We start from the raw sequence: 56,813 nt of genomic DNA, 5'->3' as shown, positions 1-56,813 counted from the left end.
TGTATTTGAGTAAATGCGGTAATGCCAAGCGATTTCGAGATTTTGGTTAGGAGGTAGCTGCCGGGCCTTCCGGAACAAAGGGTTGTGGGTCAGGGATGCGACATTCCGCCAGGTTGATCTTCATAGGTGAATCCAGTCTTTCGGAACCGCCTCGCTGCCGGTTTCCGCTTTGCGGATCCCGGAAAGGCCAATTGGCAAAAGTAAAGGAAAAAGTACCGGATTACCTGAGCTTCAAGGATATTTTGCCGTTAAATCCGGAGCCGCCCGTTGCCGCAGTGGCGCAACGATGACGGCCGCAAGCGGCCTGTTCACGCAGCGGCGCGGCGGCGCAACGAATGCCGCATAAGGGTGTTTGTCTCCTGCACAGCCTTTTCTGCGCTTGCCTCCTTCCCGGCGGGCACCATAAGTAAGGTACAAATGCATCCCGGCGTCTGCACCAACGGCTTCGCTGCTGGCGGAACAGGTAATCCGGCGGCGATGCATCCCTCCGGGATGCATGCGTCGTTGGCGAAAGGGATTATTCCGCTGGCGACACCCAAACCCGCTAACGCATTCACCATTGACCATTCACCATTCCCCGCCCCATTTATGCTATTTTGGCACAGCACCGCAGGAATGGCGGCGCAACGGCATCTAATGCTTCAAACCGACCTGTTGACCGACCCCCTGCTGATCAGGCGCCTGCGCGCCCGGGAGGAAGCTGCCTTCCGGGAGCTCGTGGCGCTGTACCAGGACCGCATCTACAATACGGTGCTGGGCCTGGTGCAGCGCGCGGAAGATGCGGAAGACCTGACGCAGGAGGTGTTCATTAAGGTGTGGCAGGGCATCGGAAGCTTCAACGAGGCTGCGCAGCTCTTTACCTGGATCTACCGCATCGCCGTCACCGCGGCACTCGATCACCTGCGGCAGCAGGGACGGCAGAAGCGGGGCGGCTTCCTGGTTTCGCTGTTCAGCCGGCACGCCGAAGACCCCGATGCGCCGGATTTCCACCACCCCGGGGTGGCCGCCGAGCAGCGGGAGCACAGCGCCCTCCTGTTCCGCGCCATCCGGGCCCTGCCCGAGCAGCAGCGGGCGGCCTTCGTGCTGCAGAAGCTCGAAGGACTGGGGCAGGCCGAGATCGCGGCGGTGCTGGGCACCACGGTGTCGGCAGTGGAATCGCTGCTGCACCGGGCGAAGCAGAATTTGAGGAAACAAATAGAGAGAAGGTTTTGAAAGGGTTGGGAGGTTTTGGAGGTTTTAAGGGTTGGTCCCAACCAGCCCATGGCTTTAGCCATGGGTATTCGATCCGTACCAGCCCACGGCTTTAGCCGTGGGAAGCAGGGAACCCATGAGACATCAGGAGTAAGAAAAGCACCGGTGAACGCATTGACCATTCACCATTGACCATTCACCATTGACCATTGACCAAAATGAACGACCATGTCTGAAGAACGCGATCAAAAAATAGACGCCATCCTGGCGAGCCTCGATGGCGCGGCGCGCGCGGAGGCGCCGCCTTACCTGTACAGCAAGATCCGGAACCGCCTGCAGGCGCCGGCCGCCCTCCCGGTGCGCCTCGCCGGCCGGCTCGCGCTCGCGCTCGCCATCGTAGCGGTGCTCAACGTGCTCACGCTGCGCTCGGCGGGCGCTGCCGAAGACCCGGTGGCCGCCGCGCACGCGCAGGCCATCGCCGCCGATTATTCCATCACCCTTCCCGACACCTATTGATCCATGACTACCAAGCGTCATACCTGGGTAACGATCGGCATCACCGCGCTGGTGCTGCTCAATATCGGCCTCGTGGCTACCTTCTGGCTGCAGCGGAGCGCCGCCCGGCCGCCCGCCCTCGCCGGAGCGGCCGACACCGTGCGCCCCGGTCCCGCCCTGCTCATCCGCGACCTCAACTTCGACTCCGTGCAGGCACAGCGCTTCACGGCCCTGCGCAACGAGCACTTCAGCGCCATGCAGGGCTACCGCGCGCAGATGCGTGACCTGAAGGACCGCTTCTATGCCGGCCTCCGCGAGGAGGCGCCGCTCCCCGACTCCCTGGCCACGGCCATCGGCACCCTACAGGCGCAGATGGACCGCATCACCTACCAGCACTTCCGGCAGGTACGGGCCTTGTGCACCCACGAGCAGAAAGAACGCTTCGACCGCATCATCGGCAACGTGATCCGCCAGCTCGGCCGCCCCGGCCCGCGCCGCGGCCCAGGACCCGGCGGTGAAGACCGCCCGTTCGGACCACCGCCCGGCGACGGCCCTCCGGATGGCCCTATGGATGGACCTCCGCCTCCTGATGAGCGATGATCACGATATGCGAAGTCAAAAGTCAAAAACGGATACGACGACAGGGGCGGCGTTGGTAGCTACGGGTGCCGGCGTCAGCCTTTTTAACTGTTGAATTTTGATTTCCTTGAGCAGCTTCCCGAAAAAATAAAAAGCGCGCCCGCAGGAACACCACCGCCTCAGCGTCCAAGAAAACAGCTACCCTCGCCGGCCTTGCACTGCAGCGCCGTAAGGATACCAGTACTCGTTTTACAGGTTGAAACGGGCCCTGCTTTCGTGCAGGGCCTTTTTGTGCGTGCGGTCCCAGCCCCCTGTCCCCCGTAGGGGGAACTTAAAGTGCTACGTTCTTCTCCGAAGGGAGGCTTTCCTAAAGCACTTGGGGTCGATGTTTGAGTGCATAAGTACCCGATCAATGAATACATGAGAAGAGGGAGGTCTCCTTTCCTATCCCTTATTTGCTCAAGTACTCATGTACTCTGTTACTCAAGTACTCCCCTTCTTCCCGCATCCCTTCTACGCTCTTAACGTAGAAAGCCCCGACAGTGTCGGGGCTTTCGTATAAAAGTGCTTCGAGAAAAGTCTAAAACCAGAAGGAAAGACCGGCCTATGTTCCCCCTCCGGGGGACAGGGGCAGGGGGTCAGGGGGCTATTGTGAGCTTTCCGTCCTGGTACTGCGGCAGCACATTGGCGAGGTCGGGCGTGAGGCAGTGGCGGATGTCCTTCTCGAGGCCGAAGCCGGTGAGGCGGTGGTAGTGCGAGGCGTCGTTCTTTTTCATGAAGGCGTACATGTCGTCCTTGGCGAGGCCATACAGGCACTCGGCCATATGCGAGGCATCGCAGTTGACGGTGAAGTGCTCCTTGATGCGGGATACGACGGCGCCGGCGAAGAGCGTGTCTTCGATATTGGGCTTGTCTTTCCAGGCGGCGCAGCCGAGGATCACGTTCTTCTTCTGCGCGGCGAGGTGGTCGCACACGGCGGAGAGGTTGAGGAAGGCGCCGGTGATGATCTCCGTGGCACCCTTTGCGAGGGCCATGTGGAGCAGCTTGGTGCCGTTGGTAGTGGTGAGCACCAGCGTCTTGCCGCCGATGAACTCGCGGGGATATTCGAAGGAGGAGTTGCCGTACTGCAGTCCCGGCGCCACCATGCCGTCGCGCTCGCCGGCGGTGATGCACTGGAGGTCCTTACCCAGCTGGATGCAGCGCTCCACCGAATCTACGGGGATGATTTCCTTGGCGCCGTTGTACAGGGCTGTGGCCATGGTGCTCGTGGCGCGCAGCACATCGATCACCACCACGATGCAGTCGCGCACGTCGTAGAGGTGCAGCAGCGCGGGCGAGAGACAGGTATATAAACTGGGCTTATTGTTGGTCATTGTCATTTTTGAATGGGGTAATGGGGTAATATGCTAATGGGGTAATGAGGCCATGGATTCAATTATCCCATTACCCCATCACCCCATTATCCCATTAAGCAAACGGAATCTTCACCACTTTGGCCTTGAGCTGCTTGTCGCGCACCTTGACGTAGATCTCGGAGTCGATCTCCGACAGGTCCTTACGCACATAGCCCATGCCGATGGCCTTGCCGAGCGAGGGGCTCTGCGTGCCGGAGGTGACGTAGCCGATCTCCTCGCCCGCTTCGTTCACGATGGGATAGTGGTGACGCGGAATGCCCTTGTCGACCATCTCGAAGCCCACGAGCTTGCGCGTGATGCCCTGCTCTTTTTGCTTCTGGAGGATTTCTTTGGCGGTAAAGTCCTTCGTGAACTTGGTGATCCAGCCGAGGCCGGCCTCGAGCGGCGACGTAGTGTCGTCGATGTCGTTGCCATAAAGCGCGAAGCCCATCTCGAGGCGCAGCGTATCGCGGGCGGCGAGGCCGATCGGCTTCAGTCCCTGCGGGGCTCCGGCTTCGAAGATGGCGTTCCAGATGGTCTCGGCATTGCCGTCCTTGTCTTCGAAATAGATCTCCACTCCGCCCGCACCGGTGTAACCCGTTGCGCTCACCAGCACGTTGTCGACGCCGGCGAAGCGGCCTTTCACGAAGGTGTAGTATTTGAGGTTGAGGATGTCCATGTCGGTGAGGGTCTGCAGGATCTTGGTGGCGTTGGGGCCCTGTACGGCGAGCAGGCAGGTCTCCTCGGAGATGTTGTGCATTTCGACCACCCCCCCTTGCCCCCCCGGGAGGGGGGTGTTATGCTTCTGGATCCAGTTCCAGTCTTTCTCGATGTTGGAGGCATTCACCACGAGCATGTACACCTTGTTCTCCTCGATGCAGTACACCAGCAGGTCGTCTACAATGCCGCCCTGCTCGTTGGGCAGGCAGCTGTATTGCGCCTTGCCCACGGTGAGCTTGGAGGCGTCGTTGGAGGTCACGCGCTGGATGAGGTCGAGCGCTCCTTCACCCTTGAGGATGAATTCGCCCATGTGGCTGACGTCGAATACGCCCGCGTTGCGCCGCACGGTGGCGTGCTCTTCGTTGATGCCCGAATAGGAGATCGGCATGTTGTACCCGGCGAATTCGGCCATCTTGGCCCCGGCTTCAATGTGTTTCTGGGTGAACGGCGTTTGCTTCATGCAAGTCAATTAAGGGAGCAAAAGTAAGGAAAGCCGCTGCGCGGCTGTTTATTGGTCTATTAGTTTATTGGTAAAGGTCACCTAAAGACGGGCTTTCCTTATTACACCGATCTCTTTTGCATTCATTCTCGGCACAGGAGGTTGGCTTGGTTGATGGTTACTGCCGGTACACTTCTTTTTGACACGCATCGCGCAACCTCCAAAACCCTTAAAACCTCCAAAACCCCTACAACCTGTACTCTTCCCAAACAGAGACCTCCCCGTCGGCGCCCGCGGCCACGATAGCGCGCCCGTCGGAGCTGAACTGCACGTCGTTGACGTCGTTGGCGTGGTGGCGGAAGGTTTGGAGCAGCTTGCCAGTTGGCACGTCCCAGAGCCGCATGGAGATGCCTTTATTGTAGTGGCTGTCGCCGATGAAGTTTTGCAGCAGCTCACCAAACTGCGTCTTGTCGCGCCCGCTCGTGATGAGCTGCCGCCCGTCGGCACGGAAGTGCACGCCCTGCTGGTGCTCTGGTGTGGAGAGGCTCCGCAGCACGGTCCAGGTGCGGGTGTTCCAGAGCTTCACCGTGCAATCGTCGGAGGTACTGGCCATCAGCGTCCCGTCCCGGCTCCAGTCGAGCGCCACCACCGTTTCGTCGTGATCGGTAAGGGTGCGCAGGAGGGCGCCGCTGCGGGCGTTCCATACGTTGATGGTCCGGTCGAAAGAGCCCGATACGAGTGTGCCCCCATCGGGTGAGAAAGCCAGGTCCCACACATTGCGCTGGTGCCCCTTCAGGCGCTGCAGCAGCTGGCCGCTGGCGCGGTTCCACAGAAACACATGCCCTTCCTCGCTGCCGGCCGCCACCACCGACGCGTCGGGACTGAAGTGCACCGTCCAGGTAGTGCGGGCCGGGCCTTCGAGCGTATGCAGCAAGGCACCGTCAGGGAGGCTCCAGATCCTGACGCGGGCGTCGTACCCGGCCGTCGCAGCATAGCGGCCGTCGCGACTCAGCGCCAGGTAGGTGATGCCCGACGGCCCCTTCCAGCTGCGGAGTGCGGGCCCGCCGGAGCGGCGCCAGAGCGACAGCGTCGAATCGGCACCCGCACTGAGCACGAGCGAGTCGCCGGGGAGGAAGCGGGCCGTCCAGATCACCGACCGGTGGCCTTTCAGCGACTGCGCCAGGCGAAATGGGCCAGGACCGGCTTCGGGCGGATGGTACCAAAGGTGGTAGCAGGTACAATAGATCAGGGTCAGGAGCGCGCCGAGCAGCAGGAGTCGGCGGGGGCGCGTAAAGGGCCGGAAGGTCATGGGGTTTGTTTTTTAACGGGTAGCATTACGGTGCGCTCAGCGGTCTGCCAGGTCGCGGGCAGCCGTGGGCAGCAGGGCGGTGGTGGGGCTGAAGGAAGGCGCTACGCAGAAGGCATGGCTGGAGCCGCAGAGTACGAACACCCGCTCGCCTTTTGCCGTCAGCTCCTTCACCGCGGCCACGAGCTGCTGGTTGCGCAGGTCGTTGCCGGCGGCCATCATTTCGGCGAGGTAGCCGGGCAGCGCGTGCTCGTCGGAAACGTTGCGCCAGTCGGTGCCGGAAAAGTAGCGCTGCCAGAGGCGGTCGATATCAGCAATGGTCTTCAGCGAGTCCTGCATGCCCACATACCGGGCCCGCTCGAAGAAGGGCGCGAGAAAGGCCGCCGGGTCGGAAGGCTTGCCGAAGCGCAGCTGCCCGAAGTATGGGTTCAGCACCTGTGCCAGCGCCACCTGTGCCGGCGGGAACCGCTTCGAGAGGCCCTGCGCAAGCGTTTCCTTGTCGAGGTCCCAGTTGTATACCGGGATGCCGTCGGCCGATGCGAGGGCTTTTACATGACCGCCTTCGCCGAGGTTCCTGACGGGATCCATGATGCCGGGCAGGAGGAAGCCGAGGCGGCCTTCCACGAGGGCCACGGTGGGGCGGAGCGCCTTCCAGCGGGCGTCGATGAGGAGGAGCTGGCTGTCTTTCGGATCGCGGGTGTGGGCGGCGCCGAATACGGTCACTGCCGGCGTGCCGATCACATAGGGCCGCGGGTGCTCGCCGCTGTAGTCTTTGAAGGCCACGATGGGATAGGCGCCGTGCGTGCCGCTGGTGCGGTAGTATTTGGGCGAGCGCCAGGCCACGAAGAAGACGAGCGCAAGCAAGAGGAGGGCTGTACCGGCAGTATAGCCGGCAATGCGGAGGAACTTTTTCATGATGTTTGGTTTTGGTCCGTAGTCGGAGACTACGGACAACGTTGGTTTAGGTTCGTAGTCACAGACTACGAACAACGGTTGTTGGATTTGCAGTCGGAGACTACGAACAACGGTTGTTGGATTTGCAGTCGGAGACTACGAACAACATTGGTTTGTTGATTACGGACAGTCGTGTTACGTGGCGCGTCGTCTGCCGACGTTGTGCTCCCGCAGCAAAGCGATCAGCGCTTTTCCGAGAAGTCGTAGCTGACGATGTGCCAGCCGTCGTCGTCGGAGCGGAGGCGGATGCGGTGGCGCAGGCCACGCAGGCCGCTGCCGATACGGCCTTCTTCCACTACGGTGACGCGGCGCTTGCGGCCCGAGCGCCCCCGCTCGTTGATGCTGTAGGAGCGCGAGCCGGAATGGGCTACCGGCGGAAACAGGTGCCGGGCGATCCGGGCGGGCGACGTTGTCCAGGCGGCGCCTTCGGAGCGGGCCCGGTCGAGCGCCTCGTTGAGCCGCGCGATGTCCTGCGGATCCGCCGGCCGCTCCTGCCAGGTGCTGCACGAGGCCAGGAAGAAGAGCGCGCTCAGAAGTAGGAATACCTGCTTTTTCATGAGGAGGTAGTTTATTGGTTTAATGGTCTATTGGTTTATTGGTAAGGGGTCGTTTCTGTGGTAGCTGCGTTCCCGTGAGGAAGCTCTTCGAATCATGTAATGCTAAAGGGATACTTCCATGGGCGACCATATCCTTCACAATCTGAAATCCGAGATCACAGATCCGAGATCACAGATCTCAGATAATAAAAAAGGGCCCTCAAAGAATTGAGGGCCCCGAGGTTTCCCCGCCGTAGCGGGGCAACTTCAACCAAGGTATCCTGGTCCGGGCCCGTGTATCAATCGGTGGTCGGTCATACGTGGTCAGGAGGGTCCGGAGTCGGGTGGGTCAGATAACTAAGAAAAACGCATCGAAGGAAGGAACGGCGGCGCCGAGGGTGCCGGCCTGCGCGGCGGGCGCTCCGTCAACCGAATCGGTGGCGGGGCGGGTGCCGCGGTCCTCGTCTTCACGCTGCAGGCGCTCGAGCTGCTCCTGGTCACGCTGCAGCTGCTCCCGCTTTTGGTCGATCGCGCGGCGCAGGCTGTCGCTGCGGCCGGACTTGTACTCGTAGTCGTCGCCTTTGGTGGAGGTCACCGGTTTGGCCGGGTCCACGAGCTCGCCGCTCTCGGTCATCACGTAGTCGGTGTTCACCTGCCAGGCATGTGCTTCATTGGCCCAGTCCCAGTCGCGCTCGGCAAACCAGCGGCGGCGGCCTTCCACTTCGAGCTCTGTTTCGAGCCGCTCGTTCACCGAAGCGTCGATGCGGATCTTTTTACCGACGGGCACCTGGATCTGCACAACAACATATTGGTTGCGGTACTTCTGCTCGCGTCCGATGGCGAAGCCACTGCCCAGGTTCAGGAAGGAGTCGACCACCGAAGCAGGATAGGTGAAGGCTTCAGCGCGACGCAGCGCCTCACGGCCCCCATCGCCGCGGCTGTAGCGCCAAACGGTCACATGGTATTGGGCGTCGGAGCTCCGGTCGATGCGCAGACGCACATCGGAGAGGCGCATGGTGTCTTCGTTCACATCCCAGCCGTCGCGATCGGCATCGATGAAGCTGTAGTAGTTGCTGTATTCGATCTGAGGCTGGTTCACCCGTACGATGAGGCGGTCCTGCACGCTGGTTGCCGGCACGTCGAGGGGTACTTTGCTCAGGTGGCGGAAGCTCGAGAACATGGAGCCGGCGAAGAGCACCGCCATCACGATTCCGATGAGCCAGAGGGCGCCGAACGACCAGCCCAGGTAGCGGTTGTGGGTGCGTACCCGCATCAGGCGGCGCACGGCCCAGGTGATGAGGGCTACGAAGGGCACTCCGAAGAGCAGCAGCAGGCCACTCCAGCCGAGGAACTTCTGACCGCGGTCTTCGAGCAGGAAGTTATTGGCGAGCTCGCCGGCACCTCCGAAGATGAGTACCACGAGGCCCATGAAGAACATAAAGGCCATAAAGCCGAGGAACAGCAGGAGCGCGGCTTTCAGGATGACGCCGATGATGTGGAAGCAGCCGCGGGCGGCGCTGCCGGTAGCCTGGGTCATGTCGCCGGCTACGGTGCGGCCGGCGCCGGCAAATTCGCGGGCGCTGCCGGCAAACTGGCGGGCCTGCTCCTTGACGTCTTCGCCAAAGGCCTGCGTCTTCGCCTTCAGCTGCTCGATCTCGATCTTCACGTTCTCCTTGATGCGGTGCACGTCTACGTCCTCACCGCGCATCTCCATCTTCTGAAAGGAGCTGCGGGCCTCGGGCAGGATGATCCAGAGCACCACGTAGCTGATGAAGAACGTGAAGGTGAAGGAGCCTACGAAGGCGCCGGGGAAGAAATTGCGGTCGTGGTCGTCGAACAGGGCGTTGAGCACGGCCAGGATGATGTTGAGCAGCAGGGGCGCCAGCCAGATGAGGCGGATCGTCCAGGCGTCCTTATTGAAGTAGGCCGCGATACCGCCGGCCACGCCGCCGATGATGCGGTCGTCGGGGTTGCGGAAGAAGCGCTTCGCCACCGTGTTGTTGGCGAGGGGACGCTTCGGCAGGAAGATCCACAGCAGCAGGTACAGCAGGATGCCGGTACCGGCGCCGAACACGAGCAGCACCAGGATGATGCGCACGATGGCGGGGTCGATGCTGAAGTAGTTGGCGATGCCGGAGCAGACGCCGCCCAGGATCTTGTCGTTGCTGTCGCGGTAGAGGCGGCCGCGGGGCTTGTAGCCGGTGGTGCGGGAGAAGACGCTTTCTTCTTCGGCGGCGGCGGAGGCCGTACCGGAGGCCGTGCTGGCGCCGGCGGTTTCGCCTTCCACTTCCTCGAAATCTTCCACACGGCCCATCGTATCGATGATGAGGGCCATGTCGGCCTCGGAAACGGCGGGCGCGCCTTTCTTCACCTGGGCGTCCATCAGCTCCGCGATGCGGCTCTCGATGTCGTTGATGATCTCGTCGCGACCCTCCTCGTGGGCGAAGTAGCGACGCAGGCTCTCGATGTAGCGTTGCAGGCTCTCGTAGGCGGCGTCCTCGATCGGGATCACCCTGCCGGAGAGGTTTATGTTGATAATCTTTTTCATGATCGGGGTGGTTGAAGTTGTTAGGAGAGGTTTTCTTTCTTGCCGGTCAGCGTGTTCACTGCGTTGGAGAGCTCTTGCCAGGTCTGCTCCAGTTCCCGGTAGAAGGCTTCGCCTTTTTCGGTGAGCATAAAGTATTTGCGCGGGGGGCCGGAGGAGCTTTCCACCCAGCGGTAAGTGAGCATCTCCGCGTTCTTGAGGCGGGTCAGCAGCGGGTAGAGGGTGCCTTCCAGGATATGCAGCTGGGCGCCTTTCATCTCTTCCACGATATCCGAGGGGTAGGCCTCTCCCCGGCGGATGATCGACAGGATGCAAAACTCCAGGATCCCCTTGCGCATCTGGCTCTGCGTATTCTCAATATTCATGGGGTCTGTTTTGTGTTTCGGCGCGTGGGCCGGAACGGTGATTGGATCGTTTGACAAGACAAAGCTAAGGTAATCTTTGGTACTATGCAACGCATAATACCATGTTTTTTTTAGTAATTGTGGTCGCCGGTTATTAGGCAAACTATCAATTCGTTGATTACCAGTCTTTTGTCCCTTATCCCATGTTTCGCCCTTTTGGATGAATTGCGCTTTTTTCGCGATAAGCGGCGGAATCGGTTACTTTGCTGATGCTCATCCGTACCCTTTCGGCGGCTTTTGGTGCTGCCCTGCTGCTGACCGCCTGCTCCTCCAAGCGGAGCCGCGTGCACGTCGTGACCAACTACACCAAACTGACGGAAGCGCGCTCCGATTCCGTGGACCGCTTTACGTTCTCCGATCCCGGCCTTTACCCAATGGAGCACGTGCTGGAGGTCGAAGCCGATGCCTTCGTATTGACCCGCGCCGGCAAGACGCTCCGCTTTCCCGGTACCGGGCCCGGGCACTACGTGGTCAACTTCGGCACCGACACCCTTGCCTCCATGCCCCTCGCCTATGGCAGCGCCTGGGAGCAATTCATGCAGGCCAGCGGCACCGACCGGTTCGGCAACGCAAAGCTGGATACCCGGCTCGACTCGCTGCGTGCCGCGGCGGAGCGCAGAAAGGAGGAGCAGCGCCTTGCCTCCGGCCAGACCGACTTCCAGTTTCTTATGCCCGACTCCCTCAAGCTCGTGAGCCGCAACCAGGAGGCGCAGCTGTTCATCTCCCACGAGGCCCCGAAGCAGATCGAAGTGGAGCGCGGCGAGAACGTCGAATACTACCAGATCGCCTCCTTCGAGCGCCTGATGAAAGAAGCGCTTCAGCAACTGAAAGAAGAGCGGCCCGATACCCGCGAGCTCCTGCAGCGCGCCATCCGGTCGGATCAACAGTAAAAGCCGCCCTGATGGGGCGGCTTTTACGTTTATTGGTCTATTAGTTTATTGGTTTATTAGTAAGAAGTCGTTTACAGTGCTAAAGTCATTGCGAGCTCCGCTGGTTCGGGGTAAACTCGCAAAGCAATCTCCTGTGTTACGCGGAGTGCTTGTTGCATAAAACGTCCTAAAGCCTCGGGGCAATCTCCCGCGTTACGTGACCTGACCCTCTGCCACGATGACCGCGGCCGATCGAAGCCCCATGGCTGCTCCTTCGGTTACCGGAATCCCATGGCTAAAGCCATGGGCTGGTACATATCGAAAACCCACGGCTGAAGCCGTGGGCTGGTTAGTTGCCTTCCGGCAACATCCTATGTTCTTGGGTTCATCTTTCCCCGATATCCGTAGTCTCCGACTACGGATGCCCGACTACGGATGCCCGACTACGGATGCCCGACTACGGATGCCCGACTACGGATGCCTACAACGTCGTCACGCTCCGGAACAGCAGGCCGCCGGCATTGTCCACATCGAGCTTCAGGCTTTTGGAGCCGGCGCCTTCGAGTTGTACCTGTACCGTCTGCGTACCTTTCTTCAGCGGCACGCGCGTGTAGCAGATGCTGTGCGGCAGGCTTTGCCAGTTGCGGGTGTCGGCCTTTTCCTTTACGAAGTTGAAGATCTTGAGGCCGGTGGCGAAGAGCTCCTGGCGCTCGCGCTTTTTCTTCTCCTCTTTTGTTTCTTCCTTGCCTTCCTTCTTCTTGGCGGGTTCCGCGGCGGCTTCGGCAAGCTTGCCCACGGCGATCCGGCTCAGCGTCTTCGACAGGTCCTTGAGGCGCCGCTCGCGGAGCGTTTCCTGCGCGAGGTCTGAGATGCTTTGTGCGGGCTCGAAGTCGAAGCGGAGGCTGTCGACCTGCACCTGCCCGGCCCTGTAGCGGAGCGGCTGCACGGCATAGCGCGGCAGCGCGGCGCATACGGAGGTGAGGCCGGAGAGGCGGCCTTCGTCCACGGCGCCCACCGAAAGGTCGAAGGGCACGCGCAGCGAGCCGCGGCTGTCGGTGAAGAAGAACTGGCCGGCATCCTTGCTGAGGAAGAACATAATATTCTCCTCTTCTTTCACCGGCGCGCGCCCGTTCTCCCAGAACAGCACGAGCTCGCCTTCGGTCTGCAGGTCGGCAGGCGTCAGGGTGTATCCGAGCTTTTTCTCGTATTCGTCGCGCTCTCCGTAGAAACCCAGGAGCTGCGCGCTGCGAAGCAGGTCGCGCTTGAGCTGCTGCGGGATGGGCACGCCGTAGTAGGCGCCGCCGTGCGCGAGGTACAGGTCGGCGGCATTGCGGTAGGCGATGAAAGCGTTGTTGAGGTCCTTGTTCTTTTCGTAGATGAGGCCCTGCAGCATAAAGGAGAAGGCGTCCTGCGTGTATTTGTTCTTTCCTTTCACGTCTTCCTGCGCGTAGGTGCGGAGGGAGATGCGGCGGGCTTCCACGAGGGCTTCGGCCGGCTGGTCGAGCATGAGGTAGTTGAGCGCCTTGTAGTAGTGCACCATGTACTTCTCGAAGTCTTCGCCGCGGTAGGTCTCCATCATCGGGTTGAGCAGCGTGGAGAGGGCCACATCGCCTACGGAGGTGCGGCCGTCTTCCATCAGGTTGTCGGCCTCATTGAAGTAGCGGTTGCTCGATTCGAAGCGGCGCAGCAGGTGTTCCATCCGGCCTTTCTCGAGCAGGAAGAGCAGGTGGTTGCGGCGCTTCGCCAGGAGCTTGTTGCCGTCGAGCGCGGTCGAGGCCCGGGCGTAGTCGCCCTGCTGGTAGTGGTCGTAATAACCACCCACCTGCTGGTTATAGGTGGCGCAGGACGCCAGGCTCAGCACGAGGAGCAGCGCCGGCACGAGCCGGAGGAAGGGAAAGCGTTTGGGTAACATGGGACGCAGTTAGGGATCTCAGATCGGTGATCTCGGATGTGAGATCTGTGCGCGGGCAATCGTTCTTACGCCACGCTACCTGGCTCAGATAAGCAAGCAGCCAATAGCAGGAACAGTCACACCGGAAACAGATCCCAGATCACAGATCCGAGATCTTAGATTAATTCTTCACGAGCTTGGCGATCTTCTTGTCGCCGATCCAGACCACCTCGTTAGTTTCGAGGTTGGTGAGCTCGAGGTTCACCTGGTAGTACACCTCTTTCTTCTTCTTGTGGGCGTCTACGATGGAGTTGATGGAGCCCTGGAGGATGTAGTCGGCGCCGTTCTCAAGCCCGAACTTCTTCATCGTGGAGGCGGAGGAATTCGTTTGCTGGTCGGCGCGCTCGGCACGGAGCTCTTCACGCTTCTTGCCGCCCTGTACGAGGCGCACGCGCTCGGTCTTGACGAACGACTGCTCCACATCTTTCACAAAGGTCTCGGCATCGATGTGCTCGTGGCTCTTGTTGGCCACGAAGCCGACGATGACGGTGGGCTTGCTGCCTTTGGCCTGCACGTGGTTGGCGAGCCAGTTGGAGTTGAGCACGGTCTGGATCATCTCTTCCGACACGAGGCGCGAATCGGTGTTGTTCCAGCGGCCGGAGATATCGACCTGCTCGTTGGGGGAGATGCGCGATACCTGGCGCGAGCAGGCGAAGAAGGCGGGGAGGGCGAGGAACGAAGCGTAGAGTAAAGCTTTTTTCATAGTTGCAGGTATGAGGTTATGAATGAAGGAAAAGAAGGTGTTTTTCAGAGGCGAGTCTACCACCAGAAGCTCCGGCGGTTGCGGAAGCCGAAGCGGCCGCCGTAATTGTAAGAGTCGAAATAGGGGTCGTAGTAATAGCCGCGGTCGACACGCTGGGCACGGGCAAGGCGGATGGCGTAGCGGTTGTTGCGGCGCTCGGTGCGGCGCTCCTCGCGGGCCTCGTACCAGTCGTAGGCCTTGTAGGTGTCGTGCACCGTGGTGCTGTGCCACTTGGTAATGGAGTCGGCCATGCGCATGTATTTCTCACGGCTGACGGCGAAGGCCGGGTTCTGGTCCGGCACCGCTTGCGCGGCGGCGCTGACCGTGCCCAGCACGAAGACGAATAAGGGTAAAGCTTTTTTCATAGCAAGAGTTTTTCAGTTACCTGACACTAAAAGTAGCGGCCCTGTTGGTTAAGCCTCCGTTAAAACGAATCAAACGACGTGCAGGTTACACTAACTGTGGCCCGGTTCCGGCCCCCTGCCCCCCGAAGGGGGAACTTAGGCTGGGGCTATTCCTACGGTAGCGATTCATTCTCAACGGATAACGACCCAATCGGCGCCTTGACTTGAGCGGCTGAGCACCTATTTTATAAGCAAGATTTTAACAAACGCAAAACAATAAGTCAGAGACATCATCCGGTCACGATAAGAAAGTAGAAAGCCCCGACTTCGTCGGGGCTTTCCTATGAAACAGCTTTGGAAAATATAGGGATAAGAAAGATATGATTCGCCTAAGTTCCCCCTTCGGGGGACAGGGGGCCGGGACAGGGGGCTATTTCTTCAGCCCGATCTCGCGCAGGCGCTCGTCGAGGTATTCGCCGGCGGTGATGTCTTCGTAGGCTTTCGGGTGCTGCTCGTCGATACAGCTCTCGAGGCAGGCGAGGCTCATGCCACTTTTGGGGTGCAGGAAGAAGGGGATGGAGAAACGGCTCGTACCCCAGAGCTCGCGCGGCGGGTTCACCACGCGGTGGGTGGTGGAGCGGAGGCGGTTGTTGGAGAAGCGCTGGAGCATGTCGCCCACGTTCACCACGATCTGCTCGGGCAGCGAGGTCACGCCCACCCACTCGTTCTGCTTGGTGAGGATCTGCAGGCCGTCGGCGGAGGCGCCCACGAGCAGGGTGATGAGGTTGATGTCTTCGTGCTGCTCGGCGCGGATGGCGCTCTTGGGCTCGTTCTGGATCGGCGGGTAGTGGATGGCGCGCAGGATGGAGTTGCCGTTGTGCACGTATTGATCGAAGTAGTTTTCGTCGAGGCCGAGGTAGAGGGCGATGGCCTGCAGGAGGGCGGTGCCGCTCTTCTCGAAGTTGCGGTAGGCCGCCTCGAGCGTGGGGGTGAACTCGGGCACCTCGCGTACGGTGACGTTGGCCGGGTATTCCTCGCCTACTTCCTCGCCGTCGGAGATCGTCTGGCCGAACTGGAAGAACTCCTTGAGGTCGGGTGCATCGAAGCCCTTGGCGTGCTCGCGCCCGAAGGAGGTGTAGCCGCGCTGGCCGGCAAGCTCGGGGATCTCGTACTGGTGCTTCGTGTCGGTGGGCAGGGCGAAGAACTGCTGTACGTATTTATACAGGTTGGCGATGAGCTCGTCGGGCACGCCGTGGTTCTTCACCGCTACGAAGCCCACTTCTTCATAGGCTTTGCCGAGGTCCTGTACGAACTGCTGCTTGCGGGTTTCGTCGCCGCTGAGGAATTCAGCGAGATCAACTACGGGGATCGTCATATAGTCAATGGTTTGAGTCGCTCAAAAGTACCATTCCGCCGGGATATCCACAAGGTGTGGAAAAGTTTTTCGCCATCGATAGCATCCCGGAGGGATACGCGCTTCCCAGCCCGGCATGGCATGCCGGGCCAACGCGAGAAAACGATAACCATACGTCAGCATCCCGGAGGGATGCGCGTTACCAAAGAAAGTGGCGCCATCGGGATGATCCACGAAAAGAAATTATGTTGCCGATGAGAAGGCCAGGGATGGTGTAAAATCATTTGTCTTCCTGAACCCACCACAATGCCTTTAACGTGCACCCCTACGGGGTGCGGTTCCCTTCAACGGCCGTATTTCTACCAACCGAGCACCCCTACGGGGTGCAGGAAACCACGTGCGGGTCTTCATGCGCATGAATACCAGATGATTTTCGGATAACGCGCATCCCTTGCGCCGGCGGCGAAGCCTTTGGCGCAGACGCCCGGGATACATTCGTGGATAACGGATCTGGCGCAGGGACCCTCCGGGATGCACTCGTCGTCAGGTGCATCGTGACAACGCTCTGAAATGATGGACCCGCCGATCAGCTTCCCTCCTTTGGGAGAACCTGTCCCACCGACGGCGAAAGGAATAGGGGCCTTACGCCACATTGCCCTCCCGGTAACCCTGCCCCATTCACGCTTCACACCCCGAACCTTCAGGGGCCAATTGCCGATTCCCGATTGCCGAGCTCACAGCTTCGCCAGGTATTCCTCCTCCTCCGCATCGGCATCCACGATCGTATAGTGCTTCAGTCCATATATCAGCGCCAGGTCGAGGGCATTCACCACCTGGTCGTAGGAGCTGCTCTTCGCCGGCTTCACCAGCAGCATCAGCTCCTTTTCGCGGCCCTGCGCCCGCAGCTGCTGCTGCAGGGTGCGGATGGCTACGCCGAGTCCGGTGCCGGTAGCGAGGCTGGTGCGTTGCACCCGTCCTTCCTGCTGCGCCACATCCCAGGCTCCGTGGTAGGCATACACGCCTTTGTCGGAGAGCACTACCGAAAGCATCGCCGACTCCTTGCGGGGTGTGGCGGGGCCATCGGCCGGCATCACGAGCTTAAGGGCCTGCTGCTCGCCGAGCCGCGTGGTGAAAATGAAGAAGGTGATGAGGAGAAAGCCGAGGTCCACCATCGGGGTCATGTCGATGCGGAGTCCGCGGCGTACGGAGCGGAGGCGGCCGTTGCCGGCTCCGTCGAGGGTAATTGCTGCCATAGGTCCTGGTTTATCAATGAGACAACGGGCACGCGTTCTTTCCATAAGCCGCGCTCGCTTTTCGGCGGCGAATCCGGACCTTCGTACAAATGAACCTTATGGAACCCATCGTTGTAGCCACGGACCTCTCCCCTGCCGGCGACAGTGCCGTTCAGTATGCCGCCGGCCTCGCGCAGTCGCTGCAGCGGCCCCTGCACCTGCTGCATGCCTTCATGGTACCGACGGGCATCTCGGAGCTGCCCCTGCAGCCCGAGGTCGCTACGCTGCACACCTACCCGGTTTCCTACGATGCATTACGCGCCGAAGCCGAAGAAGGGCTTCGCCTGTCGGTGACGCGGGTGCAGCAGGCCTATCCCGGCCTTACCGTAGTTCCACAGGCCGTGCCCGCCGTGGGCGTCAGCAACAGCCTCCTCGACGCGGTGGAGCCACTGAAGCCCCTCTGCCTCGTGCTGGGCACCCACCCCCGCCACGGCTTCACCGAAACCTTCGACAGCCGCGGCCTCGACCTGCTGCGCATGGCCAGCTTCCCGCTGCTCACGGTGCCGCAAGGCTACAGCGGCGCGGCGCCCACGCAGGCGGCCCTCGCCGTCGACGGCCGCTCCATCGCACCCGCACAGCTGGCTACGGTGCGTCGGCTGGCCACCACGCTGGGCCTGCAGCTCGACATCGTGCACGTTCAGACCGGCGACGGCGAGCATCCCTCCTGCCAGGAGCTCCTGCAGCAGCTTTCGGGATTGCCGGTGCACCTCCACACCGTGCGCAACGACGACGTTACCGAAGGCCTCCACTCCTTCCTGCAGCAGTCCGGGGCGCAACTGCTGCTCCAGCTTCCGCACCACCACAACTTCTGGGAGCGCCTCTTCGGCAAGCAGCACACCGCCGACATCGTATCGGAGATCAACGTGCCTGTATTGGTAATCCCTGAAGGCACGTAAAGGAAACAAGGGTTTTTTACCGCTAAGAAAAGAAGGGGCTAAGGGTTGCGCTAAGTTGTGTACACGTATATCCGATTGCACGATACCGGAACGTAGATGAACGCTATGCAATTTAAACAGGCTGAACGCATTACCCGTCAAATCAAATAAGAGAAAGGTCCCGCCTCGGCGGGACCTTTCTCTTAGCGAATACCTTAGCTACTTCTTTTCTTCGCGGTAAGAATCGCTTCTTTATCTTACCCTGCCTTAAAACTCCGCGTTCTTCGGCGTTCTCGGGAAGGCGATGACGTCGCGGATATTGCCCATGCCGGTCACGAACTGCACCATGCGCTCGAAGCCGAGGCCGAAGCCGGCGTGGGGCACGGTGCCGTAGCGGCGGGTGTCGAGGTACCACCACAGCTCTTCAACGGGTACGCCGATGGCGCGCATGCGGCCCTCGAGTACGTCGAGACGCTCCTCGCGCTGCGAGCCGCCCACGATCTCGCCGATGCCGGGCGCCAGGATGTCCATGGCGGCCACGGTCTTGCCGTCGTCGTTGAGGCGCATATAGAAGCTCTTGATCTCTTTCGGGTAGTTGGTCACGATCACCGGCTTCTTGAAGTGCTTCTCCACCAGGTAGCGCTCGTGCTCGCTCTGCATGTCGATGCCCCACTTCACGTCGTACTGGAATTTCTTTTTCTTGTAGTGCGGGCTCTGCAGCAGGATGTCGATGGCCTCGGTGTAGGTAATGCGCTCAAATTGGTGCTCCACCACGAACTGCAGCTTCTGCAGAAGGTCGAGCTCGGAGCGCTCGGCCTGCGGCTTTTGCTTCTCCTCGTCGAGCAGGCGCTGGTTCAGGAAGGCGAGGTCGTCGGCATTGTGCTGCATCACGTAGCGGATGAGGTACTGGATGAACTCCTCGGCGAGGTTGGCGTTGTCTTCGATGTCGTAGAAGGCCATCTCCGGCTCGATCATCCAGAACTCGGCGAGGTGCCGCGCGGTATTGGAGTTCTCGGCGCGGAACGTGGGCCCGAAAGTGTAGATCTCCCCGAATGCCGTGGCCCCGAGCTCGCCTTCGAGCTGACCGCTCACGGTGAGGTTGGTGGAGCGGCCGAAGAAGTCCTGGCTGTAATCGATCTTCCCGTCTTCGGTTGTCGGCGCGCCTTCCATCGGCAGCGTCGTGACGCGGAACATCTCGCCCGCGCCTTCTGCGTCGGAAGCGGTGATGATGGGCGTGTGCAGGTAAACGAAGCCTTTGTCGTTGAAGAATTTGTGCACCGCGAAGGCCAGGGAGTGGCGGATGCGGAACACGGCGCCGAAGGTGTTGGTGCGGAAGCGCAGGTGCGCGATCTCGCGGAGGTACTCGAGCGACGGCTTGTTCTTGGGTTGCAGCGGGTATTGCTCGGGATCGCAGTCGCCCAGTACTTCTACGGTGGCCGCCTTGAGGTCCATCTTCTGGCCCTTGCCCAGCGAGGGTACGAGCGTACCGGTCACCTTCAGCGAAGCCGAGGTGGTGATGCGCTTCAGCAGCGCTTCGTCGAACTCACCAAGCGTCAGCACTACCTGCAGGGTGCCATTGGTAGATCCGTCGTTCAGCGCCACGAACTGGTTGTTGCGGAACGAGCGTACCCATCCCATAACCGTGATCTCCTGTTGCTCCGGCTCCATGGCCAGCACTTCCTTGATGCGGATCCTTTTGTTGAACATGGCGCAAATATATAATGTGCGAATGGGTTAATGTGCTAATGTGCCAATAGGCTCGGGCAGGCTTCCGAAGGTTTAGAAGGGCTGTGCTGCCGACCCATGAAGTAGCCCCGGGGTGTCGGGTGTTCCAGCCCCGGCCAGGCGGGCCGGTGCGCGGCAGGAAAGGACCGCCGGCACCGGGTATGGTACCCAGCCGCACCAGTGCGGCTATGAGCGGTATTTGGATATCAACCAGTTACCAGCACCGGTTTTGACAGGAAAAAACGGCGCCTTCCTCGCTCCAGGCGGCAACCGGCACCAAAAAGACCCCGCCGGAGCGGGGTCTTGCCTGACGAGAACTCACCCTGTACTTCCTACCTCCCCAGGTATGCGCACCGGTGTCCCTCGGCAGGCTCGGGATGACAAGAAGCATGTGTCTGCGTGAACAAAGCAGCTTTCGCAGGCTCGGGATGACAGCCCCTGTTTTTGCCAGGCGAAGCGAAGCGAAGCTGAAGCCAGCACCTTATCCCATTACCCCATCACCCCATTTTCCCATTATTTCGTAGGAACAGTGATCGTCTGTAAAACCGTATTCCCCTGCAGCACCTCGATCACGATGCCCTCATCGTCCCAGTGCGGTACGCCCCCGATGCCATTGCCGGCGCGCTTGCACACGGCGGCGTTCTGGTTCGAGCGCGTCGTGGCCAACCTGTTTTCCGGGCGATTAAAGGCAGCCGTGGATGTGCTGCCCGCCGCAACGCTGATGTTACTCACCGTGGCCAGCACCGTGGTACCGCGCCTGAACCGCGCCGTAAGGCCTGTACGCGCAGTGTTTGAGGTGATGCTGACCGTCAGCGGCGACAGCACGCTTATCTTGGGCACCGTTTCGCTGCCGCTCGGACATACGTTGGCCAGCCCGCCGAAGTCGTCGCTGACGGTATTGCTGTTGGAAGAGGTGAATACAAAAGCATTGCTGAGCGCAAGTGTGATCGTGGCCGGAGCTTGCATCACGGGTGCTCCCCCGCCGCCGTTGCCGCCGCCGTCGGTGGAGATAATTTGCCGCGTGCTCGACGATCCACTGCCGAAGGTGGGGCAGATACAGGGCTCCTTGTCGCTGTTGATCTCGTAGAGGTCGGTGTATTGACCGAAGCGGTACAGGTCAGGGGCCTCGCGCATGAACAGGTAGGGCCCCCAGCCCTCGGGCTTGGCATCCTCGCGCAGCGGGCCGCGGCCGGGCGCGAACATCTCGTCGCGGTCGGGGGTGAAATCCATCCAGTTGCCCGCACCGGCATCGGCGATGGCGATGAGGTCGCCCCGGTTGCGGGTGAAGCGCCCATGGTAGCTGCGCACCTTGAACGTGATCGCGTCGTTCTCGGCAAGCAGGCGCGCGCGGCTGATGGGCCCTCTTCCTTCGAGTACCGTCCCTTCACAGTCGCGACAGCCGCCCCGCACGTGGTACAGCACTTCGTTGATCTTGCCGTTATTGAACTGGAACTCTTCGCCCGCGCTGCCGCCGCGGATCTTGATCTTCACCTCGTACTCCACGCCGCCGGTCAGGTTATGCCGCACATGCGCACCGCCCTGGATCGCCTCGCGCGTGGGCACGCGGTCGCCGGTGAAGAGGATGGCTTCCGCGGTATAGCGGTTCACGATCTTACATTCCACGATGTCCTTATCGTCGACCGGCCCCACCTTGATCTTGAAGTTGCGGCGGCCGATGGTGCGGATCACGCTTTCCGGGATGCGGAAGTGCACATAGCCCTCGCTGCGGAACACGTCGTGGCGCTGGATGAAGAAGTTGCGCTTGCCCTTCCCGATAAAGGCGCTGGTGCGCACCACGGCCAGCAGCCCGTTGTTCTCGTCGAGGATCTGGATGTCGCCGCACAGGTCGAGGTAAGGACCCACAAGCAGCACTTCGTGGGCCTTGTTGTAGATAAACGGCATCCGGAAGCCAACGATGCGCTGGTTCTTCACGGGTACCATGTTACTCGTTTCCGAGGATAGGTCGAACCCTCCTTCGGGTGTGAGGGGCGTCGAAGGCGTACTGGACGTAAACTGGCGGTACATCAGGATCGGCGTGCCGTCGATGACCTTGAGCTGCATCTGCATGATCTCGGCGCGGGACGTCCCGGCGAGCAACAGCAGTAGGATGGAAAACAGGTATTTCATTATGAAAGGCTTTGGAGGTTTAAGAGGTTTTCGGCGCTGACCGGTAACCGTGTTTCTACGGGGTGCCCCCCCGCTGGTAGCGAACCGCGCTTCACGGCTCACGGCTCACGCTCCTTACCAGCTGCTGCGCTCGCCGCTGCGGGCCACTTTCGGGCCGGCGGCCGTGTTGCCGAGCGCTTGTAGGGCCACAAGGGGCACCACGGCGTTGCCGATGATATTCTCGCGCAGCCACTTGCCCACGTCCTCGTTGAACTTGATGGTGCCGTGGTTGTGAAAGTCGGCGCCCGAGCGGTAGAAGCGGTACCAGGAGCCGCCGCCGGCGTGGTCGAAATAGTTCTTGTTGTCCGTGCCCAACTTCACGCCGAGTGCCGAATTGATGGGCACGAAGCCGTCGTTGTCGATCTCCCCGTCCGAAACGGTGCCGCGCTCTTCGGTGAAGCGTCCTGAGCAGGTGCCGGGCAGCGCCATGCTTTTATGCGGCACGGCATCCCAATCGGTGCGCAGGTAGTAGAGGCGCGGCTTCGCGAGGAAGGAGGCGAGGTTGTAGATCGGCAGGGTGAGGCATCCCGTCACCGGCTGCACGTCGCGCACGCGGATGATGTCGAGGGCCTTGTTGTCGTCCGGCGCGGCGCCCCAGGGCTTCAGCAGGTTGCCGCCGAAGAACAGGTGCATCGCATAGTCCACGCGCACGAGGTTGTAACATTCGAATTGCTTGCGGTTCGTTTCGCCCGGCAGCAGGTCGTCGATGTTGGCGCGGCCGATGCCCCCGTCTACGGTGTTGAGGTCGTTGTCGTACACGTTGGGATTCTGGAAAAAATCCGGACCTGCCGGCACGCGGCCGCCGAGCGCATGCACGGGAATGAGCGAGGCGTCGGAGCGGCGGCACAACTCGGGGCGCAGCACCGTGGCGTTGAGGTTCCGTACAAACCCGGTGCGCAGTTGCCGGATCACATAGGTGTCGGGGTCGGTTTCGTTGATCTGCACGCCCGGGCCCGGCAGGTGCTGCACCACCGACCCCATGGCGGCGTTCCAGGTGATGGGCGACCCCTCGTGCGGCGTGGCCAGCGTGGTGATGTGGAGCGTGCGGTTGCGGATGAATTCCATATTGGCCTTGTCGGCAGCCGAGAAGTTTTCCGCGGCCACGTCGGGCATATTGGAGGGAATGCCGTCCGGCGCCGAGCAGATGGTGCGGGCCACGAGGCCGCCGAAGCTGTGCCCGAGCAGAATGAGTTGCGGCTGCTTTTCCGCGGGCCAGGAGCCGAACTGCGCGTCGTAGAGGCTCACGATCTGCGCGGCGGTCTGCGCCACCTGCTTCTTCATGGGCTCGCTGCCGTCGCGGTAGGTCATCATCAGCGAGAAGGGCGTGTAGAAGTTGCGGTCGGGCTTCGGCTTACCGTAAATGGTGACGAAGTGGTGCGCGGAGTTGTTGTCGTTGAGGAAGCGCGTCTCCCAGTCGGGGCGGCCGAGCGCCGAAGCGGGATTATCGTCGGCAAAGGTGGTGGGCCTGTCCGTTTGTGCGCCGAAGAGCCCCCACACGAAATCGTAGCCCCAGTAGTTGCGGGCGCCTTTCAGCGTACCGATCCGCGCGTCGGTGCTCGGGTAGCCGGTAATGCCGTGGATCAGTACTACTACGGTGGGCCGGTTCTTTGCAAAGACGAAGGCGCTGCCGGTAGTGCCCCCGCGGCCGGGCGGCAGCGTATAGCTCCATTGCGGGTTCACGAGGCGGGAGCGCGCCTGCGCCAGCACGGTTTCGTTCGGCTTCTTGAACGTGCGGCGCATCAGGGCGATGGAGTCGGCTGCCGTGATCGTGCTGCGCTGCGCGATGGTTGTGGGCACCTGCGTGTGGGCTGGCAACGCCGCATGCGCGAGCAGGAGGGGGAGGATCATTCGTTTCATGAGAGCTGTGTTGATGCGGTTATCGATGATGGTAAAAAAACTATTGGATAAGGGTTAGTTGCAAAGAGCCCCGGCCTTTTTGAAATCCGCAACCTCGTTGCCGTAGGCTACGGTGCGCCAGTTGTGCCTGAGCAGGACACCGACCGACAGCCGCTCACGATGCGTTTGATCGAGCAGGAACTGCAGGGCGGGCAGCAGGCCCGGGTCGGCAGCCGCATCGCGCGCAAGGATCTTTTCCGCCAGCCGGCCGGCCCACCACGCTGGCAGCGGCCGCCCCGCCAAAAGCGTGTTGTAGAAGGAAGGTGCAAGGCTGTCGGTGCGCAACGGCAGCTCCAGCAGCAGGCTGTCGACGGCGGGCACGCGCAGGTGGCGGAGAGCAGACAGCGCTTCGGCAGCATAAGCGCTTTGCAACAGGTCACGGATCTGTGGCCACTCGGCATCGGCGCCTGCGTTTCCAGCTACATACAGGTATTGCAGGGTGTCGCGGAGCGGACGGTGCGGTGCCAGCAGCGTGTGAAGCAGTTGCTCGTAGCGGGCCGGCTGCGTGGAGCGCAGCCACAGGGCCGCATTCGAAAGCGCAAGGGCGGCGAGGCTTGCCGTGTTCGGGTCAGACGACGCCAGCAGCGGCTCCAGAACGGCGAGGTATTCCTCCTCGTGCGCCCCGGCAAGCGTCAGCCGCAGCACGATGCCCTTGAGCCGCTCGTAGTCGCCGGCCTGTGCGCGGATGCGGCCGGCCAGGTATCGGAGCGTGGCGGGCACCCGGCTCTCGGCCAGCGCATCTTCGAGCAACGCATGCTGTACCGAGCTGTCGGGCTGCGCCTCGTAGAGCGCCAGCACCTGCCCCACCGATGCCGCCTCGAGCTGCAGCAATGAGCGCCACTTCGACTTGAGCCGGAAGCGACCTTCCATCGAGAGGGTCGGTGCGCTGCCGGTTTCGGCGCTGAGCTCGGCGAAGCGGGCCCCGCCAAGCAGGCTCCGGGCAATGCGGCGGCGGCGCTCCTCTTCCGGCAGCCGCTCGAACAGCGACAGCACCACCCCGCCGGCGGGTGCCTCCAGGCGCACAGCGGCAGCGGATGCAGGCAACGGCTCGAGCAACAGGCGTCTGCTGATGCAGGCCAGCGCCTTGCGCCCGAGGTATTGATGCTTCTGTTCGCGCAGATCGAGCACCTCCGGCAATCCTTCGCTGTCGAAGGTCGCCGCCCATGCATACTGCGGCACCACGAGCGCCTGGCGTGCGGCGGCAGGCCGTCCGCGCAGCCCGCTTTTTTGCAGGCGCCGCGCTGCAGGGTCGGGATGATAGAGCACCTCGTAGTCGCCGTCGTGGTGCCGCTCCGCCTGGAGACCGGCCAGCCGCGGGAAGCGCAGGTGCATAGCGGCCAGCCAGGGTAGCGACCGTTCGAAAGAGGCGAGCGATTCCTCCGCCGTCCGGACGCGCGCGGGGCGCCCCTGCGCATCGGTAGTTACCACGCCCTCAAAAGGCTTCACCTCGGCTGCGCCCGTAGTAGTACGGTACGCCCCGGGGATGACGCGGAGCACGAATTCCGAATCCGAAAGCGGTTGCAACTGGAGTGCGCCCTCCCAGAGGAGCGTATCGGTGCGTGCCGCCTGCTGCCCGCCCGCCTGCAGCATCGAGCCATAGTCGGAGCGCACGGTCTCGGTGTACCGGAAACGATAGGCGCGTGCCTGGGCGGCGGCGGTCGAAACAAAGGCTCCGGCCGCCAGCCACAACAGGAGGCTCCGCAGGCAGTTACCAGCTGACATACTCGGATTTGTCTTCGTCCACTACCTTTTTGCTGAACGTAACGGCGGAGCCCGAGTTGAACAGCTCATTCTCTACGCGGCGAAGCTCCCAGCAGGAAAGATCCTTGAACCGGGTGATGATGCTGGTGCCGCATTTGAACACCGGGTATTGATAGTAGGTAAAGAGGCGGCCGCGGAGCAGGCTGAGGTTTGCCTCCCCGTACATATCGTTGATGAACACGATCCGGCCGTTGTTGATACCCAGGCCTGCGCTGAAGCCGTAGTCGAGTCCGCCTTCAATGAGCCGCAGCTCGCCGCCCACACCGGCGTCAACCGTGTTTCCGATGAGCTCTCCGCCCGCTCCGAGCAGCTCGGTGAGCGAGGTTTCAAGCAATATTGACTGGCTGGCGCGCGGTCCCATCGTACCGGTTATGCCGGTGCGCTTCAGCTCCACGTCGATGTTGGCGCCCACGTTACCGGCCGCGAGGTAAAAATCGACCGGCATGAAAAGATTGAGGCCATAGGTGAAAATATCGGCGGCGCCGATCAGCTTGTTGTAGGTGAGCGCGCGGTTGTGGTTGAAGCTGTAGTTGTCCTGCGCAATGTCGTTCCGGTTTTCATTGATCAGTACCTGCTGCATGATCTGCAGGCGTGCCTTAGAGCTGTGCTTCTGCGTCTTGTTGCTGCGCGCCGTGAACTCCGCATCCAGCTGGTAGGCGGTGAGCCCGCCCAGCTCCGGGAGGTTGGAAGAGGCCGTGAGGTTGATGCCGGCGGTGTATGACGAATTCGTTTCCTTCATCAGCCGCTCCAGCGTGGCTTCGTTGCGGTCGGCGGCTGCGATCACAAAGGGATCGGTCTCGCCCTTGAGCACGAACTTGGCCACGACCTTCACACCGTAGCCCTCTACGTTAAAGGTGGGCGGCGACACATCGAAGGTGCGGTCGAACTTCTCGTTCGGCAAGGCATTTATCCGGTCGGCATTGGCCGCGGCCACCATCGCGCTCCGCAGGGTTTTGAGCCGCTCGATCCGGAGTTGCTTATCGCTAAAGCGCGCCACCATCTGCGTGTTCATTTTCCGGGGGGCGGCGGCCGCCATCGCCACTGCTGTGGGCGCCACGCCCGAAACGGCGAGCGCAGTACTGAGCTTATAGCGCGAGGCCACGACGGTGGCCTGGGGGCGATTACGGGCAAATCCCATCGAGGCAAGGCTGCGTTCCACCTGGTTGAGCGAGCGGAGGTACTCCGATAACTTCACGGTTTTTTTATTGGGCAACGTGATCGGTGTCTCGTCGGGTGTGCCGGCCGCCGCGAAGTCGGTTTTCTGGTACGGGGTGAAGTTCACGGGCGACGCCGATACCGGTTTGAAATCGGCACGGTCGAAGGTCTTTTTCTGTGCGGCGAGTGGTCCGGCCGCCAGCAGCAGCAGGGTGAGGGCTTGCGCCCCGGTTGACTTCTTCATTATTGTAGATTTACGGGTGACGATTCGAGGTCAGCGCATCATGCAGCTGATGTTGGCAATCGGGATGAACTGGGTTGTTTTGAAGTTCGCGTCGAGCACGCAGCGCATGCCGTAGTTGAGGATCACGTTGCGGCCGATGCGCCAGTCGCCGCCGATGTTGATGCTGTACGGGTGCACGATGTCCCAGCGTACGGTGCTGGTGATGACGGCCTTGCCGGTCGGCGCAGTAAAGGCTTCCTGGAGGGCTGCGGACGGCGTGCGGAGCGACTTGCCCTCGCGCAGGAACTCCACGAAGAAGCTGTATACCGGCCCGCCGTAGCGCAGGTTGATGCCGAGGGTGAGGAGGCGGTTGGCGGCTACCGCGCTTGCGGCGGTCTCTTCGCCGGTGGTCTCGTCGCGGAGCAGGAAATTGACCTCCTCCTCGTAGAAGGTGCTGCGCACGAGGCCCGACACGAGCCCGCGCTTGCCCACGCCGAAGCCGAAGTTGATCCAGGCGCCCGAGCCGGTATTGCGGTTCACGCGCAGCTTTCCCAGCGAGCCCGCGCTGTCGGTAGCATAGGTATAGATCTTTCCGAAGGCCACGTCCACGTAGGCGGCGTTCCAGTTGTCGACGATGAAGGTGCGGGCCCGCTCCTGGATGGCCGTATTTCTGCGGGCATGAAAAGAGGTGAGCTGCCCGTCGTTCTGCTTCAGCTCCTCGCGCAGCACCTTGAGCTCGTCGGGGCGCGTGGTGCTGTCGAGGCGGCGCAGGATGAAGCGCTCCTTATCGCGCAGCTGCACGAGCTCGTCGGCGTAGGCCTGCTGGATGTCGTCGTACACGCCGCGCAGCAGCAGCGGGTCGCGCTGGCGGTATACATTGAGTTTGAGGGCCCAGCCGATGCGCCGGTCGGCGGCTTCGGTCTGCACGGTGCCGAGCGACACGTCGAGCGAGGAGAGGCGGTGCTGGAAGGGCGTGGCGCGCTGGTATTTGTCGAGCGGCCGGCGGTTGTAGGCGAGCTCCCAGATGGGCTGTGCCTGGATGGCGATGTTGGGATTGAGGCGCCAGTTGCGCATGCTCCAATCCACCTTGAAATCGCGGATGTCGGCGGTGCGGGCCACCTGGCTTGGAGCCTGGCCCATCAGGTCGAAGAGCGGAGAGGTCGGGATAGTGAGCTCGCGGGGCGAAAGCTTGTCGAGGCCTTCTTTTTCATTCTGCGCCCGGAGGGCGGCGGGCAGCAGCAGGATCAGGAAAAATATGGTACGCATGTCGGGGAGGTTTTGCACTGTAAAAGTTGCAAAACCATCCACGCGGGACAATCGCTAGATGTAGGGAGAGGGGAATGTGCTAATGGGTTAATGTGCTGATGTGCTGATAAGGGGGACGCAAAGGCGCGGAGGTTTACGGGGACGCGAAGGAGGCGAAGAGCGCTACGCATCGTTCTCAATGCACAGCGAACTTTCTGTTTATTAGGCAGTCTGCCTTTCGTAAGGCAAAGCGTCCCGCAGGCGGGACATGCGCGGAGGCGGTCTTACAGGTAGCAAGGCCACTTAACCGCTACCGGTTCTCCAACTTCGCCCTTACTGTTTGTTGCCTGTTTTACGCTTGCTGTCGTGCTCGCAGCCTGCACCTGGGAGTATGACTGGAACTAAGCGGAGGGCCTCCGCGCATGTCCCGCGTATGCGGGACGCTCTGCTTGCGACCAGCAGGGGATAGCGGAAAGAACGGATGAATGCCGGTCCGTCGGAAAACTCCTCAGCGTCCTTTGCTTCCTTTGCGTTCGATAGCATTCTTTGCGCCTTCGCGTTACCACGAAAAAAGCTGTTGACCGCGAGGGCCTTCAAATCTTTGCATCACCGGGCCATCAGCACATTAACTCATTAGCACATTAACTCATTAGCACATTACACAATCTTATTCTTGATCGCCAGGGAAACCGCTTCGCCGAGCGAGTGCACGTGCAGTTTCTCGTAGATCTTCTTGACGTGGGAGTTGACGGTGGAGTAGGAGATGCCGAGGGCGTCGGCCACCATCTTGTAGCTCTTGCCCTCGGAGAGGAGGCCGAGCACCTCCTGCTCCTTGGCGGTGAGCTCGTAGGAGACGGCCTGCGGCGCGGCGGGCTTGTCGAAGAACTGGATCACCTGCAGGGCCACCGAGGGCGTCATGAAGGCGCCGCCGGCGTGTACCTCCTCGATGCTTTGCAGGATCTTCTCCGGGCCCGCGCTCTTGAGGATATATCCCTGCGCGCCCGCGCGCAGCGCAGCGAAGATGCGTTCCGCGTCCTCGAACACGGTTTGCATGATGATGCGCACGCCGGGCGCCACCGCGCGGATGAGGCGCACCGCTTCGATGCCGTCGATACCGGGCATCTCGATGTCCATCAGCACCACGTCGGGCGCGAGCATGCGGATGTCTTCCTGCACGCCGGAGCAATCGGGGAAGGCGCCGAGCAGCTCGATGTGGGGGCTCAGCGACAGCAGTGCCTCGAGGCTGCGGCGCCGGTGCTCATGGTCATCGTATAGCAAAACGCGGATCATACGGCAAACTTAACCGATGGTTGCATGGGTGACCTCCCTAGATGTAGGGAGCGGAAGGGTGCAGGTGATCACGGTGCCCTGGCCGAGCGCGCTTTCGATGCAGCAGGAGCCGCCGATATCTGCCGTGCGCACATGCAGGTGCGCGAGGCCGTTGCCGCGGCGCACGGCGGTGGGGTCGAAGCCGCAACCGTTGTCGCTCACCTGCAGCAGCCAGCCACCGTCCTGCAGCCTGCCCTGCACCAGCACCTGCGTGGCGCCGCTGTACTTGACGATATTGTGGAGCATCTCCTTCACCAGGAGGCAAAGGTTGCGGCGCTGGTGTACGTCCTGCACGCCCGCGTCGATGGCGGCGTCGAAGTAGTACGTAGCATCGATGCCCACGGGCCCGAGCAGTTCGGAGCCGAGGTTGCGGATGCGGGCCGACAGCGGCAGGCTGCCGTCTTCGCCGCCCTTCATGGCCCACACGATGTCGCTCATGTTCTCGATCACGGCGCGCGCGTTGTCGCTGATCTGCTGCAACAGCTCCTCCGCTTTCCCGGGCTGCTTTGCCAGGAGCCGGCGCGCCACGTCGCTATAGATGTGGATGCTGCTCAGCGACGCGCCCACGTCGTCGTGAAGGTCGCGGCTGATGCGGCTCTTGAGGGTCTGCACGTCGAGCTCGCGGCGCAGGAGGTCGGCAGCCTGGCGGGCGAGGGCCTCGTTGCGGCGCGTTTCCTCGAGCAGGGCCTGCCGGGCGTGCTCGCGCTCCTGGTAGAACTGCTTGAGGCGGTAGCCGAGCGCCGCGGAAAGGAAGATCGTCTCCAGCAGGATGCTCGCCTGCATCACGCTCAATCCCTGGAAGGCGAGCTTGTTGCCGTAAACGGCATTGACGATCAATCCGGCGATGACGCCGGTGACGGCCACGAGGGTACCGGTGATGATGAGCCGGTAGAACGGATCGCGGTAGCCGCGCACGAGGCGGATGGCGAGCAGCATGCCGAAGCAGCACACGGCGAAGGAGGCGATGGAGACGAGGCCGGCCGAGAGCTCAGGCAGCCAGCGCAGGAGGCGCAGGACCCCGTAGATCGGCACGAAGATGCAGATGAAGTATTGGATGAAGGTCCAGCTGCGCCAGTGGAACCGCTCTTCGGGCCGCACCTTGAGCGCCACGCCCAGGAAGTTGACGTACATCAGGAAGCCCAGGTTGGAGAGCATCGGGTCCAGTGTTTCTACGGTATAGTAGTCGAGGGGCAGCAGCGTGGTGAGCCGCGCGTCGAGGATGCGGACGATCGTGAAGCCCGACATCACGAAGAGGTAGGCTGCATAGTGTAGGTAGGCTTTGTCTTTCTGCTGCAGGTAGATGGAGGCATGAAACGTGCCTACGAGAAATAGTCCGCCGAGGGACAGCAGCAGCAGGTAAAGGACGGGGTGCATGTGGAGGAGCGTACCAGTAAGATACGACAAGGATCTCAGATCCCGGATGTGTGATCTCAGATTTGCGGAAAGCGTTGCTTCTCCCGCTTATTTGGGGCACACTCTAAAAATGAGCCGAGAGAAGGAACGCAGATGATACGGATTTTATACGATGAGGGCGGATTATGTCTTATAATGCTTCAGGTTTAAAATCCGCAAGTGTTACGCAGGTATGATCGGTTGGTACGATAAGGTTGCCTCACATAAAAGCCCATTACAAATAGACCAATAAACAATCCCTCCTTAGCGAATACCTTAGCTTCTTAGCGCCTTAGCGGTTCAAAAACGCTTCTTCACCTTTTTCGCCTTCCGTGTTCCCTGTTCCTTATTCCCTGTTCCCCTGTTCTTAAAGATCCCGCAGCCGCTCCACTGCCGCTGCCAGCGTTTCTTCCTTTTTCGAGAAACAAAACCGCAGCACGCCGTTGTCGACCGGGGCGCGGTAAAACGAGGAGACCGGGATCGTGGCTACGCCGGCTTCCTTCGTAAGGCGGATGGCAAAGTCCTTCTCGGGCTCGTCGCTGATGTCTTTGTAAGAGTAGATCTGGAAATAGGAGCCATGGCTGGGCAGCGGCGTGAAGCGCGTACCGGCCATCAATTGCTGGAAGTGATCCCGCTTCCCCTGCAGTTGTTTTCCAAGTTCAAGGTACTGGCTGCGGTCTTTGAGGAATTCCGCCAGCGCCACCTGCTTCGGGGTGTCGCAGGTAAAGGCGTTGAACTGGTGGATCTTGCGGAACTCGGCCATCAGCGGCGCGGGCGCGATGCAGTACCCGAGCTTCCAGCCGGTGCAGTTATACACCTTGCCGAACGAGAAGCAGGCAAAGGCGCGGGCGCGGAGCGCCGGGTACTTCAGCACGCTCTCGTGTGGCAGCCCGTCGAAGATGAGGTGCTCGTACACTTCGTCGGCAATGAGCACGATGCGCGTTCCTTCCACAATCGATTCCAGCTCCTTGATGTCGGCCGCCGACAGCACCGCGCCCGTAGGGTTGTGCGGCGTGTTGATGACGATGGCGCGCGTGCGCTCGGTCACCTTTGCGCGCACGGTGTTCCAGTCGATCCGGTATTCGGGGAACAGGAGGTTCATGGTAACGGCTTTCGCGCCCATGAGCTCGATCTGCGGGATGTAGCAGTCGTAAGCCGGCTCGAACACGATGACCTCGTCGCCGGGGTTAAGGATGGTGGCAAAGGCCGTGAACAGTGCGTAGGTGCCGCCGGGGGTGATCGTGATCTCGGTGTCGGGATGCACCTCCGTTCCGTACAAATACTGCACCTTCTCCGCGAGCGCTTCGCGCAGCGGGATATAGCCGTTCATGTGCACGTACTGGTTGAAGCCGTCGCGCATGGCCTTGTCGACGAGGCCGGCGAGCTCCGCGCTCATAGGGTAATCGGGAAAGCCCTGCCCGAGGTTGATGGCCTTGTGCTCGGCGGCGAGGGCGCTCATCACGGTGAAGATGGTGGTGCCCACGTTGGGCAGCTTGGAGGTGATCTGGATCGGCGACATGGGCCCAAAAATACGGGGAGGGGCATGCGGAAAACGCAGAACACGCGGAAGACGTTTGTTGCGGAAGAGGGTTGAGGGTTTTGACCTGTCTTTTGGTGCGGGTGCTGCTGGTGCGGGCGTTCCGCTGAAAGCGGACCCGCATCCGGGTGGGGCAGTTTTTATGAAACGCGGAAAGAGGGCCAGGGCATGCTGCCCCTGGCTATCTTTAGCAGATGAGTCAACGAACCCTTTATGCGTCGGGTGCTCCCTGGGAGGCCACGGTAGGCTATAGCCGCGCGGTGCGCGTGGGCAACGTGATCGAGGTGTCGGGCACCGTGGCCGTAGACGAATACGGCGTGCTCATCGGCGAGGGCGACCTCTACCTGCAGACTGAGTTCATCCTCCGCAAGATCGAGGCGGTGCTGCTGCAGGCCGGCGCCGAGTTGCGCCACGTGGTCCGCACGCGTATGTTCGTGACCGACATCTCCCGCTGGGAAGAGGCCGGCCGCGCGCACGGCGCCCTCTTCGGCGACATCCGCCCCTGCACCACCATGGTGGAAGTGAGCCGCCTCATCGGCGAAGGCCAACTGATCGAGATCGAAGCGACGGCTGTGGTGGATTAGAGAAGGAACGCAGATTTTACGGATTTTATACGATGGGCGCGGATGATCGTTGGTTGGGCTGTAGTCATTTTTACTCCACCCTTCAAGCAGGTATGATCTGTTTGTACGATGATGTATGCTGTGGAGAAACCAATTACAAATAAACGAATAGACCAATAAACGCTCCCTCCTTAGCGAAAACCTTAGCTCCTTCCCTGCCCGCTGAAGCTTCAGCGCAGGCGGGTTTTCTTAGCGGTAAAAATCCCTTCTTCTCCGGCTCCTGCCTTAAGTATTCCCTGTTCCTTATTCCCTGTTCCCTGTTCTTCTGTTCCCCTCCCTGTGGAAAAGCCCTTCATAACTTCTCCGGCTCCTGCTTAGCTTAGGTACCGCTTTTGCAACAACGTTCCCGGTTATGAACTTCAGCAACATTCTTTTTCTTGACATTGAAACCGTGCCGCAGTACAGCAGCTACGACGAATTGCCGGAGCGCTGGAAAGGCCTCTGGGATATCAAGGCCGCTTCCCTCCTGCGCGGGCGCGAGGGCGAGGGGCCGGCTTCGGTGTATGAGCGGGCAGGCATCTATGCTGAGTTCGGGAAGATCGTCTGCATTTCCTGCGGCTGCCTGCAGGGCGATGGCCCCGAAAAGCGGCTCCGGCTCAAATCGTATTACGGTCACGACGAGGCGGCACTTCTCCGCGACTTCGCCGGCACTCTCCACCGGCACTGGACCGGGCCCGACAAGATGCTCTGCGCACACAACGGCAAGGAGTTCGACTTTCCCTATCTCTGTCGCCGGATGATCATCAACGGCATCCTCATTCCCGAGCCGCTGCTCATCGCGGGCCGCAAGCCCTGGGAGGTGCGCCACCTCGACACGATGGAGCTCTGGAAGTTCGGCGACTTCAAGAACTACACCTCCCTCAACCTCATCGCCGCCGCCCTCGGCGTGCCCTCGCCCAAGGATGATATCGACGGCAGCCAGGTAGGACCGGTCTATTGGAACGACGGTGACCTCGAGCGCATCCGCACCTATTGCCAGAAAGACGTGGTGACGCTCGCGCAGGTGCTGCTGCGGTATCATTGCCAGCCGCTCGTGCCCGAGGAGCAGGTGCTGATCGTGAGTTAGGGGTCGCAGGCGGCCTCTTCAATTTTGTTTTGTCCCGGCGCAAGCGCCTGGCAGTCTTTAAAGATCGACGCGGGTTTCACGCGAAGACGCAAAGCACGCAAAACGTCATTGCGAGGCAGCAGGCGCCGTAGGCAGCCTGCAACGAAGCAATCTCCCCCGTTACGCGTGAGGCCAGACAGAAGGAGCCCAAAACCATGTAGCAATACCGCCCTTTCATTTTTCTTTCGGACGCGCTGCATAACGCGAGGTTTTTACGAAGACTCCGCGTAACGCGGGAGATTGCTTCGCTACGCTCGCAATTACAGCACTCCGGGTAACGCAACATTCCCTGCGTACTCTGCGTTTTTGCGTCTCCGCGAGAAATCCGCGTGCCGCCTTAAGAAAAGTCAGCCGCTTGCGGCGGACAAGAGCAGGAGCTTTTACATCAAAAGAAAAAAGGCCGCACAGCAGCGACCTACCAGTAAACGAGTAAACCAATAAACACAAAGGGCCACCCACCGGCGACCCTTACTAATAAACCAATAAACTAATAGACCAACAGACGTTCCCTCTTACAAAAACCCGTCGCCCATGTTGCGCTTTACTTCGGCTACGTATTCCTTGATCTCCTGCTCTTTCTCCTTCTGGCAGATGAGCAGCACGTCCTTCGTATCCACTACGATGAAGTCGTCGAGGCCCTGGAGCAGCACGAGCTTGCCCTCGGGCGCATGCACCACGCAGCGCTGCGCGTCGATCACCATCACGTGGTCGCCGACAACGGCGTTCTCGAGGTAGTCCTTCTCCATATTGTCCCAGGCCGAGTTCCAGGTGCCGAGATCGCTCCAGCCGAAGGCGGCGGGGATCACGTATACGTTATCGGCCTTCTCCATGATGCCGAAGTCGATCGAGATGTTGACGCACTGCGGGTAGATCGTTTCGATCACCCCGGCCTCCGCCTCGGTATTTAGCTTGTCCTGGTCGGCGGCGAAGAGCTCGTACATCTCGGGGAGGTACTTGCGGAAGGCGTCCACGATGCGGCTCACCTGCCACACGAAGATGCCCGCGTTCCAGAGGAATTCGCCCGATGCCACGAAGGCCTGCGCGAGCTCCTTGTTCGGCTTCTCCGTAAAGGTCTTCACCTTGTTGATGCCCGGCACCACCTCCATCGTTTCGTACTGGATGTAGCCGTAGCCGGTGTTGGGGTAGGAAGGCTGGATGCCGATGGTGACGAGCGCGTTGAGGCTGGCCACGAAGGAGAGCGCCTTGGCACAGACGCCGAGGAAGTTCTCCTGCTCGAGAATGAGGTGGTCGGCAGGCGCCACGATGAGCGACGCCTCCGGATCGAGCTGCTGGAGCTTGAAGGAGATATAGGCCACGCAGGGAGCCGTATTCTTACGGTAGGGCTCGGCGAGGATGTTGGCCGCCGGGATCTCGGGGAGCTGCTCCTGTACGAGACCCACATAGTCGTCGGAGGTCACCACGTAGATGTTCTCCACCGGCACGATGTTGCGGAAACGATCCATCGTCTGCTGGATGAGCGTGCGGCCCGTGCCCAGGATGTCGAGGAACTGCTTCGGGTAGTTGGTGCGGCTGACGGGCCAGAACCGGGAGCCGATGCCACCGGCCATGATGGCCACATACGTGTGCTTATTAATGTGCTGGCGAATGAATGCGTTCATAATGGGCTTAAAGCAGACCCTCGCGGATCAGGTCGTGCAGGTGGATGACGCCGGCATAGGCGCCCCCGTCGAGCACGAGCAGTTGGGTAATATTGTTGCTGCGCATGATGTCGAGCGCGGAAACGGCCATCTCGGAAACGTCGATGGTCTTGGGCGATTCGGTCATGATATGCCCGGCCTGGATGCCTTCGAGCGAGGTGGTGCGCTCCAGCATGCGGCGCAGGTCGCCGTCGGTGATGACGCCGGAAAGTTCCCCGGCATTGTTGATCACGGCGGTCATGCCCAGGCGGCGCTTCGTGATCTCCACGATCACCTCCTTGAGCGTGGCGCCGATGTTGACCTGGGGCTGCTCGTTCTGGCGCGAGAGGTCGCCCACGCGGAGGAAGAGCTTCTTGCCGAGCGCCCCGCCGGGGTGCAGCTTGGCGAAGTCCTCCACCTTGAAGCCACGGTGCTCCATGAGGCAGACGGCGATGGCGTCGCCCATGGCGAGCTGGGCCGTCGTAGAGGTGGTGGGCGCCAGGTTGTTGGGGCAGGCCTCCTGCTGCACGGTGGTGTTGAGGATGAAGTCGCTGTGCCTGGCCAGGAAGCTCTCGGTGTTGCCCACCATCCCGATCACGCAGTTGCCGAAGTTCTTGATAAAGGGCACCAGCACGCGGATCTCGGGGCTTTCGCCGCTTTTGGAGATGATCATCACCGCATCGTTGGGCTGCACCATGCCGAGGTCGCCGTGGATGGCGTCGGCGGCGTGCAGGAAGAGGGCGGGCGTGCCCGTGGAGTTGAGCGTGGCCACGATCTTCTGGGCGATGATGGCGCTTTTGCCGATCCCCGAGATCACGATGCGGCCCGTACAGGCGGCGAGGGTTTCGATGGTGGCTTCGAAGCCGTCGAGCTGGTCGGTAAGCGCGCGCACCGATTCCGCTTCCATGAGGAGGGTGCGGCGGGCGGCTTCCAATATGGATGTATCCGGTTTCAAGGGTCGCAAAGTTAGGCCTTTTACCGCCATACGAAGAATGCCGGCCCGGCGTCCATTAAGACGGTTTTAACGGTTTGTATTTAGTTGCCTATGCAACCTTGTGCTACATTCGCTTACTTGATTGGACCCCTCCTGACGGCTGCCAGCACCGGAACGAACAAACCGCACCTCTCCGCGGACAGCAGCAGATGAAAAACCCTTACACAGCCGTTTTCGGGAAGACCAAAATGATTATCTTGAATACCTTGCGTCGCCGTAAGCATAAAATAGTGTGGACCCCATGAGTACCGTTAACAAGAACCTGAAAAAGCCCGCCGGCAGGAAGAAGGCGGAGGCACCTGCTGCCCCCACCGCTCCTTCTGCCTCTCCCTTTAGCTCCGAGCAACTACATAGCGCCCTCCAGGAGCACTTCGGCCTCGACGGCTTCCGCGGCAACCAGGAAGCTATCATCCAGAGCCTCCTCTCCGGCCACGATACGTTCGTGATCATGCCAACCGGCGGCGGCAAAAGCCTCTGCTACCAGCTGCCCGCCACCATCCTCGAGGGCGTCGCCATCATCGTGAGCCCGCTCATCGCCCTCATGAAGAACCAGGTGGACCTCGTGCGCTCCTACGCCTCCAAAGACGAGGTGGCCCACTTCCTCAACTCCACGCTGTCGAAGAAAGAGATCAAGACGGTGCACTCCGACCTCAAGAGCGGCCGCACCAAGATGCTCTACGTAGCCCCCGAAACCCTCACCAAGCAGGACAACCTCGACTTCTTCCGCGACCTCACCGTATCGTTTTTCGCGGTGGACGAGGCCCACTGTATCTCGGAGTGGGGCCACGACTTCCGCCCGGAGTACCGCCGCCTGCGCGACATGATGGACGAGATCCACCCGACGGCCCCCGTCATCGCCCTCACCGCCACGGCTACGCCCAAGGTGCAGAGCGACATCATCAAGAACCTCGGCCTGCGCAACCCGCAGATCTTCCTTTCCTCCTTCAACCGCCCCAACCTGTACTACGAAGTGCAGCCCAAGGTGAAGAAGGAAGATACCCTCAAGAGCATCGTCCGCTTCATCTCCCAGAACAAGGGCAAGAGCGGCATCATCTACACCACCAACCGTAAGACCACCGAGGAGCTCGCCGACCTGCTGAAGCAAAACAGCATCAAGGCCGTGGCCTACCACGCCGGCATCGACTCCAAGATCCGCTCCGACCGCCAGGACCAGTTCCTGAGCGAGGACGTGCAGGTGATCGTGGCCACCATCGCCTTCGGCATGGGCATCGACAAGCCCGATATCCGCTTCGTGATCCACTACAACATCCCGAAGTCGATCGAGAACTATTACCAGGAGACCGGCCGCGCCGGCCGCGACGGCCTCGAAGGCAAGTGCATCCTGTATTATTCGCACAAAGACGTTTCCAAGCTCGAGCACCTCATGCGCGACAAGCCGCTGAGCGAGCGCGAGGTGGGCAACCAGCTCATCTCCGAAACGGTGGCCTTCGCCGAGAGCGGCGTGTGCCGCCGCAAGGTGCTCCTCTCCTACTTCGGCGAGGAATACGGCACCAAGGGCTGCGGCCAGTGCGACAACTGCAAGCATCCTAAGGAAGTGATCGAGGCGAAGGACGACGTGGTGCGCATGCTCCAGACGATCACCGCCCTCGACGAGCGCTTCGCTACCGACTATACCGTCAAGATCATCCGCGGCGAGCTCACGCAGCAGATCAAGATGTTCCGCCACGAAGGCCTGGCACAGTTTGGCCTCGGCAAAGACCAGCCCGAGCACTTCTGGAACTCGCTCGTGCGCCAGCTGCTGCTCGAAGGCATCCTGCAGAAGGACATCGAGGAGTACGGCGTGCTCAAGATCACGAAGAAGGGCCAGGAGTTCCTGAAAAAGCCCAAGAGCTTCAAGATCGTGCTCAACAACCTCTTTGAAGACGCGCTGGCCGACGATGACGAGTCGGGCTCGGAGAGCAACGCCGCGCCTGTGGCCGACGAAGCCCTCTTCAACATGCTGAAGGAGCTGCGCCAGGTAGAATCCAAGAAGAAGAACCTGCCCCCGTTCGTGATCTTCCTCGAGAACTCGCTGCAGGACATGGCCACCTTCTTCCCGACCACGACCGGTGAGCTCGAGCGCTGCCAGGGCGTGAGCAAGGGTAAGGCGATCCGTTACGGCAAGCCCTTCCTGGAGCTCATCGAAAAATATGTGACCGAGAACAGCATCGAGAAGCCTGACGACTTCGTGATGAAGAGCGTGGTGAACAAGAGCTCCAACAAGGTGCACATCATCCAGCAGGTGGATAAGAAGATCCCGCTGGAGAACATCGCGAAGAACCGCGGCCTGCGCCTCGACGCGCTGCTGGAGGAGATGGAGACGATCGCCGCGTCGGGCACGAAGCTGAACCTCGACTACGCCATCTCCGATATGCTCGACGACTACGACCAGGAAGACATCCTCGAGTACTTCAAGGGCTGCCAGACCTCTTCGCTCGACGTGGCGCTGCAGGAGCTCTCGGAAGGCAACTACAACTGGGAGCAGCTGAAGATCATGCGGATCAAGTTCCTGAGTGTGTACGGGAATTAATGAGTGATGAATGATCAGTAATGAATAACGAGGCCGCCCGTTGGGTGGCCTTTTTCTTTTGCCCGGGTCAGCGGAATGGAACACGGATCATACGGGTGTGACGAATAGGAACGGATCGATCAGTATTGATCTGTGGTATCCGTCCCATCCGTGTTCTTGCTCTTTTTCCCGGGAGCCAGATTTTTTCGAAAATTTCTTTGGGGATTGTCTGTGGATATCCCTATTTTTGCAACCCGCTTTCGCGCAAGCGATGGTTGGAAAAGGAGGTGCGGTAGCTCAGTTGGTAGAGCACTAGACTGAAAATCTAGGTGTCGCCGGTTCGACCCCGGCCCACACCACAACCAGAAACAACAGCCCCGGAGCAGTAATGCTGCCGGGGCTTTTTGTGTTCACCAACGGATCCGGAACGCCGCACATGAAAAAAATTTTTGCCCGGCGAATATTAATCGTAATATTGCAATCAAACGAACAATATGGGGGTTACGAAAACGGAAATGTTCACGGCGCATCAGAATAAGCTCGCCACCCTGCTCAAGGCCATTGCCCACCCCGCGCGTATTGCGATCCTGCAACACCTCATCAAGGCAAACGCCTGCATCTGCGGTGACCTCGTAGAGGAGCTGGGCCTGGCACAAGCCACCATCTCCCAGCACCTGCGCGAGTTGAAGAACGTCGGACTCATCCAGGGAACGATCGAAGGAACAAGCGTCTGCTACTGCATCGACCCGAAGACCTGGAAGGGATACGAGAAAGAGCTGGCTGCGCTGTTCGGATCGTACAAGGGCGGAGCCGGTTGCTGCTGACCCTTTTTTTGGATACCTCAATCGCAATATTGCAATAAATAGTATCTCGCTAAACTCAAAACCATCCACATGCAAACGGAACAAGACCTCAAGCACCTCGTGCGCGAAAAGTATGCGCAGATCGCCGCCCAGGACAAAGACACCAACAGCGCTTCCTGCTGTGGCTCCGGTGGCTGCTCTGATGAAGTATACAACATCATGGCCGACGACTACTCGACCCTCGAAGGCTACCACCCGGACGCCGACCTCGGGTTGGGTTGCGGACTGCCTACCCAATTTGCACAGATCAGGCCCGGCAACACCGTGATCGACCTGGGATCGGGCGCCGGCAACGACTGCTTCATCGCCCGTCACGAAACCGGCGAGGCCGGGAAGGTAATCGGCATCGACTTCACTCCGGAAATGATTGCCAAAGCGCGCCACCATGCGGCCGTGCGCGGGTTCACCAACGTGGAGTTCCATGAAGGCGACATCGACAACATGCCCATTGCAACCGACACCGCAGACGTGGTGGTGTCTAACTGCGTGCTCAACCTGGTACCGGATAAGAAAGCCGTATTCCGGGAGATCTTCCGGGTACTGAAGCCGGGCGGCCATTTCTCGATCTCCGACATCGTGCTCGTGGGCCGCCTGCCCGAAAACATACAGCACGCCGCCGAAATGTACGCCGGCTGCGTATCGGGAGCGATACAGAAGGAAGCCTACCTGGAACTGATCCGCGCAAGCGGGTTCACGAACCTGACGGTGCAAAAGGAAAAAGTGATCACCATCCCCGACGACATACTGGGCGCTTACCTCGGCGCCGACGAGCTCGAGGCCTTCAAACACTCCGGCACCGGCATCTTTTCCGTAACGGTGTATGCCGAGAAACCGCAAGCGGCACCCTGCTGCCAGCCCGGCTGCTGCAACTGATTCTGATTTATAAAGCTGCGCCGCCCGCGTGCACGCGGGCGGCGCATATCCCGACTGTCCCAAATGAATAAAGACACAAGACCCTGGATCGCGCGTCATAAGCGCTTCGGCATCATCCTCGTGGGCATCATCGCGCTCAACGTCGCGTTCGGCTTCGACCCACGGTTCACGATCATCAACCTCCTCTGGATCTTTATAAGCGTTGTAAAAATCGACTGATGAAACGAATATTGGTATTATGTACCGGCAACAGCTGCCGCAGCCAGATAGCGGAAGGCTACCTGAAGCATTTCGGCGGAACGGCACTTGAAGTACGCAGTGCAGGAATAGAGGCCCACGGGGTCAACCCACGCGCCGTTGCTACCATGAAAGCCGACGGCATCGACATTTCCGGCCAGTCATCGAACAGGGTCGATGAATACGCCGGCGAGTCCTTCGACTATGTACTCACGGTCTGCGACAATGCGCAGGAGCGTTGCCCCCACTTTCCGGCATCGGCCACGAAATTGCATGCTGCCTTCCCCGACCCGGCAAAAGCTACCGGCTCCGAGGCCGAGATCGAAGCCGCGTTCCGGCAGGTACGTGAAGAGATCAAAGAGTTTTGCAGGCGCCTTGCGGGCGAGCTGGTGCAGGCAACCCGCTAGCCCGCCGGGGGAGCGCCCACCCGTATTCCTACGGGCTGCCTCGCCCGATTCAGACCGGGGTCGTGGCAAGCGTAGCCGGAACCGGCGAGCGGCGGTACTGCTGTACCTTCAAGCCGACCCGACCGCCCTCCCGGGTCCAGGCTGAAGTACAGGTAGCTATGGGTGTTCCCCGGAGCAGCAATGCGACCGCGGCTGTTTGTTGGAACAGTCGCCTCCCGCTCGCCGGCCATACCTTCACCCTTACTTATAACGACCAGCGACATGATGAGCAGTGCGGCAGCATATCGTTTTCTACAAGGCGGAGCGAGCGACAGCGACGATTCGCTGCGCTTCGCCGGGGAAGCCGCGGGGCTCGGCATCTGGTACTGCGACCCGGCTGGCAACCTGTTCTCCGGAAACGAGCGCTTCAAGCAACGGTTCGGCCTGCCGCCGGCTTAGGACCTCGATCCCGGCATAGCCCCCGGCGTCTTGGCCGACGGCGACCGAGAGCGCGTACGCGCCGGCATCGAAGGGCCCGGCTAATGGCTATGTGCCCCCGTGGTCCGATTTTTCCTTATTGCTCCTCAAATCCCGCTCCCATGGCCCGCACCGGCCCCATCATCATTATCGACGACGACAAGGACGACCGCGACCTGCTCGCCGAGGTGTTTGCGTCCCTTGAGGTCATCAACAAGCTCAAGTTCTTCGAGAGCTGCACCGATGCCTATACCTATTTGAAGACTACCCGCGACAAGCCCTTCATCATCTTCTCCGACATCAACGTGCCCGGCATGTCGGGCGCCGAGCTGAAGCGCCTCATCAACCAGGATCCGGCGCTCCGCCGCAAGAGCATTCCCTACATCTTCCTCAGCACCACCACCAACCACGCGGCCGTGCTCGAATCGTATGAGAACCTGTCGCAAGGCTTCTTCTCGAAGCCGAACGATTTCAAGGCGCTGGTGCATATGGTCGAAATGATCCTCAACTATTGGAAGATCGCGCGGCACCCCAATGCCGACCTGCTCTGAGCGGCCATTTCTTAGCGATTGTTAAGCGCGGAAGAACCCGCGAGCGGGAGCTTTGACGAAACAATCGTCATGAAGACCCTCATCGCACTCGAAGAGGCCGCGCTCACCGGCGCCGCCCTGTATTTCCTCGGTCAGCAGCCGCTATCTCTTCCGCCCTGGGCCTGGGCCCTCCTCTTCTTCGCTCCCGACGCCAGCATGCTGGGCTATGCGGCCGGGCCGCGCGCCGGCGCCGTCGCCTACAACATGGCCCACCACCGCGGCGGCGCACTCGGCGTTGTTGCAGCCGGGTACTTCGGCGGATACGAGGTGTTGCTCGTTGCCGGCCTTTTGCTCTTCGCCCATGCCTCCTTCGACCGTGTGTTCGGCTATGGGCTGAAGTATGCCACCGGGTTCGCTCATAGGCACCTGGGCTTTGTCGGTAAACAGAAAAGCAGCGGTTCCGCCTACCGGGAAGCGTGAGGCGTAGAGAGGAAAGATTTTAATATTTACGCGTTCGTCAGGCCGGGGGGCGGGCATGGACTGATCAAGTGGCCACAACTACAAACCTCAAACTATGCACCTCTCCGTCCGCGGATCCGGCTGAGGCTCACCGGTGTGATGCCCAGGTAGCTCGCGATATATTGCTGCGGGATGCGCTCGAGGATGCGCGTCTTGTTGCCGGCCAGCAGGGCGGCATAGCGCGCCTCCGGCCTTTCGGTGAGCAGCGATACCATCCGCTCCTCCAGGCCCGCGGCCAGGTACTCGGCCAGCTTGCGGCCGAGGGTGCCCCAGGCAGGCCGTTGCCGGTACAGGGTATCGATCACTTCGTAGGGAAAGCACAGTACCTGGGCCGCCTCCAGCACTTCGATGCTCAGGCCCGCCGGGCGGCCGCGCAGGCAGCCGAGGTAATCGCAGAGGAGGTCGCCCTCCAAATAAAAGTAGGTGCTGCGCTCCACGCCGTCGACCGTGTAATACTGCCGGAAGGTTCCCGCGAGCACAAAGGCCACCCAGGGCGCACGCTTGCCGGCCTCCACGAACAGGGCTCCCTTCGGAAGGGTGCGCTCCTCCAGGTGCGGCGGCAGTAGCTCCCACTCGTCGTTGGGCAGCGGGGCAAAGCGCTCGAGCTGGCGGCGCAGGTATTCAAGCGGAGCGACGGGTGGTGGTGAATCCATAAAAAGGCGCGGAAAGGACGCCTCCAAAAATACGCAAGCAGGCGCCAGAGTGATCTCAGATCTACCTGGCGTGCGTCAGCAATACATCTGAAATCCGAAATCTCACATCTGAAATCACATCCGAGATCCGCGATCACAGATCTGCAATCCCTAATCGATCTCGTTGTCACCGAGCTCCTTGGTCAGCTTGGTGAAGCCCACCACGGTGCCGTCGTCGTCGTGGAGGGCTGTGATGAGGATGGAGCCCCAAAAGGTACTGCCGTCTTTGCGCACGCGAATGCCGATGTGCTTGGCGCGGCCCTCCTTGGTGGCCTGTGCCAGCAGCAGGTCGGGGAGCCCCTGCTCGCGGTGTTGCGGGAGGTAGAAGGCCCGGAAGTTCTGCCCGATGATCTCGTCGGCGCTGTAGCCTTTGATCTGCTGGGCGCCCTTGTTCCAGGAGAGGATGGTGCCGTCAACGTCCATCAGGATGATGGCGTAGTCCTGGATCTCTTCGATCATGCGCCGGTGCAGTATTTCGAGGAGCGCCGTTTTTTCCATGGCGCGAAGCTAAGGGAGAAACGCCGGTAACGAATTGATCAGCAAGCGGCACCAAGTGCGAGAACCGGATACGCAGCCCAACCGGCCACGGGTGCATCCAGCCCTATTGAGAAAACAGGCCGCTAACGACAGCAGGCGACAGCAACTGCTTATCTTGCCGCAAAGTCAGGTGCTTATGGGGTACGCTTTCCTGAACGTTTTCTTCTTCGTGTTCCATACCGCCTGGACCCTGTTCAACATCACGGGCTGGGCCTTCCGCCGTACGCGGCGGCTCCACCTCGCCACGATGCTGCTGACCGCGGGCTCGTGGTTCGTGCTGGGCATCTGGTACGGCCTGGGCTATTGCGCCTGCACCGACTGGCACTGGCAGGTGCGCGCGAAGATGGGACTGCACGACGAGAGCCGCTCCTATATTCACTTTCTCCTGCTGAAAATTACCGGCATCAATTTCGACCGAGGCCTCGTGGAAGGCGCCACGCTCGCCTTCTTTGTCCTTAGCTTCGCACTCAGCATCGTCCTCAACGTACGCGATGCGCAGCGGCGAAAGCGGAGCGCAGCCGCGGCCACCGGCTGAGCATGCCGCACCTATTGTAACGCAGACGCACAACCGATAACCACGCTCTTCACGCCACCACCCAATAATCATGCACCCGCTTCTCACTCGCCTCCGCGCCGAACTCGCCGCCCGAGGCAACCCGCGCAACCGGGATGGCGCCAAACGCTTTTTCAAAGAAGGCATTGAATCTTACGGACTCCGTATGGCGGATACGCGGGCCCTTGCAAAAGCCTACGCCAGAGAACTGTCGGGGCAGGGCAAGGAATCCGTATTTGTACTGTGCGAGGACCTCTGGCGGAGCGGCATGATGGAGGAAGGACATATCGCGGCAGCCTGGGCGCTGACACAAAAGAAGCATTTTGCGACTGATGATCTCGGCACCTTCACGCACTGGATCGATGCGCATGTCCATAACTGGGCGCACTGCGACGACTTTTGCAACAATGTGCTGGGCGCTTACCTCATGAAGTTCCCGGAGCAGTTGCCGGTGCTCCGGGAGTGGGCCGTCTCAAAGAACCGCTGGGTGCGCCGCGCGGCGGCGGTGTCGCTCATTGTGCCCGCGCGCAAGGGCGCTTTCCTCGAAGAAAGCCTCGCCATCGCCGGGGCCTTGCTTACCGATCCCGACGACCTCGTGCAGAAAGGCTATGGCTGGCTGCTGAAGGAGCAGTGCAAAATGAACGAGGACGCCGTGTTTGCCTTTGTGTGCCGCCACAAGGCCCGCATGCCCCGCACGGCCCTGCGCTATGCCATCGAGAAGATGCCGGAAGCGCGAAAGCGGGAAGCGATGGCGCGCTAGTTTATTCGCTCCCGGGCCGAATAAAGGGCATCCGGCCCAAAAGGATCCAGCCCCGCGGATCGTTAGGATTGCGCAGTTGAAACGTAAACATGTAGGGCCCGAGGATGAATCCTTCCTGTGACACCTCCGGTATGGGGTCAACATGCATGCGTAACGCTGCCGTATCCTCCGCCACTTTATCGAAGATCGACCGGAAGATGGTTTTGTATTGCGTTTGGTACTTCAGCAGCATCACAGAATCGTTCTTGAAATAGAGCGTTAGGTACTCGGTGTATGCCTGCCGGCTGCTGTCCATTTTACCGAGCAGTGTCTGCTCGCCGCCGGAGGGATAACCCGGATCGAAACCCAGGCCTTTCGCATAGTGAATGAGCGCCGCGGTATCGCCGCGTAGGTCGATCAGGCGGCAGAGGTCGGTGAACGTGACCGTTTGCGCGTGCAGGGAGCCGGCTGCCGGAAGCAGCAGGGCCAGGAGGAGCATTCTCATGAGACCGGGTTTGGTGAAGGTGTACCAGGGAAACGACACATGCGGCGGCCCATTGCCTTTCATGACCGCTTTAAGTTTTCCTTAAGTTCCCGGCTAGCGGGTAACGTTAGGATTGCGGCCGCGTGGGAGCTGGATATACCGCCAGGCCCTAGCTTTGCAGGAATGCCTGCCCCGATCCGGTATTTCTACTTCCGCGCCGCCTTGCTGGCGCTGCTGATTCCCGTCGGCCTGTTCGCGGCGCTGGGCAGTGCTGTGTCGCACAAATACGAGGTCAGCGAAGGCCGCATCGCTGTGGAGCTGGACCGCCGCCTGACCTACGACAGCAAGCTGGAGCAGATTCAGGCGCTCGATGAAAAAGGCCGCCGACTCAAAATAGCAGCCAGAGCCGGCGCTGCCACTGCCCTGCTCTCCGCCATGGGCCTTGTGGTTCTTATGCTGCAAAAACGGCGGGCGGCAAAGCGTTTAACGGAATCCATTACGCACCCCGCTTCGCAAACACTTTACCCATGACCTACGACGAATTCCAGGACTTTATCCGCGGCAAGCTGTTCCTGGTAGGACTGAGCTTCTACAATGCCGACCGGCAGCTCCTCGGGCAATACCAGACCTCGGGGCGCGTGGAGCACCTTACCGACACCGGCATCCTCGTGCTGAAGCGCGACGATGACAGTCTCTTTGCCGTGCCGTACGACGACGGGGCGATCCGGCCCGCCGCACCGGGCGAATACACCGAGCACAGCACCGGCAAAACGATCGTGAACCCTGATTACCTCCTCAGCGGCGACGTGGAGGTGGCCGATGCCGCAGAGATCGAGGCCATCCGGGAGCGGGGCTTTTTTACGGCGTGAGGGGGGACGGGGTCCTCTACTTCCCGATTTCCGTACCTTTACCAGACATCAACCATGACTTACGCCATGCGCCTCGTTCCTGCATTGCTCGCTGCCACGATCCTGTTTTCCGCCTGCGAAAAGATCGAAAGCTATGACAACAATACGCCGCCGCCGGCCAACCCGCCCGGAGGCGGTGGCGGCACCCCCACAACGCCCACAACACCAGCCGCACCGCGCCTCGTGCGCGTATTCGAGCTCGACACCACGTTGATGCATCCCTTCGACACCATCGGCCGGCTCACGCTCAGCTACGACGCGCAGGGACGTCTTTCCAACCGCCTTGACATCGCCTTCGACGAGATCACGGGCGACACCGCCTCCGTGCACCAGCACCAGTATTTCTACAACAGCGCTTTCGACAGCCTCGCCACCCGCGTCCGGCGCTCGTTGCGCAACGCCGGTACCGGCAGCGCCTTCGTACAGGATAAATACTTCACCCATGTCAACGGACTGCTGGTCAAGGACAGTGTCGTATCCGCGTCGGCAGGCAGCACCGGCTACCGGGTCTGGCGCTACACGCAGGCACCCAATTTCGTAGGGCTGACCGGCCTTTCGGGCGACGGCCTCAGCCGCAGCAGCAGCAACTTTTACCAGACCTGGCAGGGCGCCAACCTCACGCAGCAGCTCGACACCATGGTGGAGCAATACGGCACGCAGCAACCGATGTATCTCCGCTCCGAGCTGATCACCACCTACCTCGACAAGCCGAACCCTTTCTTCAAGCCCTACCGCGCCTGGTGGGAAAACTGGGTATGGGACGCATATGGCCTCGGCGCCTGGTTCAACACGTCAAAGCACCTGATCCAGCAGCGCACCTGGAACACGAAATCCTGGAACAACGGCGGCACGCCGAGCATCGGCACCCGTACCATCACCTACTCCTACGTATTCGGCGCCCACGGCTATCCCACGCGCATCACCGAAGTAACGGTGGGCAGCTCGGTGAACGAGCACCGCACGCTGGTGCTGCAATACCAATAAGCAATTCAGCTCTTTTTAAAAGCCCTCCTTCCCGGGGGGCTTTTTTATACGCCTTACCTTCACGCCCTCAAGCCAGACTATTCATGCGCTCCATCCTGCTACCGCTGCTCTGTACTATTGCCCTCCCCGCCGCTGCCCAGCATACGCTGCGCACGCAAGCCCGCAACGATGCCGGCGACCCGCTGCCCGGCGCCACCCTCACCTGGAAGGAAGGAGCCCGCAGCGTCATCGCCGACTCGCTCGGGAACCTGACTCTTGCCAACATTCCCTCCGGGCAGCAGACCTTCGTGCTGTCGCACGTCGGCTACGGCGAAAAGGAAGTGCAGCTCTCCTTCCCGCTGCCGGGTGCTGAGTGGCCCCCCATCACCCTGGAGCGCGCCGAAGAAGAAGAGGAGGAGGAAGAGGAGGTAATCGTGACCGCCACGCGCACGAGCCGCACCATCGCCAACACACCCACGCGCACCGAGGTGATCTCGGGCGAGGAGCTCGAAGAAAAAGGCAATATGAAGCCCGGCGACATCCGCATGCTGCTCAACGAAAGCACGGGCATCCAGACCCAGCAGACCTCCGCTACGTCCTACAACGCCGGCATCCGCATCCAGGGCCTCGACGGCCGGTACACGCAGCTCCTGCGCGACGGATACCCGCTCTACGGCGGCTTCGCAGGCGGCCTTTCGCTGCTGCAGGTGGCCCCGCTCGACCTGCGCCAGGTGGAGGTCATCAAGGGATCCGCGTCCACGCTTTACGGCGGCGGCGCCATCGCGGGCCTCGTCAACCTCGTTTCCAAAACACCGGGCGAGCGGCGCGAGCTTTCCTTTCTCCTCAACGCCACCTCCGCCGGCGGACTCGACGCCAGCGGCTTCTACAGCGAGCGCTACGGAAAGGCGGGCCTCACGCTCTTCGCCTCCCGTAATAGTACGGCTCCCTTCGACCCGGCCGGCATCGGCTTCACGGCCATCCCCAAGGCGGAGCGCTACACGGTGAACCCGCGGCTCTTCCTCTACGGCAAGCACACGACCGCCGACATCGGTATCAGCTATACCACCGAAGACCGCCTCGGCGGCAGCACCGCCTTTATCAAGGACGGCACTCCCGGGCCATTCGAGCGCAACGAGACCGACCGTATTGCTACCCAGCTCGGTATTACCCACCGCCTCGGAGAGCGCCATACACTGCAGCTGAAAAACAGCTTCTCCTTCTTCGACCGCGCCCTCTCGGCATTCAACTACCTGTTCGACGCGCGCCAGGTTTCCTCGTTCACCGAGATCAGCTGGAACCGCCGCGGCGAGCGCTCGGAGTGGGTACTGGGCGCCAACCTCACGACCGAGGCGCTGACCGAGAGAAACGTACGCTTCGGCATCCCGCGCGATTATACCCTCACCACTGCCGGTCTTTTCGCGCAGCACACCTGGTCGGTCACCGACCGGTTTACCCTCGAGACCGGCTTGCGGGGCGATCATGTGTCGCCACACGGCTTCGAGCTGCTGCCCCGGGCTTCGCTGCTGTACCGTATTTCTACCAATTGGACGACGCGCCTCGGCGGGGGCTTCGGCTACAAGGCGCCCACTATTTTCACCGAGGAAGCGGAGCGCCTGCAGTACCGCGTCGACAATGCGCGGATCACGAACCCGCACACCGAGCGATCCGTGGGCGCCAACTGGGACGTGAACTACACTACCAAATGGGGTGCCCTGGGCCTGCAGGCCAATGTGCTCTTCTTCTACACGCGTCTCTCGCGGCCGCTATTGCTGGCCAACACACCGGTCGGCTACCGCTTCTACTCCAGCGCCGGCCACATCGATACCCGTGGCGCCGAAGCCAACCTCCGCCTCACCTGGGGCGACTTCAAGCTTTTTGTGGGCTATACGCTCACCGATGCACAGTCGCACCTCCCGGCACAGGAAGGTGCTCTTCCGCTCGTGGCACAGCACCGCCTCAACAACGTGCTGATGTATGAAGTGGAAGGAAAATGGAAGCTCGGTCTCGAAGCCTATTACACGGGCCGCCAACCCCTCAACGACGGCAGCTACGGCCGCCCCTACTGGATCACCGGCTTCATGGCGGAGCGGCTCTGGAAGCGCTTCTCCATCTTCGTCAACTTCGAGAACTTCACCGACACCCGCCAGACGAAGTTTGGACCCATCTACAGCGGGCCCGCCAGCAACCCGCAGTTCCGCGACATCTACGCGCCGCTCGAGGGCTTCGTGGTAAATGGCGGGATCAAGTTAAGGTTCTGAGGGTTTTGGAGGTTAGTCAGGCAGCAGCAGAATAAGAAGCAGGCTAACTTCAAGATCCGAATCGTTACCTCCTCTGCTCTGCGTGTACTAAAAACAAAAGGGCCGCAAAGAATTGATCTTTGCGGCCCTTTTGCTGGGTTACCTATAATGTGGCCGTCAGTAACGACGCCTGTTCTCGCATTATCCCATTAGCACATTACCCCATTAGCACATTACTTCACCCGGTCCCACACCTCGGTGCGGCCGATGAGCGAAATGCCGATATAGCCGCGGATCTTGAGCTGGTTGGCATTTTTCAGTTCCATGTTGCAGGAATAGGTCTTGCCCGACTTCGGGTCGTAGATCGTGCCATCTTCCCACTCGTTGTCGCCGTCGAACTCGAAGTCCTTCAGGATCACGGAGCCCACGATGGTGCGGCTGCGCAGCTTTTCGTCGGGGTTCTTCGTGTCGAGGTTGCCGGGGTTCTTGCTCCAGGAGATCTTTCCGAAATACTTGTTGCCCTGGCGGTAGATCTGGATCTTGCCCTCCTTGCTGGAGGAAAGCCATTCGCCGACGATGGCGTCGCCCTTGTCCTGGCCAAATACATTCCCGATGCTCAGGAGCAGGACCAAAAAGAAGATCAGTTTTTTCATAACGGTTTTTATGCTGTCTGCAAGATAGTCGCTTGCCGGCTTCGGTGGCGTTGCTGTGGCTTTTCAGGAGCCTAGCGGGCCGTCACCGCATCCGGCGTAAGCACGCGCACCTCCGGGCCTTTCGGCTCATTGACCATTGCCCCTTCACCATTGACCACCGGCTCCACCTTCGGGGGGATGAGCTTGTACAGCACCGGCGTCACGATGCGCGAGAGCAGCGTGGACGAAACAAGGCCGCCGATAAGCACGAGCGCGAGCGGCGAGATGAGCGGGTTCGACGAGATGGCGATGGGCAGCAGGCCCCCGATGGCCGTCAGGCTCGTGAGTACGATGGGAAGAAAGCGCAGCTCGCCCGCCTCGCGGATGGCCGCATCCAGCCCTTTGCCCTCGGCGCGCAGCTGGTTGGTGAAGTCCACGAGCAGGATCGAGTTCTTGACCTCGATGCCCGCAAGCCCGATGAAGCCGATGATGGCCACGAACGACATCGGGTTGCCCGTGATCCAGAGCGCGCACACGCCGCCGATCACCCCGAGCGGGATCACGCTCAGCACGATGAGTGTGCTTTTGAAGGTCTTGAACTCGAGGATCAGCACCATGATGAAGAGGAAGATGGTGGCGATCACCACCGTACCGAACGACCCGCCGAAGGCATCCTTCTGGCTCTGCACCTCGCCGGCGAGCACGAGCTCGTAGCCGGCCGGCAGCTTTAGCTCCGACGAGCGCTTCATGAACTCCTTCAACACCTTCTCGGTGAGCACGCCCTCCTCGGTGAAGGCCGTCACCACCACGTAGCGCTTCTTGTCGACGTGCTTGATGATGGTGGGCGACGACTCGAAGTCGAGCTGCGCCACCTGCGACAGCGGCACCGGCGTGCCCACGGCGTTGTTGACGAAGATGCCGTCGAAGGAATTGATGGTGGCGAAGCGGTCGCGTGGGGTACCGATCATGATGTCGAAGTCCTTGCCCGCGGCATCGGTATAGGTACCTGCCTCATAGCCCGCGATGGCGAGGCGCACGGTCTTGTCGATGTCGGCGGTACCGATGCCGAGCATGCGGCTCTTCTCGGTGTTGATGTTGAGGTGCAGGTCCGACTTCAGCACACGTACGTCGTTGTTGACGTAGATGGCGCCGGGCACGCTCTTCAGCAGGTCTTCGGCGCGCGCGGCGATGGCGCGCAGCGTGTCGAGGTGCTCACCGGTAAAGCGAATGGCCACCGGCGCTTCCACGAGCGGGCCCTGCTCGAAGTCCTTCACCTCGATCTTGGCGCCGGCCACGCCGGCGAAGCGGTCGCGGAGGGCGTCGATGAGGGCGCGCTTCTTCTTCGGGTTCACGTCGTCCTGTAGTTGTACGTAGAACTGCGCGAAGTCGGGCTTCTCGTTCTCGGGGATCACGTTGTAGTAGATGCGCGGGTTGCCCTTGCCTACGTTGGTGGTATAGTATTTCACCAGCGGCTCCTTCGCGAGCTCGCCTTCCACGCGGCGCGCCATCGAGTCGGTGAGCTCCAGGTTGCTCTGCAGCGGCATCGTGACGTTCACCAGGAACTGGGGCTTCTCGGAGGCCGGGAAGAGGCGGAAGCCGATGAGCTTGAATATGCCGAGCGACGCCACGAAGAGGCCAAGCGCGATGAAGAGCGTCGTCTTCGGGCGCAGCAGGGCCGCCTCGAGCAGCTTCGTATACGAGCCGCTGATCAGGCGCTTGAGGCCGCGCAGGAAGAGGTTGCCCTCGGGGTTTCCGTGCACCTTGAGCACACGCGCGCCGAGAAAGGGCACAATGGTGAGCGATACCAGCATGGAGGCCAGCACACTGAAGATGACCGCCATGGGCAAGCCGCGGATGAACTCACCGGCGGCTTCGGGCATAAAGGCCAGCGGGAGGAAGGCGATGATGAGCGTGGCGGTGCAGCCCAGTACCGCAAGGCCGATCTGCTTGGTGCCCTCGATCACGGCGGCGTTGCGGCTCCAGCCTTCGCGCAGCCAGCGCTCGATGTTCTCCACCACCACGATGGAGTCGTCGACGAGCAGGCCGAGCGCCACCACGAGGCCCACGATGGAGAGCTGGTTGAGCGAGAAGCCGAAGGCGTTGAGCAGCACGATGCCGATGCCCAGCGAGAGCGGGATGGCGACCATCACCACGAGGGCGGCGCGGCCGCCGAGCGGCAGCAGCGTGATGAGCACCAGCGAGATGGCGATGATGAAGTCGATGCCGAGCCCACCGAGCCTGCGGCCCACGTTCTCTGCCTGGTCGAAGGCCTTCACCATCGCGATGTTCTTCGGAAGCGTCTTTTCGAATTTTTCGAGCACCGGCGCATACGCGGCCTGTGTACGGGCGATGTTCTCACCGGGCTTCTGTGCAGCCGTTACCAGCACGGCGCGGTGGCCGTTGAGGCGGGTGATGTGCTTGGGCTCGGCGTAGCGGAACTCCACATCGGCCACATCTTTGAGGTATACCACGTGCCCGTTGCCGGCCCACACGATGGTGTTGCGCACCTCATCGATGCTCTTGTACTTGCCGCTCGTTTTCACGTTGAAGGTCTTGACGCCGCCGCGCACCGGGCCTCCCGGAATATTGGCCGCCTCGCTCTGGATGGAGCCGATGACATAGTTGAGCGGGATCTTCTGCTGCGCGAGCTTCTCGAGCTGCAGGTCTACACGCAGTACCTGCTCGGGCACGCCGGTATAGTCGGCCTTCTTCAGACCGGGCACCCGCTCGAGCTCTTCTTTGAGGTTGTTGGCAAACGTGCGCAGCGACTTGTCGGAGGCGTTCTCCGATACGAGGGCCACCTGCAGCACGTTCACGTCGGTGGGGCTTACCTTCTTTACTTCGAGCTTGTAGAGGTCCTGCGGCAGCTCGGAGCGGAGGGCGCCGATCTCGCGCACCAGCTCCTGGTACTTGTTCTCGACGTCGACGCCGTATTTATATTCCACCACCACGGAGGCAACGCCGTCGGTGATGGTGCTTTCGATCTTCTTGATCTGCTCGAGCTCGCTCACGCGCTTCTCGATCGGTTTCACCACGAGCTCCTCGAGGTCTTTGGGCGAGGTGCCGGGGTAGATGGCGATGATGGGGTATTGCGGAGGGTTGATCTCGGGGTCCTCGGCGCGGGGCATCGTGAGCACCGTGGTGAGGCTCACCACCACGATCATCAGGAACACGACGAGCGTGAACTGCCACTGCTTTACAAAAAATGAGGTGATACGCATAACGATGATTTGGAGTTGGGGTAGAGAGAAAGAACGCGGATGGTGCGGACGTGACGGATGAATACGGATCGGTGTTTATCAGCTTAATCCGCCTGATCCGTGTTCCTTCTCTATTGCACGCTGATGGCCGAGCCATCTTTGAGGTAAGGGCTTCCGGTGCTTACGACCCACTGGTAGCCCTCGAGGCCGCCGCTCAGGTACACGCGCTCCGGGGAGATACGGCCGATCTTCACAGGCACCTTCTTCACGGTCTTTCGGTCTTCGGTCACGAACACGTAGCCGGTGCTGCCGTCGGCCTCGAGCAGGGCCTCGTAGGGGATGCTGTTGGCCGTAGCAGCCCTGGCGGCCGAGATCTGCGCGCGCCCGAACATACCCGGCGCGGGCCGGCGGCCGGCGAGGTCCACCTGTACTTCTACGGTGAAGGAGCCGGAGGCGGGGTCGGCGGTCGGCGCCTTCTTCGATACCACCCCTTTGAAGTCGACACCCGGGAACGCATCGATGCGCACCGTGGCAGTATTGCCTTCCCGGATCGCGGCCCAGTCCTGGTCGGAGAGGGAGGCGCGGAGCACCCACTTCTCGGAGGCCGATACGTTGTTCAGGAACAGCACCGGCGTGCCGGGGCCGGCCAGCTCGCCTACCGAGGCGATCTTCTTGACGATGATGCCGTCGGCCGGCGCGTAGATGTTGGCATACTGCCGGTTGAACTGCGCCTGCTGCAAGCCCTGGCGGGCGATGTCGAGGCCGGTGCGCGTGTTCTGCAGCTGCTCGAGCGTGGCCACGCTGTCCTTATAGAGGTTTTGCACGCGCTGGTGGTCGCGCTCCGCTTTTTCCACGGCGAGCTGCGCCTGCTGTACCTGCGCCGCTATCTCGGTGGGTTTCAGCGTGGCGAGCAATTGCCCGCGGCGTACGTTGTCGCCTTCTTTCACGTTGATGGTTTCGATCACACCGCCGATCTTGAAGGAGAGGCGCGCCTCGTTCTGCGCGGCGATCACACCCGATGCGCGCACGCTGCCTTCGGTGCTGCTTTCGGTGCTCACGGCCAGCAGGCGCACCGGGATCGTTTCTTTTTGCGGAAGCGTGGCCGTTTGCTTGTTGGCCTTCGAGCTGCAGGCCTGCAGCAGCAGCGCGGCCAGCGCGGTATAGAGGATCTGTTTCATGTTTATTGGTTTATTGGTCTATTGGTCTATTGGTAAGGGTCTTTCCTGGTGCAGCAGTCATTGCGAATTAGTAAAGCCGACTGGTGCGTTTGCAGGATAAATGCTCTGGCTCTGACGTATCTTACTGAGTCGGACATCGCCAAATCTGAAATCTGAAATCTGAAATCTGAAATCTGAAATCTGAAATCTGAAATCATAGATCACAGATCCGCGATCACCGATCTGAGATTATAAGGCGTAAGCCGCCGTCTGGCGCTCCTGCTCGGCGGCGCGGATCAGCAACCCGTACTTCTGGATATTGCTTTCGAGGCGGGCATTGGTGAGGCCGTTGCGCGCATCGAGGAACTCGATGAAGGAGTTGACGCCTTCCGTATAACCACGGTCGATCAGCTTGAAGTATTGCTGGGCCGACTCCTCGCGCTTCAGGGCGGCGGCGTAGTTGGCGGCGGCCGCCTGCAGGCCGTTGCGGTTCACGAAAGCGGCGAGCTGCAGTTGCTTTTCCACCGACTCGGTGCGGAGCTGCAGGGCCTTTCCCTCGAGCGTGGCCGACTGTGCGCGAAGCTCATTGCGGCGTCCGGCGAAGAGCGGCAGCTGCACCTGCAGCCCGGCGAGGTAAAAGGGCGTGTTCCGGTTGACCTTGAAGTCGAAGCCCTGCGCACCCAGGTCGAGGAAGGCGTTGACGCGGGGGGTGCGGTAGGAGCGCGCCTGCTGCTGTTGCCAATGGTTGATGCTGGCGGCGGCGCTGAGGCTCTTCAGCTCCTCGCGGCGGCTTACGTCGGGGAGCGTGGCATCGTTCAGTCCCAGCAGGCTTTCGGGGAGCACGGGCTCGGCGCGCTGCACCGTATCGGTGAGCGGCTTGTTGCACAGGAAGTTGATGTAGGCGCCCGCGTTCTGCACCTCGTTGCGGGCGTTGCGCCACTGGGTTTCTACGGTCTGCAGCTCGCTTTCGGCGCGCGACACGTAGGCGGGCAGCCCCTTGCCGTTGCGGAGCAGCGAGCGCTGCACGCGGAGGTTCTGCTGCACGAGCTCCACGGCGTTGGCATAGATATCGGCCGCACGGGCAGCCTGCAGGAGCCGGTAGTAGGCGGTCTTCACATCTTTCACCAGCTCGCGGCGGTAGGCGTCGATCTCGAACTGCTGCAGCTTTACCTGCTCCGACCGCATGCCGGCGCCGTAGCGGATGTCGGGGTTGAGCAGGGGCATCGTAGTGCGCACCCGCAGGTCGTAGAAATTGTTGGGCAGCAGGGGCTCCGACGCATTGGCGATCTGCGGGAACTTGCTGGTGCCGGTGAGCTGGTTGAGCGTCTGGTACACCGGGTTCATCAGGTCGCCCACGGGCAGGTCGATGGTGCGGCCGCCGGCGGCAAGGGTGTATTGGCCTTCGAGGCCAACGGTGGGCAGGAAGTAGCTCTTTGCTTCCTTCAGGGCCAGCAGGCTCCGCTCGAGCCCCACCTGCCGCTCGCGGAGCACGAGGTTGCTTTTGAGGGCCTCCGTTACATAGTTGTCGAGCGCCGGCTG

At 61.1% G+C, this 56,813-nt stretch carries 52 protein-coding genes and 1 tRNA gene (2 of these 53 running past the window's edge); 22 read left to right on the top strand and 31 right to left on the bottom strand.

All coding sequences use genetic code 11. The annotated features are described in order from the left end of the window. A protein-coding gene (locus tag ABD937_RS17615) for a DEAD/DEAH box helicase (RefSeq protein WP_345257138.1) crosses the window boundary here: on the bottom strand, positions 1–28 show its 5' end (the start). 3,725 nt of this gene lie to the left of the window's left edge; 28 of the gene's 3,753 nt are visible here — the first part of the coding sequence; the start codon lies at positions 26–28; its stop codon lies beyond the left edge, outside the window. Positions 29–636: 608 nt separating this feature from the next. Here ABD937_RS17615 and ABD937_RS17610 point away from each other — a divergent pair. From ABD937_RS17610 to ABD937_RS17600, 3 genes are all read left to right on the top strand, one after another. Then, positions 637–1,212 carry an RNA polymerase sigma factor gene (locus tag ABD937_RS17610; RefSeq protein ID WP_345257137.1) on the top strand — a complete coding sequence of 192 codons (576 nt, stop codon included), beginning with the start codon at positions 637–639 and terminating at the stop codon, positions 1,210–1,212. 207 nt (positions 1,213–1,419) lie between these two features. Then, a complete protein-coding gene (locus tag ABD937_RS17605) occupies positions 1,420–1,707 on the top strand; it encodes a hypothetical protein (protein ID WP_345257136.1) in 288 nt (95 codons plus the stop codon). Positions 1,708–1,710: 3 nt separating this feature from the next. After that, complete coding sequence (locus ABD937_RS17600) at positions 1,711–2,286, top strand: Spy/CpxP family protein refolding chaperone (protein ID WP_345257135.1); 576 nt, start codon at positions 1,711–1,713, stop codon at positions 2,284–2,286. Positions 2,287–2,903: 617 nt separating this feature from the next. Here ABD937_RS17600 and ABD937_RS17595 read toward each other — a convergent pair. The 7 genes from ABD937_RS17595 to ABD937_RS17565 form a co-directional block, all read right to left on the bottom strand. Further along, a complete protein-coding gene (locus tag ABD937_RS17595; RefSeq protein ID WP_345257134.1) occupies positions 2,904–3,638 on the bottom strand; it encodes a 2-phosphosulfolactate phosphatase in 735 nt (244 codons plus the stop codon). A gap of 94 nt (positions 3,639–3,732) precedes the next feature. Beyond that, a complete protein-coding gene (gcvT, locus tag ABD937_RS17590) occupies positions 3,733–4,839 on the bottom strand; it encodes a glycine cleavage system aminomethyltransferase GcvT (protein WP_345257133.1) in 1,107 nt (368 codons plus the stop codon). Positions 4,840–5,065: 226 nt separating this feature from the next. Continuing rightward, a complete protein-coding gene (locus ABD937_RS17585) occupies positions 5,066–6,127 on the bottom strand; it encodes a WD40 repeat domain-containing protein (RefSeq protein WP_345257131.1) in 1,062 nt (353 codons plus the stop codon). Between the two features lie 36 nt (positions 6,128–6,163). Then, complete coding sequence (locus tag ABD937_RS17580) at positions 6,164–7,039, bottom strand: hypothetical protein (RefSeq protein ID WP_345257130.1); 876 nt, start codon at positions 7,037–7,039, stop codon at positions 6,164–6,166. A gap of 221 nt (positions 7,040–7,260) precedes the next feature. After that, complete coding sequence (locus tag ABD937_RS17575) at positions 7,261–7,635, bottom strand: hypothetical protein (RefSeq protein ID WP_345257129.1); 375 nt, start codon at positions 7,633–7,635, stop codon at positions 7,261–7,263. A gap of 328 nt (positions 7,636–7,963) precedes the next feature. Then, positions 7,964–10,162 (bottom strand): PspC domain-containing protein, encoded by a 2,199-nt coding sequence (locus tag ABD937_RS17570; RefSeq protein WP_345257128.1) that lies wholly within the window; start codon positions 10,160–10,162, stop codon positions 7,964–7,966. 20 nt (positions 10,163–10,182) lie between these two features. After that, positions 10,183–10,524 (bottom strand): PadR family transcriptional regulator, encoded by a 342-nt coding sequence (locus ABD937_RS17565; RefSeq protein ID WP_345257127.1) that lies wholly within the window; start codon positions 10,522–10,524, stop codon positions 10,183–10,185. A gap of 248 nt (positions 10,525–10,772) precedes the next feature. Between ABD937_RS17565 and ABD937_RS17560 the strand changes: the two genes are divergently transcribed. Continuing rightward, positions 10,773–11,453 carry a hypothetical protein gene (locus tag ABD937_RS17560; RefSeq protein WP_345257126.1) on the top strand — a complete coding sequence of 227 codons (681 nt, stop codon included), beginning with the start codon at positions 10,773–10,775 and terminating at the stop codon, positions 11,451–11,453. Between the two features lie 460 nt (positions 11,454–11,913). On the opposite strand, the gene ABD937_RS17555 is transcribed toward ABD937_RS17560, so the two are convergent. The 5 genes from ABD937_RS17555 to ABD937_RS17535 form a co-directional block, all read right to left on the bottom strand. Beyond that, positions 11,914–13,344, bottom strand: coding sequence for a COG3014 family protein (locus tag ABD937_RS17555; protein WP_345257125.1), 1,431 nt, complete (start codon positions 13,342–13,344; stop codon positions 11,914–11,916). Between the two features lie 160 nt (positions 13,345–13,504). After that, positions 13,505–14,086 (bottom strand): penicillin-binding protein activator LpoB, encoded by a 582-nt coding sequence (locus ABD937_RS17550; protein WP_345257124.1) that lies wholly within the window; start codon positions 14,084–14,086, stop codon positions 13,505–13,507. A 56-nt stretch (positions 14,087–14,142) separates the two neighbouring features. Beyond that, positions 14,143–14,490, bottom strand: coding sequence for a hypothetical protein (locus ABD937_RS17545; RefSeq protein WP_345257123.1), 348 nt, complete (start codon positions 14,488–14,490; stop codon positions 14,143–14,145). Between the two features lie 409 nt (positions 14,491–14,899). Beyond that, positions 14,900–15,844 carry an isopenicillin N synthase family dioxygenase gene (locus ABD937_RS17540; RefSeq protein ID WP_345257122.1) on the bottom strand — a complete coding sequence of 315 codons (945 nt, stop codon included), beginning with the start codon at positions 15,842–15,844 and terminating at the stop codon, positions 14,900–14,902. 713 nt (positions 15,845–16,557) lie between these two features. After that, positions 16,558–17,076, bottom strand: coding sequence for an ExbD/TolR family protein (locus tag ABD937_RS17535; protein ID WP_345257121.1), 519 nt, complete (start codon positions 17,074–17,076; stop codon positions 16,558–16,560). 98 nt (positions 17,077–17,174) lie between these two features. Between ABD937_RS17535 and ABD937_RS17530 the strand changes: the two genes are divergently transcribed. Further along, complete coding sequence (locus tag ABD937_RS17530) at positions 17,175–18,011, top strand: universal stress protein (protein WP_345257120.1); 837 nt, start codon at positions 17,175–17,177, stop codon at positions 18,009–18,011. A gap of 246 nt (positions 18,012–18,257) precedes the next feature. Here the strand turns inward: ABD937_RS17530 and asnS are convergent, their stop codons facing one another. From asnS to ABD937_RS17485, 9 genes are all read right to left on the bottom strand, one after another. Beyond that, complete coding sequence (asnS, locus tag ABD937_RS17525) at positions 18,258–19,697, bottom strand: asparagine--tRNA ligase (protein ID WP_345257118.1); 1,440 nt, start codon at positions 19,695–19,697, stop codon at positions 18,258–18,260. A 531-nt stretch (positions 19,698–20,228) separates the two neighbouring features. Beyond that, entirely contained in the window at positions 20,229–21,842 is a 1,614-nt protein-coding gene (locus tag ABD937_RS17520) for a hypothetical protein (RefSeq protein ID WP_345257117.1), read from the bottom strand. 114 nt (positions 21,843–21,956) lie between these two features. After that, positions 21,957–23,738: a PGAP1-like alpha/beta domain-containing protein gene (locus ABD937_RS17515; RefSeq protein ID WP_345257116.1), complete on the bottom strand. Its 1,782-nt coding sequence runs from the start codon at positions 23,736–23,738 to the stop codon at positions 21,957–21,959. Between the two features lie 54 nt (positions 23,739–23,792). Next, positions 23,793–25,499 carry a hypothetical protein gene (locus ABD937_RS17510; RefSeq protein ID WP_345257114.1) on the bottom strand — a complete coding sequence of 569 codons (1,707 nt, stop codon included), beginning with the start codon at positions 25,497–25,499 and terminating at the stop codon, positions 23,793–23,795. Next, complete coding sequence (locus ABD937_RS17505; protein ID WP_345257113.1) at positions 25,486–26,937, bottom strand: hypothetical protein; 1,452 nt, start codon at positions 26,935–26,937, stop codon at positions 25,486–25,488. Before ABD937_RS17505 ends, ABD937_RS17510 begins: the two co-directional genes overlap by 14 nt. A 30-nt stretch (positions 26,938–26,967) precedes the next feature. Next, positions 26,968–28,182 (bottom strand): hypothetical protein, encoded by a 1,215-nt coding sequence (locus ABD937_RS17500; protein WP_345257112.1) that lies wholly within the window; start codon positions 28,180–28,182, stop codon positions 26,968–26,970. Between the two features lie 636 nt (positions 28,183–28,818). Beyond that, entirely contained in the window at positions 28,819–29,451 is a 633-nt protein-coding gene (locus ABD937_RS17495) for a response regulator (protein ID WP_345257111.1), read from the bottom strand. Between the two features lie 9 nt (positions 29,452–29,460). Beyond that, positions 29,461–30,864 carry a sensor histidine kinase gene (locus ABD937_RS17490; RefSeq protein WP_345257110.1) on the bottom strand — a complete coding sequence of 468 codons (1,404 nt, stop codon included), beginning with the start codon at positions 30,862–30,864 and terminating at the stop codon, positions 29,461–29,463. Between the two features lie 385 nt (positions 30,865–31,249). Continuing rightward, on the bottom strand, positions 31,250–32,401 hold the full coding sequence (locus tag ABD937_RS17485; RefSeq protein WP_345257109.1) for a methionine aminotransferase: 1,152 nt from the start codon (positions 32,399–32,401) through the stop codon (positions 31,250–31,252). Positions 32,402–32,613: 212 nt separating this feature from the next. Here ABD937_RS17485 and ABD937_RS17480 point away from each other — a divergent pair, with 212 nt between their 5' ends. Further along, positions 32,614–33,003, top strand: coding sequence for a RidA family protein (locus ABD937_RS17480; RefSeq protein WP_345257108.1), 390 nt, complete (start codon positions 32,614–32,616; stop codon positions 33,001–33,003). A gap of 391 nt (positions 33,004–33,394) precedes the next feature. Further along, on the top strand, positions 33,395–34,108 hold the full coding sequence (locus ABD937_RS17475; RefSeq protein WP_345257107.1) for a 3'-5' exonuclease: 714 nt from the start codon (positions 33,395–33,397) through the stop codon (positions 34,106–34,108). A 551-nt stretch (positions 34,109–34,659) separates the two neighbouring features. Here the strand turns inward: ABD937_RS17475 and ABD937_RS17470 are convergent. Next, positions 34,660–35,766 carry a mannose-1-phosphate guanylyltransferase gene (locus tag ABD937_RS17470; protein ID WP_345257106.1) on the bottom strand — a complete coding sequence of 369 codons (1,107 nt, stop codon included), beginning with the start codon at positions 35,764–35,766 and terminating at the stop codon, positions 34,660–34,662. A 7-nt stretch (positions 35,767–35,773) separates the two neighbouring features. Continuing rightward, positions 35,774–36,739, bottom strand: coding sequence for a KpsF/GutQ family sugar-phosphate isomerase (locus tag ABD937_RS17465; protein ID WP_345257104.1), 966 nt, complete (start codon positions 36,737–36,739; stop codon positions 35,774–35,776). A gap of 280 nt (positions 36,740–37,019) precedes the next feature. Here ABD937_RS17465 and recQ point away from each other — a divergent pair, with 280 nt between their 5' ends. The 9 genes from recQ (at position 37,020) to ABD937_RS17420 (ending at position 43,133) form a co-directional block, all read left to right on the top strand. Beyond that, positions 37,020–39,308 carry a DNA helicase RecQ gene (gene recQ, locus ABD937_RS17460; protein WP_345257103.1) on the top strand — a complete coding sequence of 763 codons (2,289 nt, stop codon included), beginning with the start codon at positions 37,020–37,022 and terminating at the stop codon, positions 39,306–39,308. Positions 39,309–39,573: 265 nt separating this feature from the next. Next, positions 39,574–39,646 (top strand) — tRNA-Phe (locus tag ABD937_RS17455). A 135-nt stretch (positions 39,647–39,781) separates the two neighbouring features. Continuing rightward, positions 39,782–40,111 (top strand): ArsR/SmtB family transcription factor, encoded by a 330-nt coding sequence (locus ABD937_RS17450; RefSeq protein WP_345257102.1) that lies wholly within the window; start codon positions 39,782–39,784, stop codon positions 40,109–40,111. 69 nt (positions 40,112–40,180) lie between these two features. Further along, a complete protein-coding gene (locus tag ABD937_RS17445) occupies positions 40,181–41,023 on the top strand; it encodes an arsenite methyltransferase (RefSeq protein ID WP_345257101.1) in 843 nt (280 codons plus the stop codon). A 63-nt stretch (positions 41,024–41,086) separates the two neighbouring features. Continuing rightward, on the top strand, positions 41,087–41,242 hold the full coding sequence (locus ABD937_RS17440; protein ID WP_345257099.1) for a hypothetical protein: 156 nt from the start codon (positions 41,087–41,089) through the stop codon (positions 41,240–41,242). Then, positions 41,242–41,667 carry an arsenate reductase ArsC gene (locus ABD937_RS17435; RefSeq protein ID WP_345257098.1) on the top strand — a complete coding sequence of 142 codons (426 nt, stop codon included), beginning with the start codon at positions 41,242–41,244 and terminating at the stop codon, positions 41,665–41,667. The genes ABD937_RS17440 and ABD937_RS17435 overlap by 1 nt, the downstream gene beginning before the upstream one ends. 261 nt (positions 41,668–41,928) lie before the next feature. Next, entirely contained in the window at positions 41,929–42,105 is a 177-nt protein-coding gene (locus tag ABD937_RS17430; RefSeq protein WP_345257097.1) for a hypothetical protein, read from the top strand. 140 nt (positions 42,106–42,245) lie between these two features. After that, positions 42,246–42,674: a response regulator gene (locus tag ABD937_RS17425; protein WP_345257095.1), complete on the top strand. Its 429-nt coding sequence runs from the start codon at positions 42,246–42,248 to the stop codon at positions 42,672–42,674. Between the two features lie 69 nt (positions 42,675–42,743). Further along, positions 42,744–43,133, top strand: coding sequence for a DUF4260 domain-containing protein (locus tag ABD937_RS17420; RefSeq protein ID WP_345257094.1), 390 nt, complete (start codon positions 42,744–42,746; stop codon positions 43,131–43,133). 92 nt (positions 43,134–43,225) lie between these two features. Here ABD937_RS17420 and ABD937_RS17415 read toward each other — a convergent pair whose 3' ends face one another. Both ABD937_RS17415 and ABD937_RS17410 read right to left on the bottom strand, forming a co-directional pair. Continuing rightward, entirely contained in the window at positions 43,226–43,825 is a 600-nt protein-coding gene (locus ABD937_RS17415) for a Crp/Fnr family transcriptional regulator (RefSeq protein WP_345257093.1), read from the bottom strand. Between the two features lie 150 nt (positions 43,826–43,975). Next, entirely contained in the window at positions 43,976–44,362 is a 387-nt protein-coding gene (locus ABD937_RS17410) for a PAS domain-containing protein (protein WP_345257091.1), read from the bottom strand. A 175-nt stretch (positions 44,363–44,537) separates the two neighbouring features. On the opposite strand from ABD937_RS17410, the gene ABD937_RS17405 reads away from it, so the two are divergent. Then, positions 44,538–44,936, top strand: coding sequence for a DUF2784 domain-containing protein (locus ABD937_RS17405; protein WP_345257090.1), 399 nt, complete (start codon positions 44,538–44,540; stop codon positions 44,934–44,936). A gap of 70 nt (positions 44,937–45,006) precedes the next feature. Continuing rightward, positions 45,007–45,714 (top strand): DNA alkylation repair protein, encoded by a 708-nt coding sequence (locus ABD937_RS17400; RefSeq protein ID WP_345257089.1) that lies wholly within the window; start codon positions 45,007–45,009, stop codon positions 45,712–45,714. A gap of 1 nt (position 45,715) precedes the next feature. On the opposite strand, the gene ABD937_RS17395 is transcribed toward ABD937_RS17400, so the two are convergent. Next, positions 45,716–46,198, bottom strand: coding sequence for a hypothetical protein (locus ABD937_RS17395; protein ID WP_345257088.1), 483 nt, complete (start codon positions 46,196–46,198; stop codon positions 45,716–45,718). A gap of 162 nt (positions 46,199–46,360) precedes the next feature. On the opposite strand from ABD937_RS17395, the gene ABD937_RS17390 reads away from it, so the two are divergent. The 4 genes from ABD937_RS17390 (at position 46,361) to ABD937_RS17375 (ending at position 50,306) form a co-directional block, all read left to right on the top strand. Continuing rightward, on the top strand, positions 46,361–46,708 hold the full coding sequence (locus ABD937_RS17390) for a hypothetical protein (RefSeq protein ID WP_345257086.1): 348 nt from the start codon (positions 46,361–46,363) through the stop codon (positions 46,706–46,708). After that, positions 46,705–47,046: a hypothetical protein gene (locus tag ABD937_RS17385; RefSeq protein WP_345257085.1), complete on the top strand. Its 342-nt coding sequence runs from the start codon at positions 46,705–46,707 to the stop codon at positions 47,044–47,046. The genes ABD937_RS17390 and ABD937_RS17385 overlap by 4 nt, the downstream gene beginning before the upstream one ends. Before the next feature lie 54 nt (positions 47,047–47,100). After that, complete coding sequence (locus tag ABD937_RS17380; protein ID WP_345257084.1) at positions 47,101–48,069, top strand: hypothetical protein; 969 nt, start codon at positions 47,101–47,103, stop codon at positions 48,067–48,069. Between the two features lie 83 nt (positions 48,070–48,152). Next, complete coding sequence (locus ABD937_RS17375; RefSeq protein ID WP_345257083.1) at positions 48,153–50,306, top strand: TonB-dependent receptor; 2,154 nt, start codon at positions 48,153–48,155, stop codon at positions 50,304–50,306. Positions 50,307–50,518: 212 nt separating this feature from the next. Here the strand turns inward: ABD937_RS17375 and ABD937_RS17370 are convergent, their stop codons facing one another. The 4 genes from ABD937_RS17370 to ABD937_RS17355 all read right to left on the bottom strand — a co-directional run. Then, positions 50,519–50,938 carry a DUF2147 domain-containing protein gene (locus ABD937_RS17370; protein WP_345257082.1) on the bottom strand — a complete coding sequence of 140 codons (420 nt, stop codon included), beginning with the start codon at positions 50,936–50,938 and terminating at the stop codon, positions 50,519–50,521. Positions 50,939–51,009: 71 nt separating this feature from the next. Further along, complete coding sequence (locus ABD937_RS17365) at positions 51,010–54,138, bottom strand: efflux RND transporter permease subunit (protein WP_345257081.1); 3,129 nt, start codon at positions 54,136–54,138, stop codon at positions 51,010–51,012. Positions 54,139–54,248: 110 nt separating this feature from the next. Then, positions 54,249–55,295 carry an efflux RND transporter periplasmic adaptor subunit gene (locus tag ABD937_RS17360; protein WP_345257080.1) on the bottom strand — a complete coding sequence of 349 codons (1,047 nt, stop codon included), beginning with the start codon at positions 55,293–55,295 and terminating at the stop codon, positions 54,249–54,251. Positions 55,296–55,523: 228 nt separating this feature from the next. Next, positions 55,524–56,813: the 3' portion of a TolC family protein gene (locus tag ABD937_RS17355; protein ID WP_345257079.1), read on the bottom strand. 60 nt of this gene lie beyond the right edge of the window; the window shows 1,290 of its 1,350 coding nt (coding positions 61–1,350); its start codon lies off the right edge, out of view; the stop codon is at positions 55,524–55,526.

Source organism: Flaviaestuariibacter amylovorans, assembly GCF_039541815.1.
GTDB classification, from domain to species: Bacteria; Bacteroidota; Bacteroidia; order Chitinophagales; family Chitinophagaceae; genus Flavisolibacter; species Flavisolibacter amylovorans.
Note: the sequence above shows the minus strand (reverse complement) of the source record. Positions and strands in the feature narration are given on the sequence as shown.

Coding starts and splice junctions, on each gene's coding strand:
- ABD937_RS17610 (WP_345257137.1), top strand. CDS start 637: ATGCTTCAAACCGACCTGTTGACCGACCCCCTGCTGATCAGGCGCCTG.
- ABD937_RS17605 (WP_345257136.1), top strand. CDS start 1,420: ATGTCTGAAGAACGCGATCAAAAAATAGACGCCATCCTGGCGAGCCTC.
- ABD937_RS17600 (WP_345257135.1), top strand. CDS start 1,711: ATGACTACCAAGCGTCATACCTGGGTAACGATCGGCATCACCGCGCTG.
- ABD937_RS17595 (WP_345257134.1), bottom strand. CDS start 3,638: ATGACCAACAATAAGCCCAGTTTATATACCTGTCTCTCGCCCGCGCTG.
- gcvT (WP_345257133.1), bottom strand. CDS start 4,839: ATGAAGCAAACGCCGTTCACCCAGAAACACATTGAAGCCGGGGCCAAG.
- ABD937_RS17585 (WP_345257131.1), bottom strand. CDS start 6,127: ATGACCTTCCGGCCCTTTACGCGCCCCCGCCGACTCCTGCTGCTCGGC.
- ABD937_RS17580 (WP_345257130.1), bottom strand. CDS start 7,039: ATGAAAAAGTTCCTCCGCATTGCCGGCTATACTGCCGGTACAGCCCTC.
- ABD937_RS17575 (WP_345257129.1), bottom strand. CDS start 7,635: ATGAAAAAGCAGGTATTCCTACTTCTGAGCGCGCTCTTCTTCCTGGCC.
- ABD937_RS17570 (WP_345257128.1), bottom strand. CDS start 10,162: ATGAAAAAGATTATCAACATAAACCTCTCCGGCAGGGTGATCCCGATC.
- ABD937_RS17565 (WP_345257127.1), bottom strand. CDS start 10,524: ATGAATATTGAGAATACGCAGAGCCAGATGCGCAAGGGGATCCTGGAG.
- ABD937_RS17560 (WP_345257126.1), top strand. CDS start 10,773: ATGCTCATCCGTACCCTTTCGGCGGCTTTTGGTGCTGCCCTGCTGCTG.
- ABD937_RS17555 (WP_345257125.1), bottom strand. CDS start 13,344: ATGTTACCCAAACGCTTTCCCTTCCTCCGGCTCGTGCCGGCGCTGCTC.
- ABD937_RS17550 (WP_345257124.1), bottom strand. CDS start 14,086: ATGAAAAAAGCTTTACTCTACGCTTCGTTCCTCGCCCTCCCCGCCTTC.
- ABD937_RS17545 (WP_345257123.1), bottom strand. CDS start 14,490: ATGAAAAAAGCTTTACCCTTATTCGTCTTCGTGCTGGGCACGGTCAGC.
- ABD937_RS17540 (WP_345257122.1), bottom strand. CDS start 15,844: ATGACGATCCCCGTAGTTGATCTCGCTGAATTCCTCAGCGGCGACGAA.
- ABD937_RS17535 (WP_345257121.1), bottom strand. CDS start 17,076: ATGGCAGCAATTACCCTCGACGGAGCCGGCAACGGCCGCCTCCGCTCC.
- ABD937_RS17530 (WP_345257120.1), top strand. CDS start 17,175: ATGGAACCCATCGTTGTAGCCACGGACCTCTCCCCTGCCGGCGACAGT.
- asnS (WP_345257118.1), bottom strand. CDS start 19,697: ATGTTCAACAAAAGGATCCGCATCAAGGAAGTGCTGGCCATGGAGCCG.
- ABD937_RS17520 (WP_345257117.1), bottom strand. CDS start 21,842: ATGAAATACCTGTTTTCCATCCTACTGCTGTTGCTCGCCGGGACGTCC.
- ABD937_RS17515 (WP_345257116.1), bottom strand. CDS start 23,738: ATGAAACGAATGATCCTCCCCCTCCTGCTCGCGCATGCGGCGTTGCCA.
- ABD937_RS17510 (WP_345257114.1), bottom strand. CDS start 25,499: ATGTCAGCTGGTAACTGCCTGCGGAGCCTCCTGTTGTGGCTGGCGGCC.
- ABD937_RS17505 (WP_345257113.1), bottom strand. CDS start 26,937: ATGAAGAAGTCAACCGGGGCGCAAGCCCTCACCCTGCTGCTGCTGGCG.
- ABD937_RS17500 (WP_345257112.1), bottom strand. CDS start 28,182: ATGCGTACCATATTTTTCCTGATCCTGCTGCTGCCCGCCGCCCTCCGG.
- ABD937_RS17495 (WP_345257111.1), bottom strand. CDS start 29,451: ATGATCCGCGTTTTGCTATACGATGACCATGAGCACCGGCGCCGCAGC.
- ABD937_RS17490 (WP_345257110.1), bottom strand. CDS start 30,864: ATGCACCCCGTCCTTTACCTGCTGCTGCTGTCCCTCGGCGGACTATTT.
- ABD937_RS17485 (WP_345257109.1), bottom strand. CDS start 32,401: ATGTCGCCGATCCAGATCACCTCCAAGCTGCCCAACGTGGGCACCACC.
- ABD937_RS17480 (WP_345257108.1), top strand. CDS start 32,614: ATGAGTCAACGAACCCTTTATGCGTCGGGTGCTCCCTGGGAGGCCACG.
- ABD937_RS17475 (WP_345257107.1), top strand. CDS start 33,395: ATGAACTTCAGCAACATTCTTTTTCTTGACATTGAAACCGTGCCGCAG.
- ABD937_RS17470 (WP_345257106.1), bottom strand. CDS start 35,766: ATGAACGCATTCATTCGCCAGCACATTAATAAGCACACGTATGTGGCC.
- recQ (WP_345257103.1), top strand. CDS start 37,020: ATGAGTACCGTTAACAAGAACCTGAAAAAGCCCGCCGGCAGGAAGAAG.
- ABD937_RS17450 (WP_345257102.1), top strand. CDS start 39,782: ATGGGGGTTACGAAAACGGAAATGTTCACGGCGCATCAGAATAAGCTC.
- ABD937_RS17445 (WP_345257101.1), top strand. CDS start 40,181: ATGCAAACGGAACAAGACCTCAAGCACCTCGTGCGCGAAAAGTATGCG.
- ABD937_RS17440 (WP_345257099.1), top strand. CDS start 41,087: ATGAATAAAGACACAAGACCCTGGATCGCGCGTCATAAGCGCTTCGGC.
- ABD937_RS17435 (WP_345257098.1), top strand. CDS start 41,242: ATGAAACGAATATTGGTATTATGTACCGGCAACAGCTGCCGCAGCCAG.
- ABD937_RS17430 (WP_345257097.1), top strand. CDS start 41,929: ATGATGAGCAGTGCGGCAGCATATCGTTTTCTACAAGGCGGAGCGAGC.
- ABD937_RS17425 (WP_345257095.1), top strand. CDS start 42,246: ATGGCCCGCACCGGCCCCATCATCATTATCGACGACGACAAGGACGAC.
- ABD937_RS17420 (WP_345257094.1), top strand. CDS start 42,744: ATGAAGACCCTCATCGCACTCGAAGAGGCCGCGCTCACCGGCGCCGCC.
- ABD937_RS17415 (WP_345257093.1), bottom strand. CDS start 43,825: ATGGATTCACCACCACCCGTCGCTCCGCTTGAATACCTGCGCCGCCAG.
- ABD937_RS17410 (WP_345257091.1), bottom strand. CDS start 44,362: ATGGAAAAAACGGCGCTCCTCGAAATACTGCACCGGCGCATGATCGAA.
- ABD937_RS17405 (WP_345257090.1), top strand. CDS start 44,538: ATGGGGTACGCTTTCCTGAACGTTTTCTTCTTCGTGTTCCATACCGCC.
- ABD937_RS17400 (WP_345257089.1), top strand. CDS start 45,007: ATGCACCCGCTTCTCACTCGCCTCCGCGCCGAACTCGCCGCCCGAGGC.
- ABD937_RS17395 (WP_345257088.1), bottom strand. CDS start 46,198: ATGAGAATGCTCCTCCTGGCCCTGCTGCTTCCGGCAGCCGGCTCCCTG.
- ABD937_RS17390 (WP_345257086.1), top strand. CDS start 46,361: ATGCCTGCCCCGATCCGGTATTTCTACTTCCGCGCCGCCTTGCTGGCG.
- ABD937_RS17385 (WP_345257085.1), top strand. CDS start 46,705: ATGACCTACGACGAATTCCAGGACTTTATCCGCGGCAAGCTGTTCCTG.
- ABD937_RS17380 (WP_345257084.1), top strand. CDS start 47,101: ATGACTTACGCCATGCGCCTCGTTCCTGCATTGCTCGCTGCCACGATC.
- ABD937_RS17375 (WP_345257083.1), top strand. CDS start 48,153: ATGCGCTCCATCCTGCTACCGCTGCTCTGTACTATTGCCCTCCCCGCC.
- ABD937_RS17370 (WP_345257082.1), bottom strand. CDS start 50,938: ATGAAAAAACTGATCTTCTTTTTGGTCCTGCTCCTGAGCATCGGGAAT.
- ABD937_RS17365 (WP_345257081.1), bottom strand. CDS start 54,138: ATGCGTATCACCTCATTTTTTGTAAAGCAGTGGCAGTTCACGCTCGTC.
- ABD937_RS17360 (WP_345257080.1), bottom strand. CDS start 55,295: ATGAAACAGATCCTCTATACCGCGCTGGCCGCGCTGCTGCTGCAGGCC.